This is a genomic window from Streptomyces sp. 3N207, assembly GCF_052246355.1.
Taxonomy (GTDB): Bacteria; Actinomycetota; Actinomycetes; order Streptomycetales; family Streptomycetaceae; genus Streptomyces.
Map to the genome: position 1 here is coordinate 170,144 of NZ_JBQQBV010000012.1, position 55,893 is coordinate 226,036.

Sequence of the window (55,893 nt, forward strand, 5' to 3'; positions counted from 1 at the left end):
CCCTCCCGCTGCCCGGCCAGATAGGCGTAGGTCAGTTCCCACTGACAGGCGCGACGCTGAGGGTAATCGTAGGAGTACAGAGCCAGCAGAATCTTGGACCGGTTCAGACTGGACGCAATCGTGGTGCTGATGGAGGCGAAGTCCTCAACAGCTGTGTCGTCGACGAATACCCGCATCCCCTGCTGCCGGAGCGCGGAGGCCAATACTCCGGCGCGCTGGGCATCGGAGCGGCTGTAGCTGACGAAGACATCCCAGTCCACCGGCACGGGCACGTCCGTCATCGACTGTCTGTTCATCAGCCCCCCAGGACAGTCCGTCCCGCAACTGGATCAACCGCGAAAATCAGCCGGGGGGGGGGTGCCGAAAGAGAGGCCGGAATACTGAGCCTGCGGGAAGCGCCGGATCGAGACATCACCCGGACATCATGCGTCATCTCGTGCACGCGGCCACAACAGCCTCCGTCAGCTGGTCGTGCCCGGCTCCGTCGGATGCTGCGCGGGGACCGTTTCCCCGACGGTGCGGCCAGGGCGCGGTAGGTGCCGTTCCGGGTCGCGCAAGCCGGCGATCTTGCCGAGCCCCACGATGTAGGGACGGAGACGGAGCTGCAGCTCGCGGAGCTCCTCGCGGAAAGCCAGATTCTCCGGCCAGGCGGCTTCCCCGCCTTCCGATGCGGAGTTCTCCCATGTCTGAAGCAGGGGATGCCACTTGGCGAGGAACGGGCCCAACTCGGTGTTGAGGATTTCCAGCACCAACTCGTGAACCGAGTCGCCCTTCGAAGACGGCAAGGGGGCAGCCCCGGATTCCAGCGGCTCACGATAGAGGTCGAAGAGATTCTTGAGCGAGGTGAGCGCTTCTCTCAGATTTCCGCTGCCGTCTTCCAGCGGACGGGTTGCCACCCGCGTCGCGGCTTGAAAGAAGGCGCGCTGGGCCGCTTGCCGCATATCCGTCGTAGCTGTGAACGTCATCGTGCTCCCCAGCACGACAAGGCTCACCTCGGAGAGCTGGACCGATCTGCGGTAGAAGTCCGCCCCGACGGCCACCCCGATCCCCACGAGTCCGCCCACCACGACGGACAAGAGTTGCCCTCCGGTCCGACTGATCGAATAGGCGGCGACACCCACAACTGCCCCGCCTATACCGGCCAACAGGATGCGTGCCGTTGTCCGTGCCGCAGGAGCGGTGAGCCTGAAACGACCCGTCGCCATCGATCCTCCCCTACATCCCCTGGGCAGCACCGTAGGCGTAAGGCTTGTGCTCGAACAAGATCGCCCAGGTGCGGCTCTACGGACGGCGGGACGGCAGGAACCGCAGGAGAGGCCGACAGCGCGGGCGTCGAGCCATCCGTTCTCCCCGCACGACTTCTGGTGCCCGGTGCCGCAGATGCGGGCGAAAGAGCTGTTCGTGCGTGTCCATACGCGGTCAAGCAGGAAGAAACAGGTCATAAACCATAAGCTCGTCCGCAGGCGAGCGAGAGTGTGACGACATGAGACCTGTCCTTGCGCGGGGTGGATGGCGTCTGGCGGGGCAGATGCTGCTGTTCCAGGTCGGGGTTCTGGTGCTTGTCGTCGGCATCGGTGCTGCGGTGAGTGTGGGGTTCTCGCTGCGGGCCGCGAACGCGGAGAGCCGGGAGAAGATGCTCGCCATCAGCCAGACGCTCGCCCGGGCCCCCAGCGTGATCAGCGCCGTCCAGTCCTCGGATCCCTCTCGGGAGCTGCGGCCGGTGGCGAGGGCGGTGCAGCGGGACACCGGAGCCAGCTTCGTCGTGTTCATGAGCCCGGCCGGGATCCGCTACACGCATCCGAACCCGGCCCAGATCGGACGGCACTTCGTCGGCAACATCGGGCCGGCCCAGCGCGGAGAGACGCTGACCGAGACCTACCGCGGCACGCTGGGCGAATCCGTGCGTGCTGTGGTGCCGATCAAGGACGACGGCCGGGTGGTGGGCCTGGTCTCGGCAGGGGTGCTGCTCCGGCAGATCAGTACGGAGGCGTCGCGCCAGATCCCGATCCTGGTGGGGCTGGCGGTGGGGGCGCTGGCGATCGGTGCCGCGGGCTCGTTCCTGCTGGCACGCCGGGTGCGCCGGCAGACGCTGGGTCTGGATCCGGCCGAGATCGCGCGGCAGTACCAGCACCACGACGCGGTGCTGCACGCCGTGCGTGAAGGCGTCCTGCTCGTGGACGACGACCGGCGGCTGACGCTGGCCAACGACGAGGCCCGCCGGCTGCTGCAGCTGCCGGAGGACGCCGAGGGCAAACGGGTGGACGAGCTGGAGCTGCCCCCGTACAGCACGGCGCTGCTGGCCTCGGGGCGCGAGGCCACCGACGAGATGATCACGGTCGGGGACCGGCTGCTCGCGGTCAACCAGCGGCGCACCGACGGGTACGGTGTCCCGGCCGGCACCGTGGCGACGCTGCGCGACTCCACCGAGCTGCGGGCCCTGACCGGCAAGGCCGAGACCGCGCGGAAGCGGCTGAAACTGCTCTACGACGCCGCCGCGGACATCGCCACCACCCTGGACGTGACCCGGACGGCGGAGGAGCTGGTGCGGGTGGTGGTGCCCCGGCTCGCCGACTTCGCCAGCGTCGATCTGGCGGAGCCCGTACTCCGCGGTGAGGAACCGGTCATGGCCCACGGGCTGGTTCCGGTGCACCGTGCCGCGGTCCACGGCATCCGCGAGGACCACCCCCTCTTCCCGGTGGGGACCGAGCTCACCCTGTCGCCGGGCACGCCGCAGGCCGCGATGCTCGGCGGAGCGCCGGGGGTTCTCATGAGGGATCTGCGCAGTGCCTCCCGGTCCTGGATGGCGGTGGACCAGGAACAGGCGCAGCGTGTCATCGACTACGGGATCCACTCCCTGGTCCTCGTCCCGCTTCGTGCCCGGGGAGTGCTGATGGGCATGGTCAACTTCTGGCGGGCCGGTGACTCCGAACCGTTCGGCCAGGAGGACCTCTTCCTCGCCCAGGAACTCGTCGCCCGGGCGGCCCTGGGCGTGGACAACGCCCGCCGCTACACCCGTGAGCACGCCACCGCGGTGACGCTCCAGGAGAACCTGCTTCCCGGCGCCCACGTCACCCACAACGCCCTGGAGGTGGCGCACCGGTATCTGCCCGCGCAGGCCCTGGTGGGCGGGGACTGGTTCGATGTGCTGCCGCTGGCGGGATTCCGGGTCGCGCTGGTGGTGGGGGATGTCGTGGGCCACGGCCTCCAGGCCACGGCCACCATGGGCCGCCTGCGTGCGGCCATCCACACCCTCTCCGACCTGGATCTGCCCCCCGACGAACTGCTGGCACGGGTGGACGAGTTGGTCAGCCGTATCGATGTGGAGGAGACGGGCCCGGACCGGACGCCGGTGGCCGGGGCCACCTGTCTGTACGCGGTCTACGACCCGGTCGGCGGACACTGCACACTGGCCCGTGCCGGGCATCTGCCGCCCGCGCTGGTCACCCCGGACGGGGCTGTGGAATTCCTGGACCTGCCGCCCGGTCCGCCGCTCGGGGTGGGAGGGATGCGGTTCGAGGCGGTCGAGCGGCAGCTTCCCGAGGGAAGTCGTCTGGTCCTGTACACCAACGGCCTCGTCGAGGACCGCAGTCGGGACGTCGACGCCGGAATCGAACTTCTGCGCGGGGCCCTCGCCGGCAGCGGGCCGACACCGGAGCAGACCTGCACCGAGGTGCTCAAGACGGTGCTGCCCGCGCACCCGTCGGACGACGTCGCCCTGCTGGTGGCCCGCACCCGGACGTTCCGTTCCGACCAGGTCGCGCAGTGGGACGTCGAGCACGATCCGACCGCGGTGGGGCAGGTGCGCGCCGTGGCCACCGAGCAGCTCGCTGAGTGGGGGCTGGAGGAGACGGCGTTCACCACCGAACTGCTGCTCAGCGAACTGGTCACCAACGCCATCCGCTACGGCACGCCGCCCGTCCGGGTCCGGCTGATCCGGGACCACAGCCTCTTCTGCGAGGTCTACGACGCCAGCAGCACCTCGCCTCATCTGCGGTACGCGGCCGAGACGGACGAGGGCGGGCGCGGCATCTTTCTCGTCGCCCAGCTGGCCGAGCGGTGGGGCACGCGCTACACGCCCGGGGGGAAAATCATCTGGGCGGAGCAGGTCCTTCCCTGAAGCCGCCGCTCAGGCGGGGCGAGTAGCGTGACGCCATGCGGTGGTTGAGGTTCGGGGTTTTCGCCGACGACGCGGGCGTGGAGTTCGTCGAGGACGTCATCCGGCGGGAGGCGGCGGCCCGGCGCGCGACGGTGGTCGACCTGCGCGCTCTGAGCGGCGATCTCGGCGGCGGTGTCAGCGCGGAGGAGCTGTACGGCGACCTGCGCGAGCAGTGGGCGATCGAGCACCCGGGGCAGGACGCGGGTGCTCGGCGGCCGATGGAGGTGGCGGTGCGGGTGAAGTGTTCCCTGCGGGTCTGGCGGGCGCTCCGCAAGGCAGTCATCCGCGGCCTGTGCCCGGAGGGCGACGCTCCGCATGTCTGCCGGGTGCCGTGGATGGCGCGATAGGGCGTACCCGGCATGGGGGACGCGCCCCGCCAGGGGCGCGGGGAACTGCGCAACAGGCCACGACGCAGCCGCAGCCTGCGGGCGGCGGGCAGGGGCACCCCCTGGCCGGAACCCGGGAGGGACGGCGCGAGATCCGCCGGGCAAGCCCTGGCGGCGCGGCAAGCGGCGCGGCGATGAGTTTCCGCGGGCTCGCCGGTCTGCACTCCTGAACGTCGTCGAAAACGAGGAGGCAGCCATGACCGAGCTGGAGACCCGCACGCTGGAGGTTCCCGGGGCCACGCTCCAGTACGACATCCGGGGCGAGCTGAAGGACGCCGGGGCGGACGGGAGACCCGTGCTGATGCTGGTCGGTTCGCCGATGACGGCCGACGGGTTCGGCACGCTCGGGTCGTACTTCACCGACCGCACCGTGGTCACCTACGACCCGCGCGGGGTCGGCCGCAGCGTGCGTACCGACGGGGCCGCGGAGCAGCTGCCGGAGGAGCACGCCGACGATCTGCGGCGGGTGATCGAGGATCTGGACGCCGGTCCCGTGGAGCTGTTCGGCAGCAGTGGCGGCGCGGTGAACGGGCTCGCCCTGGTGGCGGCCCACCCCGGACTGGTGCGGACGTTCGTCGCCCACGAGCCGCCGACGGTGCAGGCGCTGCCGGACCGCGAGGAGGCGCTGGCGGTCTGCGCGGACATCTACGACACCTACCAGCGCAGCGGAATGGGCCCCGCGATGGCCAAGTTCATAGCGGTGACCAGCAGGAAGGGGCCGTTTCCTGCGAGCTGGGCCGAGGAGCCCACGCCCGACCCGGCCGGCTTCGGACTGCCGACCGAGGACGACGGCTCCCGCGACGACCCCCTGCTGCGACAGAACATCCGCGGCTGCACCGGCTACCGGCCCGACTTCGACGCACTCCGCGCCGCTTCGACCCGTATCGTCGTCGCGGCCGGCAAGGAGTCCGAGGGGGAGCTGGCGGCCCGCGCCGCGGCGTCGGTCGCCGACCGGCTCGGCATCGCGCTGACCGTTTTCCCGAGCCACCACGCGGGCTTCCTCGGCGGCGAGTTCGGCCAGCAGGGCGAGCCGGAGGCGTTTGCGGCTGCGCTGCGCGAGGTGCTGTCCGCCGACTGAGTTGCGGTACGCCCTTTCCCGTACCCCACCCGTACAACTGTTCCCGTATTGTGGGGCACATGCACGGCGATGGACCGATACGGAACCGGACGCCGCGAGCGGACAGGGTTGATGTCGATGTTGTCACCGCTGTGCACGCCGCGTACGCCTCCTTCCTCCCCAACCTGTGGAAGTCGCTCCGGGAGCAGACACATCCCCGCTGGACCTGGTGGGTCGAGATCGACGGCGCAGCCGACGAGGTCACCGAGGTACTGACGGGATGCGGCGCGGTGTTGGACCCCCGGGTGCGCATCGGCGTGCACGGGGGCGCAGCGCTCGGCCCCGCGATCGTCCGCAACCTCGCCCTCCACCGGGGGCAGGCCCCTTACGTCCAGACGGCCGACGCCGACGACGAGTTGGAGCCCGAAGCCCTCACCCGGCTCGTCACCGCGCTCGCCGAGCACCCCGGCGCCGGCTTCGCGCTGGGCCAGGCCAGGGACCTGCTGCCGGACGGCCGACTCCGCGAGGTCTCCCTCCCGCTGGCACCCGGCGTGTTGGAACGCGGCACGCTCGCCGCGCACTGGGTCACCACCGAGGACACCTATCGGCTTCCCGCGGTCCCCGCCGCCGCCCTGTACATCCGCGATCTGGTGACCGTGCTCGGCGGCTGGCAGGCGGCCGCGGGGATGGAGGACACCGCACTGCTGATGGCCGCCTCCGCGGCGACGCCCGGTGTGCTCATCCCGCAGGCCACCCTCCGATACCGCAGGCATGCGGAGCAGCGCTCGAGGCACGCCCGGAGCTCCGCCGTCGAGGGGCCCCAGGTCCGCGGCGTACGCAGCCGGGTGGCTGGGCTGCTGGCCCTGCCGCCGTGGGAGGCCGGGTGACGGGCGGAGCACTTCCGACTGTCCGACTCGGGGCCGTCCGACCCCCGGCCGTCCGACCCCCGGCTGTCCGACTCCGGGCTGTCCGGTTCCCGGCGGTCCGGCTCCCGGCTGTCTGACTCCCCGCTGTCCGCTGCCGACCCGCTCAGCCGTCCGGCAGCGCCGATCCGTTCAGCCAGGCGGGGAGCGGCCGGTAGACCGTCAGCGTGCCGCCGGACTTGTCGAGGAGCATGGCCGGCGCGGAGGGTGCCGTCTCGCCGTCGTACGAGCACAGGGTGCCCTCCGGTATCCCGGCGAGGTGCAGTCGGCGTCCGCGCGCTGCGGCATGCACCGGGGAGCGGTGCAGTACGCCGGCGAGCGCGGAGGCCACCAGGCGGGTGCGGGCCCAGCGGCCGGCGCGGACGAGGTGGATGTCCAGCATGCCGTCGGAGAGGTTGAAGCGCCGCGCCCCGCCGGGGCCGCCGCCGACGGTGTGGTACGAGCAGTTGCCGACGAACAGCAGCCACAGCGACCGCCGTCGGCCGTTCACCCGTACCTCGAACGGGCGCGAGTGGCGCAGTACGTGCACCGCGGCGACCAGCCCGGCCGCCCACGGTCCGATCCGGTCGCGCCAGCGGTCCCGTACCTCGACCAGGTCGCCGTAGGCACCCAGGCTGAAGGTGTTGACGAAGTAGCCCGGTTCGGGCGAGCGGGCCTCCTCCGCCGCCTCCTTCTCATCCTCCTCCTCTGCTCGACGCGACTTGCGCGGTGGCGCGAAGCGGACCATGTCCACGGCGATGGCGTGCCCGGAGGCGAGCGCGTCGGCCAGATCGGCGCAGCGGCCGATACCCAGGTCGAGGGCGAGGTGGTTGTGGGTGCCACCGGGGAGCACCGCGAGCGGCACCCCGTGGCGGAGCGCGGCGCGTGCTCCCGCGTTGACCGTGCCGTCGCCGCCGAACACCCCCAGCGCGCCGCCCTCTTCGGCCGTCCGCCGCGCCTCGTCGGCCAGCAGCTCGGTCAGCGGTCCCGCGTCCGGGTCCCAGTGCACGACCCGGGCCGCGGGCAGCGCCTCGCCGATCTCGCGGGCGGCCGATGCCGAGCCCGAGCCCGGGTTGACCACCACCGTCAGACCGCGCCCCTCCGGCAGCGCAGGGGCCGCCACCAGGGGCTGCGCGGGCGGTACTTGTCGCCGCGCGTCCAGTACGGCGCGTACCCCGAAGGCGGCGGCGGTGCCGAGCGCGGAGCCCACCAGAACGTCGCTCGGGTAGTGGACGCCCGTGTAGACGCGGGAGAACGCGACCGAGGCGGCCACCGGCACCACCGCCGCGCCCCAGCCGCGCGATTCGAGCGCCACCGCGGTGGCGAAGGCGGCGGCCGACGCCGAGTGCCCGGAGGGGAAGGAGGTGCTGGTCGGCAGCCGCTTGAGCCGCCGGATCACCGGTACGTCGTCCAGCACCGGGCGGGTGCGGCCGAACGCGCCCTTGCCGACGGTGTTGACCACCGCCGAGGTCACCGCGATGGAGGCCAGCCCGCGCAGCGCCCCCCGCCGGGCGCGGGGTCCGCCCGCCCCGGAGAGCACGATGGCCGCCGCCGTGCCCAGCCACAGCTTGCTGTGGTCGGCGGTGCGGCTCAGCCGTGGCAGTACGCCCTCGCCGCGCGGCCAGTGGCGCAGGGCAACGGTGCGGAAGAGGGCGCGGTCCCAGGCACTGAGGGTCCGGACGACGGTGCCGCGTACCCCTTCGGCACCGGCGCTCACGCTTCCGCTCGCTCCCCGGTGTGTCTCCATCGGTGGTGCCCCCTCGCTCCCGTCGCATCCGTCGTACGTCACGGGCGGAGTGCCCAATGCCGGACGGGACACACCGGAGTCAGCCCGAGGAGCGACGGGAGCGGCGCGGATCAACCAGTGCGTGCACCATGACGACCAGCAGCGGGACGGCCGCGCCGAGGGCCAGGCCCGCGAGTACGTCGGTGGGCCAGTGCACGCCGAGATAGACCCGGCCGGCCCCGGTCAGCAGACACAGCACTGCCGTACCGGTCCACAGCAGGATCCGCGCCGCGCGGGAAGCCATCCTGACGGCGAACACATAGGCGAGGACGAGCAGTACGGCAGTCGCGATCACCGTGTGCCGGGAGGGGTAGCAGAAGCCGTGTTCCTGGACCTCCCACAGCTTCGCGGGCGGCCGGCTGCGGTCCGTCAGGTGCTTGGCGGCCGTCGCCACCACGAGTGCCAGCCCGGAGGCGGCGCCGACCAGCAGCAACGGCCGCCAGGAGCGGTCCCGCCAGGCAGGCCACAGCGCCAGCAGCGCCGCACCGATGAGCAGCGGAGTCTGCGAGACATGCGTGAGGTATCGCACCGGCCCGTTCAGCACGTCCTGCCGGTGCCCCACCACTTCGGTCAGCACCGTCCGGTCGAGGAGGCCCGTACCCTTCCCGAGCACCAGGTACGTGGTGGCCGCGAACAGCAGCAGGCTGACCCCCAGCCCGGCCCCCAGCGGCAGCAGCCGGGTCCGCCGGGTGGGCCCGTCGTGCCCGGGAAGCCGCCGGGCCGCGCTCCCCGCGGGCACCGGCACCGTGACCGGGGCCAGGTGCTTGAGCAGCCCGCGCGGGTCGACGGTGTCGGGGGTCTCGCGGATCGCGGTGGCTTGGGACGATTCCAGGGGAAACTGGCCGCTCATCGGTGGGCTCCTCCTTGTGGGCCGCTGAGGGCACGTAGCCCTCAGTAGAGCGGCAGCCGACCACGGGTGCGAGCGGGGAGCCGCCGGCCGGGTGGCCGTCTCAGGGCTTGACGGCGTGCAGGACGCGCATCCCGCGGGGGCCGGTCTCGTGATGGCGGACCCGGAGGCCGACCTCGGCGCACTGCTCCTCAAGCCGGCCCGCCGTCAGCCGCAGCTTGGGGTACGCGCTGGTCTCCAGGTGCCAGCCGGCACCGTCGCGGGTGTGCAGCAGGTCGTGGACGAGGAGGGTGTCCTCGTCCACGTACTCCAGGAAGCAGGTGAGGATCCGGTCCTCCGTGCTGCGTACCGGAAGGAAGCGGTCCGTGCCCCGTGCCACCTTTTCCTGCTCGCGGTAGGTGGCGACGAAGCTGCCGCCCTGGGCGAGTACGCCGGAGATCTCGACCAACAGCGCCAGGACGTCCGAACGGTGGGGCAGGTGCGGAAGGGTGTCGCCCAGACACAGCACGACCTCGACGGAGCCGGAAGCGACGGTGCGGGGGTAGCTGCGGATGTCGTCCCGCACCGGCCGTACCGCCGCAGCGCCGGTCTCCGCGGCGTGCCGCACGAGTTCGTCGAGCAACTCCTCGCTGGTGTCGACGGCCGCCACGTCGGTGAAGCCGAGCCGTGCCAGCGCGAGGGCGCCGGGCCCCGGACCGGCGCCGAGGTCGATCGCGAAGGAGCCGGCGCCCGGCTGCTCCCGCGGCAGGCCGAGCCCGCGCAGGAGATCGAGCTGCGCGCTCACCGCGGCCTCCAGGTCGCCGCCGAGCATCCAGGTGTAGTGCGGGGCGAGGAGGGAGGCGTAGTGGGCCTCGTACTGGGCTGCGCCCTTGGCCCTGCCGGCGCCGGTTGCGGCTGTCATGGGCGGTCCTCTCCTTCTGCGGATCCTTCTGCGGGCTCTTCCGCGGGCTCTTGTGCGGGCTCTTGTGCGGACGGGCCCTGTGCGGGGTGGAGGCCCGCCACCGCGGACTGCCCGGTGCGGACCCAGGCGGCGAGATCGGCGAGATAGACGCTGCTCAACGACGCCTCCAGCGCGCGGCCGAGCGCGGCCCGGTAGATCGGCGTGGTGTCGGCGTACCACCGGCGCCCCAGCGGGGTGATCCGCGCGGCAACGGCCCGTCTGTCGCCGGGCGCCGCGGCGCGCTTCGCCAGCCCGCGTCCCTCCAGCCGTGCGACGAGCCGCGTCACGCTGCTGTCCTTGAGTCCGATCCGGTCGGCCAGCTCCCCCATGCGCAGAGCGGTCGCCTCTCGGCCTTCCACATCGTCCTCGTCTTCGGCGTCGGCGCGGCTGAGTGCGCACAGCGCCCGGTACTCGGACAACGGAAGGCCGTGGCCGCGCGAGAGGGTCTCGTCCAGCTCGCGTTCGACCCGCCCCAGCAGCCGTACGGCCATGCACCAGCGGTCATCCTCGGCATCGTCCGCCGGACGCGGCGGCTCCCCGTCCTCTGTAGTGATCGTCACGCAGGAAGCCTAGGAGGAGATTACCTGCTTGTACAAGCAAATAACTCGGCCGCCGGTCGCCTTGGCCGTCACGCCTGGCGCGAGCACTCGCCGCCGTCAGCCCTGGGTGTGGATGACCTCAAGGATGTCGATCACGGACAGCATCGTCGCTCCGGGTGGGATCCCCTTCCCTCTGCTCTCGTCACCGAAGGCGAGGGTGGGCGGGACCGAGATCTCCAGCCGGGAGCCCGCCCGCTGGCCGACGAGGGCCGCGTCCCAGCCCTTGATGACCTGGCTGACGCCGACCTGGAGGACGAACGGCTCGCTGCGGTCGAAGGAGCTGTCCACGGTCTTGGCCTTGGTCCACTCCTGCATGACGTAGTGGCACTTCACATGGTCGCCGTTGTTCACCTTCTTGCCCGTGCCCTGGATCAGCGTGCGGACGACGAGGTCCTTCGGCGGGGCGCCGCGCTCCTTCTCCAGCGTCGGCTGGTCGCCCAGTTTCTTCCCTGCAACGACCTTCGGCAGCGGTCCGCTGCCCGGGCCCCGGCTGCCCCGCGCGGCGCTGTCGGCCGAGCCTCCGCCACCCTTGCCCCCGGCCTTGCTGTCGTCCTTGCTCTTGCCCTCGTCCAGCACTTCGAGGGCGGCGAGCGTCCCACCGGTCCCGAGCAGGGCGACCCCACCCGCGGTCAGCGCCACCAGCGAACGGCGGCTGAGGCGGCGCTTGGGGGCCTCGCCCGGCGTGCCCGGCGGCTGCGGGGCGTTGGGGGGCGTGCCGTACCCGGGGGGCGCCGGGGCGTACGGGGGCGCGGCGGCCCCCGGCGACGGTGGCCGGCCGTCCGCGCCGGGCGGCGGTCCGAAGGCGCCCCGGGGTGCGGCGAGCGCGTTCCGCGGATCGTCGGGCTGCCGTGGGGCGGCGGCGCCCTGCGGATCGTCCAGCCGCTGCGGCTCCAGCCGTGTAGGCAGCGCCACCATGGTGGAGATCTCAGGCGGCAGCCAGCGCCGTTCGCCGACCGTGTGCGGGACGGCGAACTCGGCGCGCAGCGTGGCGACCGTCGGCCGCTGCTCCGGATCCTTGGCCAGACAGCGCGTGAGGGCGTCGCGCAGCCCGTCCGGCACGCCCTCCAGCCGCGGCTCGTCCTCCAGCACGCGGTACATCAGCGACATGGGGTCGCCGGCTCCGAACGGGCCCTCGCCGGTGGCGGCGTACACGAGAGCCGCGCCGAGTGCGAACACATCCGTGTGCGGGCCCAGGGAGGTGCCCCGCAACTGTTCGGGTGCCATATAGCCGGGGGTTCCGGGGGCCTGTCCGGTACGGGTGAGCTGCGACTGCTCGGAGGAGTGGGAGATACCGAAGTCGATGACGCGCGGCCCGTCGTCGGCGAGCAGCACGTTGGCGGGCTTCAGGTCGCGGTGGGTGAGCCCGGCGGCGTGGATCGCCTCCAGGGCCCCGGCGATCCCGGCCAGCAGCGCACGCAGCGAACTCTCCGGCAGCACCCCGCTGGTGGCCACCGCGTCCGCGAGCGAGGCCGCGGGTATGTACGCCGTGGCCAGCCATGGACGGCGGGCCTCCGGGTCGGCCGCGAGGACCTCGGCCGTGAACCGGCCGTCAACCTTCCCCGCGGCCTGCACCTCGCGCGCGAACCGCCGCCGGAACCCCGCGTCGTCCGCGAACTCGCCCCGCGCCACCTTGATCGCAGCCGGCCGGCCGTCCCGCCCCGGCCTGCCGAGGAACACCTCCCCCATGCCCCCGCTGCCGAGCCGCCCCAGCAACTCGTACGGGCCGATCGCATAAGGATCGCCAGCCTCCAGCGGCTTCATCCCGCCCTGCCCCTCCCTGCCGTCCGGCCATCCGCTTGCACCGGGCGAGCGTACGGGGTCCAACGCGTGAGGGCCCAGCCTTGGGCCCCCACCCACCCGCGTGCCCCCACGCAGCCGGAGGAGGGGCCAGAAGGGCTGGGCCCTCAGGCATTGGGGGCGGCGTGAACCCATTGGGCGGTGGCGCCGTGAACTTTTGCGGCGGGGCCGTCATCAGACATCGGTGTCCGGACCCGGAGGGCTCGGCCCCCACGACGAACTCCAACCGCAGATTCGGAGCACCTTCCCATGGCCGCAAGAACGCTGACCGTCCGCAAAGCCGTCATAGCCGTCGCCGCCGGAGGCATCCTTCTGGCGGCCTCCCCCCTGGTCGCACGGGCGGTCACCTCCGAGGACCCGGCACCGACCGTGGCTGCGAAGGGCGCCACGCTGGTGGACGCCAAGAACGGCAAGTCGCTCTACGGCAAGGACGTGAACAAGGCCCGTCCGATGGCCAGCACGGCAAAGATCATGGTCGCGTCGGTGGTCCTGGACACCCGCAATGTCGACCTGGAACGCAAGGTTCCGGTCCGGCAGCAGTACCGCGACTACGTCACCGAGCACCACTCCAGCACGGCGGACCTCCAGACCGGTGACAAGGTCACCGTCCGCCAGCTCCTCTACGCCTCCTTGCTGCCCTCCGGCGCGGACGCCGCCTACGCCTTGGCCGACACCTTCGGCACCGGCGACACTCCCGCCGAACGGGTCCGGTCCTTCGTCGGGAAGATGAACGTCAAGGCCAGGCAACTTCACCTGAAGAAGACCCGGTTCGGGACGTTCGACGGTTCCTCCAAGGACTTCAGCACCCCGACCGAACTGGCGAAGCTGACCCGGCACGCCCTGCACCACAGCACCTTCCGCCAGATCGTCCGGACCAAGAAGCACAAGGCCGAAGCCCCGGCCGCCAACGGCCGGACCCGGTACTACACCTGGACCAACACCAACCAGCTCCTGGGCGCCTACGACGGCACGATCGGTATCAAGACCGGCACCACCGGCAAGGCCGGCAAGTGCCTGGTCTTCGCCGCCACCCGCGACGGCAAGACCCTCGTGGGCACCGTCCTCAACAGCAAGGACCGGTACAAGGACGCGGCCAAGCTGCTGGACCACGGCTTCGGCTCCGACAGCGCCAAGGACCTCAAGATCCGCGAACTCCCCACAGGCTCCCAGGACGACTGACGTCCCAGATGCCCGACGTTCCAGGAAGCCAGGAAAACCGGAAGCCGGGCGGGGCGCGGCCCCTCCCTCAGGGGCCCGACGAGTGCGGAGCCGGCGGGGCCTCCCAATGGCGAGGGCCCCGACGGCGGTCGGGGCCCTGCCCTCAGCTTGCTGAGGCCGGACGTCCTGCTCGGACGCTCGCGATCAGCTCAGGTCGAACCGGTCGAGGTTCATCACCTTGTCCCACGCCGCGACGAAGTCGTTCACGAACTTCTCCTTCGCGTCGTCGCTCGCGTACACCTCGGCGAGTGCGCGCAGCTCGGAGTTGGAGCCGAAGACGAGGTCGGCGCGGCTGCCGGTCCACTTGACCTCGCCGGTGGCGGCGTCGCGGCCCTCGAAGGTGTTCTCGTCCTCGGACGTCGCCTTCCACGTCGTGCCCAGGTCGAGCAGGTTGACGAAGAAGTCGTTGGTCAGCCGGCCCGGGGTGTCGGTGAAGACGCCGAGCTTCGACCCGTCGTGGTTCGCGCCCAGCACGCGCAGACCACCGACGAGGGCCGTCGTCTCGGGGGCGCTCAGCGTGAGCAGGTTCGCGTGGTCCAGCAGCAGGTACTCGCCCGGCAGCCGGTTGCCCTTGCCGATGTAGTTGCGGAACCCGTCGGCGGTCGGCTCCAGCGCGGCGAACGACTCGGCGTCGGTGTGCTCGTCCGTCGCGTCGACACGGCCCGGAGTGAACGGAACCTCGACGTCGTAGCCGGCGTCCTTGGCCGCCTTCTCGACGCCGGCGACGCCGCCGAGCACGATCAGGTCGGCCAGCGAGACCTTCTTGGCCCCGGATGCCCCGGAGTTGAACTCCTGCTGGACGCCCTCCAGGGTGCGCAGCACCGTCGCCAGCTCGTCGGGGTTGTTGACCTCCCAGCCCCGCTGCGGCTCCAGGCGGATGCGGGCTCCGTTGGCGCCGCCGCGCTTGTCGCTGCCGCGGAAGGTCGAGGCCGACGCCCACGCGGTGGTGACCAGCTGCGAGACGGACAGACCCGAGTCGAGGAGCTTGGCCTTGAGCGCCGCGATGTCCCCGGCGTCGATGACCTCGCCCTCCGCCTCGGGCAGCGGGTCCTGCCACAGCAGGGTCTCCTCCGGGACCTCCGGGCCGAGGTACAGCGACTTCGGGCCCATGTCACGGTGGGTGAGCTTGTACCAGGCCCGGGCGAAGGCGTCCGCGAACTCCTCGGGGTTCTCGTAGAAGCGGCGGGAGATCTGCTCGTAGACCGGGTCGAAGCGCAGCGACAGGTCGGTGGTGAGCATCTGCGGGCGGTGCTTCTTCGACGGGTCGTGCGCGTCGGGGACGATCTCCGGGGCGTCCTTCGCCACCCACTGGTTGGCGCCGGCCGGGCTCTGGGTGAGCTCGTACTCGTACTCGAAGAGGTTCTTGAAGAACCCGTTGCTCCACTGGGTCGGCGTGGTGGTCCAGGTGACCTCCAGGCCGGAGGTGATGGCGTCCGCGCCCTTGCCGGTGCCGTTGGTGCTCCGCCAGCCCAGGCCCTGCTCCTCCATCGACGCGGCCTCGGGGTCGGGGCCGACATGGTCGGCCGGGCCCGCGCCGTGGGTCTTGCCGAAGGTGTGGCCGCCTGCGATCAGGGCGACCGTCTCCTCGTCGTTCATCGCCATCCGGCGGAAGGTCTCGCGGATGTCACGGGCCGCGGCGAGCGGGTCCGGGTTGCCGTTCGGGCCCTCCGGGTTGACGTAGATGAGACCCATCTGGACCGCGCCGAGCGGGTTCTCCAGCTCACGGTCGCCGCTGTAGCGCTCGTCGCCGAGCCAGGTGGTCTCGGGGCCCCAGTAGACGTCCTCCTCGGCCTCCCAGACATCCTTGCGGCCGCCGCCGAAGCCGAACGGCTCGAAGCCCATCTGCTCCAGCGCGACGTTGCCGGTGAGGACCATGAGGTCGGCCCAGGAGATGCTCTGGCCGTACTTCTTCTTGACCGGCCACAGCAGACGGCGGGCCTTGTCGAGGTTGCCGTTGTCCGGCCAGCTGTTGAGCGGGGCGAAGCGCTGCTGGCCGGCGCCTGCGCCGCCGCGGCCGTCGCTGATGCGGTAGGTGCCCGCGCTGTGCCAGGCCATACGGATCATCAGCGGGCCGTAGTGGCCGAAGTCGGCGGGCCACCAGTCCTGCGAGGTCGTCAGCACCTCGGCGATGTCACGCTTCACGGCCGCGAGGTCGAGGGCCTGGAACGCCTCGGCGTAGTCGAACTCCTCCCCGAGGGGGTTGGCCACCTCGGGGTTCTTGGCAAGGATCTTCAGATTGAGCCGCTCCGGCCACCACTGGCGGTTTCCGCCACCTTGGGTCGGGTGCAGGGCACGTCCGTGCGCGACCGGGCAGCCGCCGCCTGTGTCCTCCGTCTTCGCGTCTACGACGATCGCCTCATGGTTCTCAGACATGGGAATCCTTCCGGACTGGGCGGATCACGGTGCTCAGGGAATGCCGGTACTGGAACAGCCGGGGCACAGGCTCCGGCGAAGACCGTCGCCTCGTCGGCGAAGACCCTTGCCTCGTCGACCGGATTGCGAATGTGATCGGACCCATCTGCTGAACCATCACGGTGTTTCCTGCTGTGTCCTGCCCCTTGGCTGTCGCTGGAACCGATCCTACGATGGACGAAATCCAAGTCAATACGGAAACCAGGCCCGTAAGATTTTCGTCGGCAGACGATGGTTAGGCTGGTGGTCATGAGTGACCTGCTGGAACGGCTTCGCGGACGTGGCTGGCGGATGACCGCCCAGCGCCGGGTGGTCGCCGAGGTGCTCGACGGCGAGCACGTCCACCTCACCGCGGACGAGGTGTTCGCGCGCGCCACCGCCCGGCTGCCGGAGATCTCCCGCGCGACCGTCTACAACGCCCTCGGCGAGCTGGTCTCCCTCGGCGAAGTGCTCGAGGTGGCCACCGACGACCGCGCCAAGCGCTACGACCCGAACGCCCACCGGCCTCACCACCACCTGCTCTGCTCACGCTGCGGCACAATCCGTGACGTACACCCTGACGGCGATCCACTGACAGATCTGCCCGCCTCCGAGCGGTTCGGCTTCACCGTCTCCGCCGTCGAGGTGACCTACCGGGGCCTGTGCCCCGACTGCACCGGCCACTGAATCTGCCCCTGACCATCTGCGCCCCAGTCTCCCGAGCCGAGTTGCTCGGTCATGGCTTCTCGTAGCTCAGGCCCAGCATGTGGCAGATGTCGCGCAGGCACTCCTCGAACACCGGGGTGAGATCCGAGTAGGCGAAGTCGAGTTGGTGCAGCGCTTCCAGGCACAGCAGACCGTGCAGCTTGATCCAGCAGGACAGAAACACATGCGCGGCTTCCGGCGGCAGCGGAGTCGCTGTCGAGGCCACGTACTGGCGCAGTTGCTCACGCAGGGACGGCGCCAGGTCATCGAGGTCCGGCACCGCGAACGGTTGCGTCTCCCACAAGGCGGTGACCTCGGCCAGGAAGATCTGCTCGAAGTGGCGCCCGGCCCGGTGCCGGGGCGAGTCGGGCTCCCTGTTCGGCGGTGCCACCGGGCTGGCAAATATCCAGCGGCACTCGGCGGGGTGTGACCTCGCCCAGCCGTGCATCGCGCGGCAGATGGCCAGGAGCCGCCGCGCGGGCGGGTCGGCGGAGGTGGCCTCGCGTGCGGCTTCCATCTCCTCGGCCAGTTCCTGGAAGAAGTCCGAGGTGATGGCTCCGACCAGTTCGTCGTGGCCGGAGAAGTAGTGGTACAGAGCGGGGCCGCTCATCCCCATCTCCCTGGCGACCGCGTTGATCGTCACTGCGGCTGCCCCGCGTTCGATCAGCAGTCGGCGCGCGACTGTGCGGATCTCGGCCACGGTGGCCTGTCGCTGTCTGCTCCGGCGGGCACTGGTCTGTGCGGCCATCCTTCTCCTTCGTCTCCCTCGTCGCTCGGCAGGTTTGACACTCTAGAGCATCTATGTTTCCTTACGACTCCTAGATTTACTTAGAGGTCATAAGGAGAGAGGGAGAGAGATGGCTCGGACGTCGCACGCCCGGAAAGCAGTCGTGATCGGTGGCGGCATCGGCGGGCTCGCAGCGGCGCTGGCGCTGCACCAGCGCGGCTGGCGCATCGAAGTCCTGGAGCGGGCCCCTCGGTTCACCGAGGTCGGCGCGGGCCTGGCGATTCAGCCCAACGCCCTGCGCGCACTGGACGCGCTGGGGCTCGGTACGCCCATCCGGGCCGGCGCCTTCGCAGGCCCGCCCCGCGGGATCAGGGCCGCGCGCGGGAATTGGCTGGTCCGTAACGACACGGACGAACTGGAACGCCGCTATGGCCGGTGGGTCATGCTGCCGCGCGCCGAACTGCTCGCCCAGCTGCGGACCGCGCTGCCTTCCGAGGCGCTCCGGCCCGGTATCGAGGTACGAGGGGTGCTCGGCGACGGCACCGTCACACACACCGAGGGCAACTCCGCGGCAGACCTCGTCGTGGGCGCGGACGGATTGCACAGCATCACACGTCGGTCGGTGTGGCCTGACGCAACCGGGCCCCGCTATGCCGGCTACGGCACCTGGCGCCTCATCGTCAAGCCCAGAGCTGTCGAAGGCAGCGTCGAAACCTGGGGCCGAGGGGTGCGTGTCGGCTACGCGCCGCTGCCGGACGGACGGGTCTATTGCTACGTCATGGTCACCGCGGCGGAAGGCGTCCGTGGCCGGCTCCCCGAACTGCGTCGACGCCTGTCGGACTGGCACGACCCGATACCGGCGCTCCTCGACGACGCGGACGCGGACAGTGCCCTGTACCACGACACCTGTCAGCTGCCGGACCTGCACACGTACGTCAGCGGCAAGGTCGCGCTGGTCGGCGACGCAGCACACGCGATGACGCCCGACCTCGGACAAGGCGCGTGCCAGGCACTGGAGGACGCGGTCGTGCTGGCGAGGGCGATGGAGCAGGTCACCGTGGCCGAAGGGCTGGCGGCCTACGACCGTGCTCGCCGACCGCGAACCCAGATGATTGCCCGCCGCTCACGCCGGATCGGGGCGATGGCGCATCGATTCGGTCCGGCGCTCACCCCGGCGCGCAACGCATTCATGCGCATGACGCCACGTTCCGCGTTCGTCCGCTCGCTCGCTCCGGTCATCGGCTGGACGCTCTGATCCCCGGTGGTGGCAGAACGCTCAACGCCGTCCCGCAGCTCGCGGAGCAGCCGAGTGCCGTCAGGGTGGGGCGGCGGATGGTTCGGCGGGCAGCGACTGTTCGGCCCAGATGGTCTTGCCGGTGGGAGTCTGGCGGCTGCCCCAGCACTCGGAGAGCTGGGCGACGAGCAGCAGCCCGCGCCCGCCCTCGTCCAAGACGCGGGCCCGGCGCAGATGAGGGGCGGTGCTGCTGCCGTCGGACACCTCGCAGATGAGGGTCGAGTCGTGGATCAGCCGCAGTGTGACGGGGGCTGTGCCGTACCGGAGAGCGTTGGTGACCAGCTCGCTGACGATCAGCTCGGTGGCGAACGCCGCCTCCGTCAGCCCCCAGGTGGCCAACTGGTCGGCCGCCATCTTGCGGGCCTGGGCCACGGCCGAAGGGTGCTGCGCCAGCTCCCAGGTGCGTACCTTGTCGGCGTCGAGCGCGGATGTCCGGGCCAGCATCAGCACGATGTCGTCGGCGGGACGGCCGCTCAGCACCGAGCTCAGCACCTGGTCACAGGTTTCCTCCAGGGTGCCGGCCGGGCTGCTCAACGCCTGCCGCAGCAGGGCGAGCCCGGTCTCGACGTCGTGGTCGGCGGCCTCGACCAGGCCGTCGGTGTAGAAGGCCAGCAGGCTGCCCTCTTCCAGCTCCATCTCGGCGACTTCGAACGGCAGGCCGCCGAGACCGAGCGGCGGCCCGGCCGGCAGGTCGAGCAGCCGTACGACGCCGTCGGGCGTGACCAGGGCGGGCGGCGGATGCCCGGCGCGGGCCATGGTGCAGCGGCGGGACACCGGGTCGTACACGGCGTACACGCAGGTGGCCCCGACCTCCCCCGACGCCGCCTCCGCCTGCCTGCGCACGTCGGGGCCTTCCTCCCGGTCGAGCTTGATGACGAGGTCGTCCAGCTGCGTGAGCAGCTCGTCGGGGGCGAGGTCGACATCCGCGAGGGTCCGTACGGCGGTCCGCAGCCGGCCCATCGTGGCCGAGGCGTGAATGCCGTGTCCCACCACATCGCCCACGGCCAGGGCGACCCGGGCACCGGACAGCGGGATGACATCGAACCAGTCCCCGCCGATGTCCGCACCGGAGCTGGTCGGCAGATAGCGGTAGGCCACCTCCGTCGCCGGCAGGCGCGTCGGCCGCTCGGGAAGGAGGCTGCGCTGGAGCGCCAGCGCCGTGCGGCGTTCACGGGTGTAACGGCGGGCGTTGTCCACGCTCACCGCGGCTCTGGCAACGATCTCCTCGGCGAGCAGCAGGTCGTCATCGGTGAAGGACTCAGCCGTCCGGTGCCGCATGAAGTGCACCAGGCCCAGGGTCACTCCCCGGGCTCGCAGCGGCACCATCATCACCGAGTGGATCATGTACTTGGCCATGGACTCGGCGCGGGCCGGGACGGACCTGATCCACTCCTGCAGCCCCGGATCTCCCCGCTGGGGCCGGGTGCCCCGACCGCCGACCAGTGCCCGGATCGGCGGCGTCCCCACCGGGTAGAACGTCGCGTCACCGGTGGCGACCACCGACTCCGGGCAGTCCTCCAGCACGGACCGTTGTGCCGTGCGACGTACGGTGACCGGCTCGTTCAGCGGTACGGGTTCCGGCTCGCTGCCCAGCGCGACGGGCTCCAGCAGGTCCACGGTGACGAAGTCCGCGAACCCGGTCACGGCGACCTCGGCCAGTTCCTCGGCCGTCCGGGTCACGTCCAGGGTGCTGCCGATGCGCATGCTCGCGTCGTTGAGCACCGCCAGGCGGCGGCGGGCCCAGTACTGCTCCGTGGTGTCGAAGACGACCGCAGAAAGTCCCTGAACAGCGCCGGTCTCATCCTTCAACGGCGAAAAGAACATCGACCAGGAGTGCCCCCGGACCTCACCGGGAGCCCGGCCGTGCGCCTCGTGGAAGACCATCTCGCCGGTGCGCAGGGCCTGCCGCTGGAGGCGGTCGTACTCGTCGAAGGGCGCCCTCGGCTCTATCTCCCCCAGGGTCAGGCCGCGCATCTCCTCCTCGGTCCTGCCCATCACCCGGCTCATGACCTCGTTGCAGGCCACCAGCCTGGCCTCCCGGTCGTAGACCGCCACCGGTACGGGGAGCTGCGCGAGCGCGAGGTCCCACAGGGGCGCCGCCTCCGGCTCGGGCCGCCCGGCCACGTTCGCCGGTGCGGCGCCGGTCAGCAGCCAGAGCCGCTTGCCGCCCGCGTCCACCAGCGGCGTTCCCTGGAGCCGCACCACGACACGGTCTCCGTCCCGGTGCCGAAGCGCCACCTCACCGGCCCACCGGTGCCCGTCGGCCAGATGACGCTGTGTGGAACCCGGCAGGTCGGCGGCGAGCAGATCGGTGGCGGCCCGGCCCACGGCCTCGGCGGCTTCGTATCCGAGCAGCTGCTGGGCTCCGGCGCTCCACACCAGGATCGCGCCACCGGCGTCGACGACAACCGCCAAGCCCTCCGGAACGTGTCCCTCCACTCTGCCTCCAGATATGACCCCCCTGCCGGTCATGGCCCCGACCGGAGCCGGGCGCCGGGAACCCCACCGACCTCCGGGTACCCCCTCCAGCGTCCCGCCGCAGCGCCCCCCATGCCCACCGCACCCCCGGCCACCCCCGGAGAGGCCGCTCCCGAACAACGCCGGCGTCACGGAGCACGCCTCAGAAGCCAGGGGCTGCGGCCCGGTACATCCATGTGATCGGTCCCCTGCTGCGGAACGTCACCGGTCAGATCGGTGACGCTTTTCGGCAGGCTTCGGCGCCCGGCGATTTCTCCAGCTCCGAGGCGCCCTCATGCCAGACCGGCGCGTGGTCGGCCAGCACCTCCAGCGAGGCGCGGTCCGAGATTGCCGCACGGGAGCAGGTTCGCCTGGCGGGGCACACAGCATGAGGCCCCGGCCGGCAGTCGGCCCGGCCGGGGTCTCACTCCGTTCAGCGGACGACGTCGTTCAGCGGACGACGTCGAAGATGTTCAGCTGCATGCCGTTGGCGTACGCCTCGTGCTCGACGAGCTTGAGCTTCTGGGTGTCCTTGTCCGTGGCGCTGAAGAGCCGCTTGCCCGCGCCGAGCAGCAGCGGGAAGACGAGCAGGTGGTAGCGGTCGATCAGGCCCGCGTCGGAGAGGTTTCGGTTGAGGGTGGCGCTGCCGTGCATGATGATCGGGCCGCCCTCGGTCTCCTTCAGTGCGGCCACGTCGTCGAGCGTGCGCAGGATGGTGTTTTCGCCCCAGTTGTCGACCAGGGCGTCCTCACCGAGAGTGGAGGAGACGATGTACTTCGGCATCGGCTTGTAGTCGGTGAACTCTTCCATGTCCGGCCAGACGGGGCTGAACGCCTCGTAGCTGACCCGGCCCATCAGTATCGCCGAGGCTTCCTTCTGCTCCCGGCCCTTGATCTCGTACGCCTCGGGGAGGAACTCGACCTCCTTGAAGGTCCAGCCGGAGTTGCGGTAGCCGGCCTCGCCGCCGGGGGCCTCCACGACGCCGTCGAGCGAGACGAAGGCAGTGCTGATCAGAGTGCGCATCTCAAAGTCTCCTGAGTGTCCTGGGTGTCTCATATCGCGTGCTGTCTCCGTCGCCGGAGCGGAGCCGGCTCCTGCCCGGCTGTGATCAACGTAGAGGGGTTACTTCTAAAAAGCAAGTAGTCGGTTTCATTGTGGAAGTCCTGTCGGTAGACTGCTGCCATGGCAACGAAGCGGAGCTATCACGACGCCTGTGGGATCGCCCACGGGCTCGATCTGGTCGGTGAGCGCTGGGCGCTGCTGGTGGTGCGCGAGCTGCTCCTCGGCCCCAAGAGATACGGGCGACTGCGCGCGGATCTGCCCGGGATCGGGACCAACGTGCTTGCCCAGCGCCTCAGCGAGCTGGAGGCTTCCGGCGTCCTGCGCAAGCGCCGGCTCCCGCCGCCCACCAGCGCGACGGTCTACGAACTCACCGACTGGGGGTACGAACTCGAACCGCTGCTACGGGCACTGGGCCGCTGGGCCGTCCGCTCCCCCGACCACGACCGCACCGCCCAGCTGAGCGCCACCTCCTTCCTGCTGTCCCTGCGTACGAACTTCGACCGGGGCCGTGCCGGAGGTGCGCGCGGAACGTACGAGCTGCACGTGGGGGAGGAGGTTGCCCGCGTGGTCCTGGCGGACGGGACACTCCTGGTCGAGCGAGGCTCGCAGGAAGGGCCGGACGCCGTCGTCACCGGACCGCCCACCGTCCTCGCGCGCGTGGTGTACGCCGGATACGGCTTCAGTGAGGCAACCGCCGCGGGAGACGTCCAGGTCGAGGGCGACATCGCGTCGGCCGGGCGCTTCCTGAACATGTTCAGCCTCCCCGCACCTGTCGGCGCTGCTTCTGGACCTTCTGGGCTTTCTGGACCTTCCGGGTCTTCTGGAACTGACGCCTAGCCATCAGTCGAGGAGGCCGGCGTGGTGGGCGAGGATGGCGGCCTGGACCCGGTTGGTGGCGGAGAGTTTGGTGAGGATCCGGCTGATGTGGGTCTTCGCTGTGGCCTCGCTCATGCGCAGCGCTGCGGCGATGTCGGTGTTGGACAGCCCCCTGCCCAGGGCGACGAGCACCTCGCGCTCCTTGGCCGTGAGGGCCTGGAGGCGTTGCCGGGCTTCGGCCGCCCGCTGCTCGGTCTGCGTTCCGCTTCGTCCCTCGTCGTCCTTGGTGAAGTGCCGCAGCAGCCTGCGTGTCACCTTGGGGGAGAGCATGGCGTCTCCGAGGGCCGCGCTGCGCACTGCGGTGATCATGTCGTCTGCGGTGGCGTCCTTGAGCAGGAAGCCGACCGCGCCGTGGCGCAGCGCGGTCCGTACGTAGTCGTCCAGGTCGAAGGTGGTGAGGACGACGACGTGCGGCGGGTGGGCCGAGCGGGCGAGCCGCTCGGTGGCCGTCAGGCCGTCGGCGCGGGGCATCCGGATGTCCATCAGGACGACGTCCGGCCGGAGGGTCGCGGCCATGCTCACCGCGGTGTTGCCGTCGGACGCTTCACCGGCCACGGTGATGTCCGGGGCGGATTCCATGATGGTGCGCAGCATGGAGCGCACCATCCATTCGTCGTCCACAATCAGGACGCTGATCGTCTCGCTCATCGGGCCGTTTCGGTTGTCGGGGAGGTCTTGGCACGGTGGGCTCCCTCGCGGTGGTCTTCGACGTGCGGGGGCTCGTCCAGCGGGACCTCCGCGAGGATTTCGAAGCCGCCGTCCCCGGTGGGCCGGGCGGTCAACTCGCCGCCGAGGAGGCGGATGCGCTCGGCGATGCCGAGCAGGCCGTGTCCTCCGCTGGGCAAGCCGGGGGCGCTGCCCGCCGTGCCGCGCCGGTTGGTCACCGACAGCCGCAGCAGCTGAGGGGTGTTCCGGACCTCGATGTGGGTCTCGGCGTCACCGGCGTGCTTGCGCACATTGGTCAGGGCTTCCTGGACGACGCGGTAGACGGCATGTTGGACCAGGGCAGGCAGTTCGGGCGCAGCTTCCCCGTCTCCGTCTCCGTCCCCGTCGCCGACCCCGTCGGTCATCGTGAGGGTGACGGGCATTCCGGTACGGCGGGACTCGGCGACCAGGTCCTCGAGTTCGGCCAGGCCGGGCTGGGGGGCCAGCGGTACGTCCGTATCGGCGCGCAGCACTTCGACCAGGGAGCGGAGTTCGCTCAGGGCTTCGCGTCCGATGGTGCCGATCTGGCGGCCGAGGGTGAGGGCGGTCTCGCCCCTGGCGGCTTCCAGCGCAGTGGAGTGCAGCACGATCAGCGAGACCCGGTGGGTGACCACGTCGTGCATGTCCCGGGCGATCTGGGCGCGTTCGTCGCTGCGTGCCTGCAGCACCCGCTGGCGCTGTTCCCGTTCGGCGCGTTCGGCGCGCTCGCGCAGTTCGGCCAGGAGCGCGCGGTGGGCGCCGACGTACAGTCCGAGCAGTGTCGGCAGCAGACAGATCCCCAGGCTGATCGGCGCGGCGGCGTCGGGGCCGCCCAGCCGCCAGACCGGCATGGCGACCACCACGAGGGCGAGCAGCGTGGCCGGCGCCACCTTCCGCCAGGAGGTGGTGCGCTCCGCCAGGGTGTACTGCGCGACCATCACCACCACCCATGACGCCAGCACCACGAAGGAGACCAGGGCGCACAGCAGGAACAGCTCCGGGCGGCGCCGCCGCTGCCAGGCCGCCGCGCCGGTCAGCAGCCCCAGCACAACGGCCGGCCAGAGCGGAGGGGACGCGTCGAGGTAGGCGAAGTTGGCGGACTGGCCGTCCCGCGAAGCGGTGGTCACCGCGAGGGCGAGTGCCACCGCCACGTCGGCGACCGGCCGGACGCGCTCCCGTACGGCCGCATAGTGCTGGGACCAACTCATGAGGTGAGGCTAGCCACGCCGTGGCGGGGGAGCGTCCATCGATAGTTGTACGGGGACGCCGCGGGCGTGCGTCTTTCCGCTGACGCGGAGCGCGGTGATCGGCGGACGCGCGGCGCCCTCGCGCTCACGACGCTGGCACCATGCCAACGACAACCTCACGTGTCCGCCCGCCCCGGGACCGCCCCGGGACCGAGGCGCAGCACTCCCGGCCTTCCCCCGCACCCCGCCGATCCGGCCTCGTGCCGACCGGACAGCTGGTCTTCGCCCTCTTCTGCGTCGGCACGGCGCTGGTGCTGAGCCTGCGCGAGGACGGCGTCTTCCCGGCCATCCAGTCGGCAGGCGTGGTGGGCTATCTCCTGGCCGCGCCGTTGGTGACCGTCTGCGCCGTCACCCTGCGGCGCCCGGCGCGCGCGGCGCGTGCCCGCAGGACGCTCATCGGCTTCCATCTCCTGTTCATCCCGCTGCAGTTCCTGTTCAGTTTCGGCAACTTCGAGCCGCTGGCGGGGATGGTGCTGTCCGCGGTGTTCGTCGTGCTCCTGAAGCCCCGCTTCCCACGGTTGGGGCGCAGCGCCCGCAAGACCTGGCTGACGGTGCACATCGGCGTCGCCGTGAGCTGGCTGGGCCTGTCCACGGCGATGACGGTCCTGGCCGTGGCCGGTCTCACCGCGGACACCCATGCCGTCCGGCATGGCGCCTACGAGCTGATGCACCTTTTCGATCTCACCCTCGTGATCCCCAGCATGGCGGTGGCCGTGCTCTCCGGCCTGGTCCTCTCGCTCGGGACGCCGTGGGGCCTGGTCAGGCACTGGTGGGTGCTGCTCAAGTTCGTCATCGCGCTGAGCCTGCCGACGTTCGCGGCCCTGATCGAGAGCAAGTGGATCAGGACTCTTCAGGCGCTGACGAAGGACCCCGCCGCCGAGCCCGGCGGCACCGGCCTCGCCCTGGCAATCTGCCTGGCCACGTTCACCGCGCTGCTGTGGGTCGCGGTCATCCTCTCCGTCGTCAAGCCCGGCGGCAGGACCCGCTGGGGGCACGGCAGCGAACGGGCACGTCGTGCCGGGGCGCCGGCCCCGGCCCCGACCAGGACCCCGTCGGCCGCCCGGCGGACGCGGACAGGGACCGCGCAGGAGACCCCGGTGACCGTGGGCGAGGTCCAGCAACTCGCCGACGGCGTCGTCTCGCTGGAGCTGCGGCGCACGGACGGTCGCGCCCTGCCCCCATGGCAGCCGGGGGCCCATGTCGACCTGGTCCTGCCGTCCGGAAAGCTGCGCCAGTACTCCCTCTTCGGCAGCCACGGCAGCCACGGCAGCCACGGCAGCCACGGCAGCCACGGCGGGCAGGACGGGCGGGGTGACGAGGAAGCCGTGGCCGCCTACCGGATCGCGGTGCTGCGGGAACCCGACGGCCGCGGCGGCTCCGTCGAGGCGCACGCGCTCCGCCTCGGTGCCACCGTCGCGATCCGTGGCCCCCGGAACAACTTCCCGCTGGTAGCGGCCCCGGCGTATGTGTTTCTCGCGGGCGGGATCGGCATCACCCCGTTCCTCCCGATGATCCGGCGGCTGGACACCGAGGGCGCCGACTGGAAGCTGCTCTACCGGGGACGTACGCGCCCGGCCATGGCGTTCGCCGACGACCTGCTCCGCCGTTACCCGGGCCGGGTCGGGGTGACCGCGTCGGACACCGACCGGCGTCCCGCCCTCGAAGAACTCCTGAGCGCCGCACCGCAGGGCGTGGCGGTCTACTGCTGCGGGCCCGCGCCGATGCTCGAGGAGGTCTCGGCCGTCATGCGGACGGCCTGCCCCCACGGACGGCTGTACACGGAGCGCTTCGCCGCCGCCGACCGGCCCGGCCCTGAGGCCGACGAGCCCTTCGACGCCGAACTGACCCGTAGCGGAGAGGTGGTACGGGTCGAGCCCGGCCACAGCCTGCTGGAGGCGATCCGGGAGGTCGAGCCTTCGCTGGACTTCTCCTGCGCGGACGGCGTCTGCGGAAGCTGCGAGACGCGCGTGCTCGACGGCACCCCCGAGCACCGCGACAGCGTGCTGCAGGAGCACGAGCGCGACCGCAGCGACCTCATCTACCCCTGCGTCTCCCGGGCACGCGGCCGACGCATCGCCCTCGACCTGTGAGCTCCCTCCGCACCGCACCGAAAACCCCTGCCCACACTGCCGATTGGAGTCCCCACATGCCCACGCACCGGACACCGGCCCCCGCACCCGCCGACGCGACCGCCACCAGGGAGGGCCGCCGGTGAAGCGCCGTACGCTGCTGAAGGCCGGCCTGGGCGGCGTGGGTGCCGCCGCTGCCGGCACGGGCGGCACCTTCGGATGGTGGTGGTCGGCCGCCGACACCGACACCGTCGGCCGCGTCGAGTTCAACCGGCGCCTGGCCGTCCCGCCCCTGGCACCCGCACGCCGCGACGCCGAGGGCCGCAAGGTGTTCGCACTCCGCGCGGCGCCGGGCAGGCACCGGCTGCGCTCCGGCCGCCGCACCGCCACCTGGGGCATCAACGGCCCCTACCTCGGGCCCACGCTCCGGGCCGCCCGCGGCGAGACGGTGCGCGTGAACGTACGGAACGCTCTGCGCGAGACGACGAGCCTGCACTGGCACGGCATGCACCTGCCCGCGCGCATGGACGGCGGCCCGCACCAGCCGGTGAAGCCGGGCGAGACCTGGTCACCGGCCTGGACCATCGACCAGCCGGCCGCCACCCTCTGGTACCACCCGCACCCGCACGGAGCGACCGCCCGGCACGTGTACCGCGGGCTGGCCGGCATGTTCATCCTGGACGAGCCGAAGACGGAGCCCACCGGCCCCGGTTCCGGCCCCGGTGGCGGCGCGCTGCCCAGCCGCTACGGGATCGACGACATCCCCGTCATCGTGCAGGACAAGCGCCTCGACGACGCCAACCAGCTCGACGAGAGCCACCCCCGGATGAGCGAGGTCGGCCTCCTCGGCGATGTGATCTGCGTCAACGGAACCACCGGCCCGTACCAACCGGTCACCACGGAACGTATCCGGCTGCGGCTGCTCAACGCCTCCAACGCCCGGATCTACCGCTTCGGCTTCGACGACGACCGGCCCTTCGCGCTCGTCGGCACCGACGGCGGACTGCTCCCCGCCCCTCACAGGACCACCCGTATCCAGCTCTCCCCGGCCGAGCGCGCCGAGATCGTGGTGACGCTGCGCCCCGGGGAGCGGACTGTGCTGCGCAGCTACCCTCCCGACCTCGGCCTGAACTTCTGGGACCGCCGCTTCGCCGGCGGGGACGACACCCTGGACATCCTCGAACTCCGCGCAGCCCGCGCCCTGCAACCCTCACCCCGGCTGCCGGACGAACTCACCACCGCTCCGGCGCTGGCCCCCAGAACCGCCGCCGTGGACCGGAAGTTCGAACTGTCCGGCTTCACGATCAACGGAAAGAGCATGGACATGCGCCGTACCGACTTCGCGGTGGACCTGGGCGCCACCGAGGTGTGGGAGGTCACCGCCACCGACGGCACACCGCACAACTTCCACGTGCACGACGTCCAGTTCCAGGTGCTCTCCGTCGCCGGGAAACCGCCTCCCCCCGAACTCACGGGTTGGAAGGACACCGTCCACACCCGTCCCGGCGTCCCCTTCCGCCTCGCCATGCGCTTCCGCGACCACAGCGACCGCACCATGCCGTACATGTACCACTGCCACATCCTGTACCACGAAGACCAGGGACTGATGGGCCAGTTCATGGTGGTCGAGCCCGGCGAGCAGCCGGGAACGCCGGGCAGGACAGGAAGCGGCGGCCATGACCACCACTGAGGCCACGCGCTCGGCACGGTGCGGAGCTCACTCGCGCCCGGTGATGACCTGTTCCAGGCCGTCCAGGATGGCCTGGAGCCCGAACTCGCGCGTCGTGGTGGAGGACGGCTCCGCGTCGGCTTCCGCGAGCCGGGGGAACCGGTCGGCATGGCGGCGGATGAGGTCCTGCATGACGGGCCGGGACCGGCCCGACGTCCAGGTCTGCGTGCCCGCGACGGCAGCCCGGTGCGTGGCGCGGATGTGCCCGGAAATCAGCACGATCGCATCCATCCGCTCGCGCAGACTGAGCGGTGTGCCGTCCAGGGCGCACAGGGCGCTTTCGCTCCAGCCGGTCTCCCTGGGGCCCATAACGCGGTCGCCCGCAGTGATCGCGGGCAGCCAGGGGTGGCGCTCCCAAGCAGCCGACAGGTGCCGGGCGTATTCCTCCAGCCGGGGCCGCCAGCCGGTCACCGAGCTGAGGTCGGGCGGGTCGCCGACCGCCGCTTCGATCATGATGGCGGTCAGCTCGGACTTCCCGCTCACGTAGCGGTACAGGGCCATTTTCGTGAAGCCGAGCTCGGCGGCGACGCGCTGCATGGCCACGGCTTCCAGTCCTTCGTCGTCAGCCAGTGCCATCGCCGTACGAGCGATGCGGTTCAGGTCGAGTGCGGGCTTGGGGCCCCTTCTCGCCGGCCCGCGACGTTCCCACAACAGCCCGGCCAGCGCGTTCGGATCGTCGTCCGCACCCATCAATTCTCCCTCTCCCTCGTCGGCTTGAGACTTGTCGGCTTGAGAAAACTGTGTCTAAGGTACACAGCGTCTCAGGGAAACAGTTTACGAGGCGGGCAACGACCCGCACAACGGTGCCCACCTCCCCCTACGCACGTCACCCACCCAAGGAGTGCCCATGTCCGCTGGCAAGCTGATCCACTTCGTCGCTCAGTCCGTCGACGGCTACATCGAGGGACCCAACGGGGAGTTCGACTGGCCGATCATGGAGTCCGAGCTGTCCGACCACGGGCAGGAACTCAACGAGTTCGCCGACGCCTTCCTCTACGGCCGCAAGGTGTGGGACATGATGTCCGGCTTCTGGCCCCGGGCCGAGGAGCTGTCGGACGACCCGCACGACCTGCGGTTCGCGCCGGTCTGGCGGGAGTTCCCCAAGTACGTCGTCTCCCGCACGCTGGAGAAGGCCGACTGGAACACCCGCGTCATCAAGGACGACGTCGCCGACGAGATCACCAAGCTCAAGGCGTCGGGCACCAACCTGGTGCTCTTCGGCGGCACCACGCTGGCCGCCTTCCTCACCGAGCACGGACTGATCGACGAATACCAGATCTCCGTCCACCCGGTGATACTCGGCGGTGGGCAGCCGACGTTCCACGACCCCGAGCGGTTCGACCTCCGCCTCGCCGAGGCCCGCACCTGCGACTCCAAGGTCGTACTGCTCCGCTACACCCGCGCCTGACCGCACCGCTCACGAAAGAGAGATCCTTCTGCTGCTTCTGCTGCCTTCTGCTGCCTGCTGGGCTCGGCGTCCGACACGGAGGACGCCGAGCAGGAGATCGACCGGGAATGCCGTGCCGGCGAGGACTGCCGGGGTGCCGGTGCTGCGCGACCTGTACGTGAGGCGGGGCAACCGACCGGCGATACCCGCTCAGCCAGCCGCCGATGCGCAGACATCAACGCCCCTGGGTGATTTCGACGGCCAAGAGGGTCGCCGTCGCAGCCTCGCCGGGGTACCCGCCGGTGGCAGCTGATGCGGCACCACGGCCGCAACGCGGCCTGACGCGTGCCCCCTGAGGGCCGCCCTGAACCAGAGGGGCCCACGAGGCAGCCGGCGCAGCAACTGAGACCAAGACTGAGACCACGAACTACGTAGGGCCCCACCGCCGGAGCGGTGGGGCCCTACGTTCAGTCCGGTGAGAGCTGGGCGGAGGATACGAGATTCGAACTCGTGAGGGGTTGCCCCCAACACGCTTTCCAGCTCCCCACGTTGTGGTTCGACGCAGTCCAGGCACGTTCAACTCGCGGGTTCTCACCGCCAGACGGGAGAATTGAACGGCTGCGAACGTGGGCGGATGAGACTACAGGTGAGACTGCCCCTGGACCCTGCGTTATCACCGCCAGTCGATGAACACCGCGCCGTCGCCGAGAGTTGAGAACGCGCCAGTCTTCTTGACCTTCTTGGGCGTGGAGCCCGGCTTGGTGCCGGAAAGGAAGTAGTTGCTCACCGTCCCTTTCACGGAGCGGAACGCGAACTCCTGCCGGTCGGGGGAGAGCACCATGGCGAAGTTCTCATGGTCGTTGCGGGGGAGGACGGGCGCTCCCGGCTTCGCGTCCGCGGAGGCGTCGAACGCGGCGAACCTGTGGTCCGCGGGCTCCGCGCTACCGCACAGCACCGAGTCGTCGTCGAGCCAGTCCTCCCCGCAGGAGAGGAACTCGCCCTTCTCGATGAGCTCCTGGCCCACCGAGCGGCCCCCCGGAGGGAGCTCCAGCACGTAGCCGTCGGCGAGGAGGCGTTTGCCGTCCGGCGAGAGATGAGCGCCGCCGGCCAGCACGCCCCGGGCCGGAGACCCCAGCACGGTGAGGCGATCTTCGCCGACGACCTGGACCTTCAGCCGGTCGACCGGCTTGTGGTTCCCGGCGATGGCCCGGCTTGCGACCCGGCCCGAGGACGCGCCCTCGGGGCCGTCTTCCACGTCGTAGGTGAACCAGACCGTTTTGCCGTCCGGCGAGAGGGCGGCGTTGTCCTCGTGCGGGGTATCGCCGAAGTCCTTGGTCCCGGTCAGATCGGTGAACTTGCCCGAGCGGTCGACGTATCCGACGTGACTCGCTTCGGTCTTCGGGTCCTCGGTGACCACGGCCATCTTCGTGAAGTCCTTGTCGAAGAGCGACCTTATGGCGCCTGTGTCCGAGGCACTGGCGGGCTCCGGCTGGGGCTCGCACAGATCCCGTACAGCGGTGTTGGGCCTGCCTTTGTCGGACTGCACGACCGCCGTGTCCGGCAGCTTGAACTCGGCGTGCGCCACGTGCTTCCAGCTTCGCGGGTCCCAGCCGTCGACCTTGACGGCGTCGCCCCTGCCGTTCCCCGGCGAGCACACCGCCGAAACGATCACGTTCTTGCGTGGAAAGTCGTCGCTGACGCCCTTGCCCTGGGCGTTCCCGCCTGTTGCGGCCCCGTTCGGGTCGCTGTCCGCGGAGCACGCGACGAGGCTCGCTGCCAACGCCAGCGAGAGCAGAGCCACAGCTGCCTTCGGCGCATCAACCATCCCGTTTTCCCCATTCGAAGTCAGACAGCAGCGTACGGGAGCATGTGACATCCCGTTAGTTAAGACCCCCCGGCTGTGCCCTCATCAAGGGTGGGGCCGGGGGGGCTTGTGCGGTGCGTCGGCGCACCGCGCCAGGAAGCGGACTACGAGCGCGCGACGTCCCAGTCATCCCAGTGGGCCCTCGGCGAGGCCCCCGGTACTGGAGCCACGGCCCAGGGCCTCCGGGCTGGCCGGCTGAACCAATGTGCGCCCGTCACGTCAGGAAGAGGCGCGGGAGCCGGATTGGACCTTGCAGCGGTGCGACAGCTAGAAGAGCGTGTTGTCGACGTCGCTGAAGACGAAGTCGTGGTCGGACCAGGTGTCCACGGTGGTCACGCCCGGACCGAACTGAAAGGCGTCGTTGATCCACACGTAGTCGAATTTCTTACGCCGAGGGGAGGCGTTGGCGGTCACTGTGCACGTTGCGTTGTAGGCCGGTCCGCATCCAGGGTCGGCCTCGCGAAAGGCAGTCCACATGCCCTTCAATTCGTCTTGTTGCGGCTCGGCATTGAAGTCTCCGACGACGAGGGAACGGTCATGGCGCGCTGCCTCCCCGACGAGTTCGGCCACCTCCGAGCGACGCTCACTGGCTTGGCCAGCCTGGGCGAGGTGCGTGTTGAACACGCGGACTTCGACCCCGTCGACGAGCGTGTTCGCCCAGAGGTAGCCGCGGTTCTCGGTGCCGCCCTTTTCGTAGCTATGCGAGCCCGAGGCGGTGATGGGTGAGGCGGTCAGCATTCCGATCCCGTAGAAGCCGCCATCGCCGCTTGTGTCCCAGCATCGACCCACGTGCAATGGGTCATAAAACGGCAGGAAGTGTGCGGTGATTGCGTGGTAGTTGATGCCTGTTCGCTCGCGCAGCTTGTCGCGGAGCTTAATGACGTCTTTGCTGCATGCCTCCTGCAAGCCCACCACTTGTGGTTTGTAGCGGGCAAGCACGTCGGCGGCAGCATCGACCGCGCGGCCCCCGGGGTTGTAAAGGTTCATCGTCCCTACTCGGTTGGGCTGGGCGCGGAACGTCGGGTACGCGTTCGCGTTCCCACTCGGAGTGTGGATGCCATCGCGCGGGTTCAGCTTCGCCTGCGACTGGATGCTCAGCGGCGCCTCCCTCTCGACCTTCCCGATACTGGCGACGCTGCGGTCCTTGCTGTCGGCGCTGGCTGCTGAAGCAGGCGTGGCGAGCAACAGCGGGACGAGCAGCAAGGAGAGCAACACGGCCGCAAAGCCAGGTTTCCTAGCAGCGGCGCCAGCCTCGAGCGAACTACGCAGTGATTGTCGTCTGTTCAAGTCCATGGTGTCCTCTCCGAACAGTGCGTTGAGCGTGTCGAATATGTTCCGCCGTCAGTAACAGGCGTGGTTTGAGGCAGTTTTCTGCAGTTTTTCCCAATCTTGGGCTTTGGTGATGTTGCACGGCTTCCTTTGTGTTGGCGGCCGGTGATGCCGTCGACGCTGATGCAGGCGTCGCGCTGGAAGGTGCGGACTGCGACCTGAGCCGCAAGGGGTTTTCGCCGGCGGACCGCCCTCTCCTGGCCGAGTCAGCCGTGGGGTGCCGCAATGGACTGCACCCCACGGCCGGATGGGAGCGTCAGGGGCGTACGTACCCGTAGATGTCCGCGACGGCCGGGTCCTTGACGCGTCGGGTCACCTTGTCCTGGACGTTGCCGCCGATGACGGTGATCTTCCCGTCCGCATGCACCTTCTCCACCAGGTCGACGTGGCGGCTGGTGCTCGGGTCGGCAGGCCCGGTGCCGTACATCACGGCGTCTCCGGGGCGCAGGCCGCGGTGGCCCCGGGTGGAATGCCCGTTGGCCTCACCCCAGTTGAACCACGCTCCGGTGAACGCCTCATCGGGTACTTCCACGCCGGCCTTCTGCCACACCCATGTGCCGAACATTGCGCACCAGGCGGCGCAGGAGCCGTACGGGTTGCAGTTGTTCGCTGTTTCACGGACTCCGACCTGGCTGGCTGCGATGGAGACAATCTTCTGGCGCACGGAACCGGGTGCCGGTGGCTTCTGGCGCTCGGGACCGGGTGCCGGCCGCGTACGATCCTGGTCACTGTCCGCGTGACACCGCGTGCTCCGGGGGATGTTCATGTCGTGCATGGTGCGGGGGCCGACGATGCCGTCGACGGTCAGGCCGTGGGCGCGCTGGTAGCGTTCTACGGCTTTCTTGGTGTCGGGACCGTATGCCCCGTCCTGGTCGGTGCCGACTGCTGCTTGAATCTTCCGCACCTGCCGGGTCATGTGGGCGCCGGTGTCAGGTCCGGCGATGCCGTCGACGCTGATGCAGACATCGCCCTGGAAGGTGCGGACTGCGTGACGTGTTTGTGGACCGTTGATGCCGTCCACGCCCGACAAGGGCAGATACCCCATGCCGGCGAGATTCCATTGCACTTGACGGGTGGACGGTTGCGGAGTGGCTGACGCCTGCGGTGCTGCCAGCAGCAGCCCGGAGGCGGCTATCAGCAGAGCAAGGACGCACAGCAGCACACGCCTGGGTACAGCTCTCGGGTGCGGAGCCCCCGGGAGCTGTACCGCAACTTGAGAGGCAAGGGGCGAACGCAACGAAACAAGCATGGTGGCCTTTCAGGCGGTGGTGGTGTCTCGGCCCCTGCACCGGTGTGGTGCGTGAAGCCTTCGGGGCCGGCGGTTTACCCAGAGCCGGGACTGGAGCCCGGAACCCACACCTGACCCTCCGTCAAGGGTCGGCTCGTCGGTAGCCTGATGCCGTTTCGTCGCGTTCCGTCTTGTCTCAGCTCACCGTCACAACGCTGTGAGCTGCGCAATGAGACAGAGCGCGTGAGACGGACGACTGCGTGATGCACCGCGACGCCTTGGAGAAACACGTGAGTAGTGAGTCAAGCGAACGTCGTCGTAGGAATGTGCTGCCGGAAGAGCGCGAGCTGTATGAGGAGCTGAGGCGCTTTCGCGAGGCCAGCGGTCTGTCCTTGCAGGCATTAGCTCACGGCACCGGCTACTCCAAAGCTTCGTGGCACCGCGTCTTCAGCCAGGGTGCGTTCCCGCCCCGCGAGGCGGTTGAAGCGTTGTGCGCCCGGCGCAAGCTCGATGCTTCGCGTCTCCTCACCCTGTGGGATCGAGCGCGTCAGGCTCGGGTACAGCGGGCGGCGGGCACCCTCGAACCGGACGTCTCCGAGGAAGCTCTTCCGGTGGGCCAGGGCGAGGAGGAGCATCCACCAGTAGAAGCCGGGCAGGAGGTCAGCGATCCGGCGCCCCGCGGGCCGGCCGCAGGCGACATGGCAGCGGGTTCGGACGCCGCCGTTGCCGATGTCCCGCCGCAGCAGGCGGCACCCACATCTGGGCCTGTCTCACCGGTCGAGCGCATATCCGCTGACCGTGCCCCGCACACGGCGTCTCGGTACGGCGGCGGCCGTTTCTTGGTGCTGTTGACGGCTTCCTTGATCTTGTTTTCGGCCGGTGGCTGGTACCTGCTGCGCGAGACAGCCGACTCACCCCCCGCCGAGCGAGCGGCGCCCCCACAGGCCAAGTCCCCCCGCTCCTCCTCTCCGCCCACAAAACCGCCGGAGACGCCCACTTCCCCTGCACCTCACACCGCTTCCGCCCCGGCGCGTGAACAACCTTCCAGTGAGCACCCCGCCCGCACCGGCTCCCCAACAAGCACGACGAAGAGCACCCCCACGACAGCGGAGCCAGGAGCCCAACCGGGCTGCTCAGGCAGTGGGAGCATCAGCAACGTCGACGCTGGTTACGGCCGACTCACGGGCGCGGGGAACATGAAGACCGGCCCATATACCCTCTGCAGCAATGTGAGAGCGGTGACCCCCGGCACCGTGGTGTATTACTGGTGCTCTGTCACCAACAGTCACGGCCACAGCTGGACTTACGCCCGGATCAAAGAACAACAGTGGCAAGGCTGGCTTTCCGGCGACAACCTCGACGACGGCGGCGCGACCAAGTCCTGCCCCAAGGCCACGCGCAGCAGCACCAACTGACGACCAGCCACCGAGCCGCGTCACGCCTTGCACTCCCGATACTCGCCCACCGCAGTGGCGCTACGAGATGGGGGCGAAGCTCTCGGATGAAGTGCCGTCAGTTGCTCAAAGCAGCGCTGAGTCCCAACCTGTGGCCAGGCAGTGCTGAGTGGTGGTCCAGCCGAAGAGACGGGGTAGGGCCCTTACTGACCACGGCTGTCATAGGGGGCGGAGGGTGTGCATGGAAGCGGCTGACCTGACATCGATCGTCATGCAGATGATCAGCGGTCTGGCAACTGGGGGCAGGCACCTGTGTGGGAACGGCAGCCGGTGAGGAGGTATCCCGGCTGGTCAGGGACCGGCTCGGCGGATCTGAAGAAGGGCGTGCGGCACTGGCGCAGCTCGATCAGGAGCCTGGATCCTCTGAAGCGGGAAAGCCAGGTGCGGACGGTCCTGACGAGGGCTCTGGCCGACGACCCAGACTTCGCGGCGCGACTGGAAACCGCAGCGACGCAGAACACGTTCCATGCGGGCAGAGATATGACCGTGCAGACGGTCAGCGTCAGCAGCGGCACCGTGAAGGGAACCATCAACATCGGTCCATTGACGATCACGAAGTCACGTGGCGCATACCTCGCTCTTGTCGCTGCCGTAGACGGTGGCACGTAGAAGCGCATTTCCAGTGGCCCCTGCCCGGTCCTTTGCATGGGAGGCCAGGTATTGCAGCCCGCTCATGTGGTATCAGCGAGGTGCTCATCGCCGAGCAACGCGTGAGGGGCATCGTCGCGATCGGTTCGAGCGAGCAGGGCGGCGAACGATCCTGCACCTGTTGCGTGGAGGTGGCAGGCAAGCCAGCTCGACCTGCCGTCCGGCTTCGGAGTTCCGTCGGCGATCAGGCGTCCAGGCCCAACCTGGGCGCGCTTCCAACTGAGCCCCGACACGTTGGCGATCAAAGGGCTTCGGCCCAGGGTCTGCCCCTGGAAATCTGTTGAGGCTGCGGTGTCGATCGTCATCGCACCGCCAAGGTCCGGAACCAGAGTAAGGACAGCGAACACCTGTGTTGAGGAGTCCAGTTCGGTAAGCAGTTCGCTCTCGATGATCTCCAACTGCCCAGCACGGTCACGTTCAGCGGCGAACTGAGAGAGGTAGGCGGCGCGGACCTCAGGCTGGGACTGGTACACCGTCGTCGAACCGTTGCGCCTGGGGAAGCGCAGAGCGTCGTTGACGAGAACCGCGTGGGGGGCTTGGGTGCTGCGGGGCACGGCAATCAGATAGAAGCCTCTTGCAGTGTCTTCCCCGGGCCGGGCGATCACGTCGATGTACGGAGGAGGAGAGACGCCGGCGGCGACGACCTGGAGCATGCGACGTTTCTCGTCATCACTCAGTTCGACCTCCGTCACACCCGCAGCGTTACCGTGCTCGTCCTCGTCCAGCCCCAGGATGATCAGGCCCCTGACGTGTTGGCCATCGCTGCCACGTCGCCGCAGAGGTCCCGCTTCGCTGAGTCACTGCGTCCGTACAGCTCTGTCTTGAAGTCCAGGTCGAAGTCTTCGGGGACCGCGCCGCCAGTCAGCGCGCTCACGTGAGACTGGGTTGCTTCGGAGACCGGTACGCCCAGCAGGCGCTCAAGGCGTGTCGAACGGAGGGCAGCCATGACACGAGCATGGCCCGCGTCCGGCAGTCATGGAGGTCGCTTCCACACAGTCGGGGGCGCGGACGCCCAACTGCAACCAAAACTGCAACCACGAACTACGTAGGGCCCCACCGCCGAGGCGGTGGGGCCCTACGTTCAGCCCGGTGAGAGCTGGGCGGAGGATACGAGATTCGAACTCGTGAGGGGTTGCCCCCAACACGCTTTCCAAGCGTGCGCCCTAGGCCACTAGGCGAATCCTCCGCCGCAAACTGTACAAGACCTTGGGGAGTGCTCGCGAACTCGTATCCGGGGGTGGGGGAGGGGCGGGGAGGGAGGTCGAAGGGGGTGCGGGGGATCGGGTAGGCTGGCGGCAGCCCCTCACGTGGCGCTAACTGACTGAACTCCCCCAGGGCCGGAAGGCAGCAAGGGTAGGTCGGCTCTGGCGGGTGCGTGAGGGGCGTCTGCGTTGCCGGGGGCTTGCGACGGTGGGGCGCGGCCGCGGAGTGGGCCAGTTGTCGGTGGTGGCCTATATCGTCGGGGGTGTGTCGTCCCTCGCCCTGTACCGCCGCTATCGCCCCGAGACCTTCGCCGAGGTCATCGGGCAACAGCATGTGACCGACCCGCTCCAGCAGGCGCTGCGGAACAACCGGGTCAACCACGCGTACCTCTTCAGCGGCCCACGCGGCTGTGGGAAGACGACCAGCGCGCGCATCCTGGCCCGGTGCCTCAACTGCGAGCAGGGGCCGACGCCCACGCCCTGCGGGGAGTGCCAGTCGTGCCGTGATCTGGCGCGGAACGGGCCCGGTTCGATCGACGTCATCGAGATCGACGCCGCCTCGCACGGGGGTGTGGACGACGCCCGTGAGCTGCGGGAGAAGGCGTTCTTCGGGCCCGCATCGAGCCGGTACAAGATCTATATCGTCGACGAGGCGCACATGGTGACCCCGGCCGGGTTCAACGCGCTGCTGAAGGTCGTCGAGGAGCCGCCCGAGCACTTGAAGTTCATCTTCGCGACGACGGAGCCCGAGAAGGTCATCGGGACCATCCGGTCGCGTACGCACCACTATCCGTTCCGGCTCGTCCCGCCGGGTACGTTGCGTGACTATCTGGCCGAGGTGTGTGAGCGCGAGCAGATCCCCGTCGAGGACGCGGTGTTGCCGCTTGCCGTACGGGCGGGAGCCGGTTCCGTACGGGACTCGATGTCGGTGATGGACCAGTTGCTCGCCGGGGCCGGCGAGGACGGTGTGACTTATGCCATGGCGACCTCGCTGCTCGGCTACACCGACAGCGCGCTGCTGGACGACATCGTGGACGCCTTTGCCGCGGGTGACGGGGCGCGCGCGTTCGAGATCGTCGACCGTGTCATCGAGGGCGGGCATGATCCGCGCCGGTTCGTCACCGATCTGCTGGAGCGGCTGCGGGACCTGGTGATCCTGGCCGCCGTGCCGGATGCCGTCGAGAAGTCGCTGATCGACGCGCCGGGGGACGTGATCGAACGGATGCGGGCCCAGGCGTCGGTCTTCGGGGCTGCCGAGCTGAGCCGTGCCGCCGACATCGTCAACACCGGGCTGACGGAGATGCGGGGGGCCACCGCGCCCCGGTTGCAGCTGGAGTTGATCTGCGCCCGGGTGCTGCTGCCCGCCACGTACGGGGACGAGCGCTCCGTGCAGGCCCGGCTCGACCGGCTGGAGCGAGGGGCTGCGGGTGCTGCGCTGGGTGCCTCTGGTGTTGGTGCCTCTGGTGCCGGTGCGCCTGGTGCCGGTGCGCCTGGTGTCGGTGCCCCTGGCGTGGGGGCTCCGGGTGTCGGTGCCTCTGGGGTCGGGGCTTCTGGTGCCGGGAGTCCCGGCGGTGACGGGGGTGCTGCTGCGGGGTCGCCCGTTACGGGGGCGGGGGTGTCCGGCGATGCGGGTGGCGGTCCGGGAGGGCAGCCTCCCGCCGAGTCGGTGCCCGCACCCGCGCCGCCCCCTTCGGCCCCGTCCGCACCCGCTGCCGCGGAGTCGGCCCGACGGCCCGGGGCCTGGCCCGGCGGAACCGGGCCTGGTGGCGGCGCCGGTGGTGGAGCTGGTGCGGGGGACTCCGCGCGGCGTCCCGGTGCCTGGCCGGGGGCGGCCGGTCCGCCGTCGAGCAGTGGCCCCGCCACCTCTCACGCCGGGCCCCCTCCCGCCGCTCCGGCCCCGTCCGGGCCACCGGCCGACGGGGCGAGCGGGGCGAGCGACGGGCCTACGGCTGCCCCCGCGGGCGGTGGCGGCGATCCGGCGCAGGTCCGGCAGATGTGGCCGCAGATCCTGGAGGCCGTCAAGAACCGGCGGCGCTTCACCTGGATCCTGCTCAGCCAGAACGCGCAGATCGTCGGCTTCGACGGCAAGACGCTCCAGATCGGGTTCCCCAACGTCGGCGCGCGCGACAGTTTCGCCAACGGCGGCAGCGACGAGGTGCTGCGGCAGGCGCTCGGCGACGCGCTGGGAGTGCAGTGGCAGGTCGAGGCCATCGTCGACCCGTCGGGTGGCGGCGGTAACAGTGGCGGCGGCGGTGGTGGTGCCGGGGGCCCTAGCGGGCCGGGCTCCGGGTACGGCGCGGGGTCCGGTGCCATGGGAGGCGGCGCGGCCGGCGCGCGCAGTGCGGTGACGGCGCCCGCTCCCGCGCAGGCGCCGCCGCAGCAGTGGTCGGCGCCCGCGCCCGCCCCGAGTGCCGCCGCGTCCGGGGCGCCCGGCGGGACGGGGCAGCCCGCGGGGGCCGGAACCGCGCCGGTGCCGCCCCAGGCACCAGCGCCGACTCCGGCCCCGGCATCAGCACCGACGCCGGAGGCCCCCCGCGCGGCGGCGCCTCCGCCGTCGAGCTTCGGCCCCGAGGACGACATGCCCGCCGAGGACGACCCCGACCTCGACGACTCCGCCCTCTCCGGCCACGACCTCATCGTCCGAGAGCTCGGCGCGACGGTGCTGGAGGAGTTCCAGCACGACTGACGTACGACGACGTACGACGACGTACGACGACGTACGACCGACATACGACGACGTACGACAACACACGACGACGCGCGACTGACGGCTGCATCGCGGTCGGAAGGTGGGGACTGTTCGGGGAGGGGCGGGTCCGCGGAGGGGGGAACACGTAGGCTCGGGGCGGTGAAGAGGCGTCTAGTGAGCCAGGAGCAATCGTGATTCCCGGTGGTGGACAGCCTGACATGCAGCAGTTGCTGCAACAGGCGCAGAAGATGCAGCAGGATCTGGCCGCGGCGCAGCAGGAGCTGGCCGAGACATCCGTCGAGGGCACGTCGGGCGGCGGCCTGGTGAAGGCGACCGTCAACGGCTCCGGTGAGCTCCAGGGGCTGGTCATCGACCCGAAGGCGGTGGACCCGGAGGACACCGAGACCCTCGCCGACATGGTGCTCGCGGCCGTCCGCGACGCGAACAGCGCGGCTGCCGAGCTCCAGCAGCAGAAGCTCGGCCCCCTCGCGCAGGGCATGGGCGGAATGCCCGGCCTTCCGTTCTGACAGCGGTCCAAGCGGTCCAAGCGATCCGAGCGGTACCCGCTCCCGGCTCCACGCAGCGCACAGGGTCGGGAGCCGGGGGCCGTCGAGGGCTGGTCAGCGGCTAGTGGTGGCCCGTACGGACCACTAACGTACGCAGAGACGAACAGAGAGCAGGCGGGAGCCATCCGTGTACGAAGGCGTGGTCCAGGACCTCATCGACGAGTTGGGCAGGCTGCCCGGCGTCGGTCCCAAGAGCGCGCAGCGGATCGCTTTCCACATCCTGCAGGCCGAGCCCGCCGACGTACGCCGGCTCGCCAGTGCGCTGACCGAGGTCAAGGAGAAGGTCAGGTTCTGCGCGGTGTGCGGCAATGTCGCGCAGGAGGAGCAGTGCCGGGTCTGTCTCGATCCGCGCCGTGACCCGTCGGTCCTCTGCGTGGTCGAGGAGCCCAAGGACGTCGTCGCGATCGAACGGACCCGCGAGTTCCGGGGCCGGTACCACGTGCTGGGCGGGGCGATCAGCCCCATCGAGGGCGTCGGCCCCGACGACCTGCGGATAAGGGAACTGCTCTCCCGCCTCGCCGACGGGTCGGTCACCGAGCTGATCCTGGCCACGGACCCCAACCTGGAGGGCGAGGCGACGGCCACGTACCTCGCGCGGATGGTCTCCGCGATGGGGCTCAAGGTGACGCGGCTGGCGAGCGGGCTTCCCGTGGGGGGAGACCTGGAGTATGCGGACGAGGTCACTCTGGGACGGGCCTTCGAAGGAAGGCGGCTTCTTGATGTGTGAGCCCATGACCCGTGATGTACGAGCCCGTGATGTACGAGCCCGTGCGAGCCTGTGCGAGCCAAGGGCGCAAAAGCCCACAGGGGAGAGGTTGCCCGATGTCTGATGCGACGCTGAACTCCATCAAGAACAACCCCGACGACTTCGCCGTCCAGATCAGCGACCAGATCGAGAGCTTCATCGTCTCGGTCACCGAGGTCGCCAAGGGCGACGACCCGGACAGCGCCGTTCCCTACCTCCTGCTGGAGGTCTCGCAGCTCCTTCTCGCAGGCGGCCGGCTGGGCGCGCACGAGGACATCGTCCCGGACGAGCGGTACGAACCGGACGTGGGCCCCGAGCCGGACGTGGACGAGCTGCGCGAGCGGCTCGCCGTGCTGCTGGACCCGGTCGACGTCTACTCGGAGGTCTTCGACCCGTACGTACCGCGCTCGGCGCCCGTCGCCTGCCGGATCTCCGACGACCTCTCGGACGTGCTGACCGACCTGCGGCACGGCATGGCCCACTACCGCGCGGGCCGGGTGAGCGAAGCCCTGTGGTGGTGGCAGTTCTCCTACCTGTCCAACTGGGGCCCGACCGCCTCGGCGGCACTGCGCGCCCTCCAGTCGCTGGTGGCGCACGTCCGGCTGGACAAGCCCCTCGAAGAGCTCGACGGCCTGGACACCGACAGCAACGCGGGGGACGAGGACGGCTCCCTGGAGGCCGAGGCGGGTGCCGTGATGGCCGCCGAGATCGCCGAGCCGCTGGGCCTCAAGAACGCCTGAGCCGCCGCCCCGCGCGGCGAGGGCCCACCCGGCTTCTCAGCGCAGGATGCCCGCCTCTCGCGCGGCGGACAGCCAGGAGGGGAACTCGCTCATCAGGCTGCGGTAGAGGGCGTCGTCACTGAGGTGGAGGGGCTCGGGGCCGGCGGGGAAGAAGCCGGCGTTGTCCACCATGCGCCGGGCGGGGACCGGGAGTTCGTCGAGCTTGCGCAGGAAGTCGAACTGCTTGCTGTCCGGGTCGCCGAAGCCGACGAACTGCCAGAACAGCGGCAGTCGCGCGGCCGTGCACAGTACGTGCTCGGCCGCCGTGCGGGAGGTCGGACCGCCGTCCGTCTGGAAGATCACCAGGCCCGGCTCTGTGGCGCCGGAGGCGGTGTAGTGGTCGATGACCGCCTGCATGGCGAGGTGGTAGTTCGTCCTGCCCATCCGCCCGAGGCTTTCGTGCAGCGTGCCGATGCGGTTCTCGTAGGCGTCCAGGCCGACCTCGGCGATGCCGTCCAGCTCGGTGGAGAAGAAGACGACGGGGACGGTGCCGTCGTCGTCGAGGTTCGCGGAGAGCCCGAGCGTCTGCTCCGCGAGGTGCTGGACCGTGCCGTCCTTGTAGTACCGGCGCATGCTTCCCGAGCGGTCCAGGACCAGATAGACCGCCGCACGCTGGTCCCCCAGTCCGGCGCTCTCCAGGGAGCGGCGGGCGGATTTGTACAGGTTCACCAGGCCGGGAGCCCGCGCGGTGAGCTTCCGCAGATCGACCGCCGGGCCCCCGGCGCCCGCGCGTGCGTCCGCCGGGGGCCGTCCCGCTGCGGGGTCCCGTTCTGCCGCGGGGGCGCGTTTCACGTAGTCGATGGCCATCGGCCTTCCCCTCCTCGGTCGCGGGCCCGCTCGGGCGGGAGACCCGGTGCGCAGTGTCCCGGTGCCCCGTCCCCCCCCGTCCCGCGGGCATCGTGAACAGAGTCACGTTTCCGTGTCATTTCGGCCCAGGTGGGCAGGGGCCTTCGCGGACGGGACCCGTTCCGTCCGGTCGTTACACTGAGCCGACCAGTGGATCCCTTCCTTCCGGGCAGCGTCGCACGGAGCACCGGGGTCCCGGGAAATGATTCGAGGAGCGAGCACACGTGGGCCTTGTCGTGCAGAAGTACGGCGGCTCCTCCGTTGCCGATGCCGATGGCATCAAGCGCGTTGCCAAGCGGATCGTCGAAGCCAAGAAGAACGGCAACCAGGTTGTCGTTGTGGTCTCGGCGATGGGTGACACGACGGACGAGCTGATCGATCTTGCCTCTGAGGTGTCTCCGGTCGCCTCCGGCCGCGAGTTCGACATGCTGCTGACCGCAGGAGAGCGGATCTCCATGGCCCTGCTGGCGATGGCGATCAAATCCCTCGGCCACGAGGCGCAGTCGTTCACCGGCAGCCAGGCGGGTCTGATCACCGACTCCGCGCACAACAGGGCGCGGATCATCGACGTCACCCCCGGCCGGATCCAGGACTCGGTCGACGAGGGCAACATCGCGATCGTCGCCGGCTTCCAGGGCGTCTCCCAGGACAGCAAGGACATCACCACCTTGGGCCGGGGCGGTTCCGACACCACGGCCGTCGCGCTGGCCGCGGCGCTGAACGCCGAGGTCTGCGAGATCTACACCGATGTCGACGGTGTCTTCACCGCCGACCCGCGGGTGGTGAAGAAGGCGCGGAAGATCGACCGGATCTCCTTCGAGGACATGCTGGAGCTGGCATCGTCCGGCTCCAAGGTGCTGCTGCACCGCTGTGTCGAGTACGCGCGCCGCTACAACATCCCGATCCACGTGCGGTCGTCCTTCTCCGGCCTGAAGGGCACGTGGGTCACGAACGAGCAGCCGGACGGGCAAGGGGAAGAGTCGATGGAGCAGGCGATCATCTCGGGTGTGGCGCACGACACGTCCGAGGCCAAGGTCACGGTCGTCGGGGTGCCGGACAAGCCGGGCGAGGCCGCGGCGCTCTTCCGCGCCGTCGCAGAGGCCGAGATCAACCTCGACATGGTGGTCCAGAACGTGTCCGCCGCCTCCACGGGACTGACCGACATCTCCTTCACGCTGCCCAAGACCGAGGGCAAGAAGGCCATCGCGGCGCTGGAGAAGGTGCAGGGCCCGGTCGGCTTCGACTCGCTGCGCTACGACGACCAGATCGCGAAGATCTCCCTCGTCGGTGCCGGTATGAAGACCAACCCGGGCGTGACGGCGACCTTCTTCGAGGCGCTGTCCAACGCCGGGGTCAACATCGAGCTGATCTCCACCTCGGAGATCCGCATCTCGGTCGTCACCCGCGAGGAGTCCGTGGGCGATGCGGTCCGCGCCGTCCACTCGGCGTTCGGGCTGGACAGCGAGACGGACGAGGCCGTGGTCTACGGAGGCACCGGCCGCTGACCAGGCCGGGAACAGACTGTCTTTCGGCCGTCTGCGGGGCCCACTGGCCACGGCGTGCTCACTGACGGACAATGGCGCTCCCCGCCCCTGCAACCGGCAGGCAGGCGGGGAGCGTCTTTGTTGCCTCCAGAGCCCGACGCGCAGGGGGAGCGCGGCCGACGGCCTGGCAGCCACGGGACGTACGCGGAGACTGAGAGATGTGTGTATGACGGCATGTGGTGTGTTTTCCGGCACAGTGCTTGTCGCGTACAACCCTGACGGGGGGAAACGTGTCAAACAGGCGTGGCAGAGGTACTCGGAATCGCAACGGCCCCTGGTCGCCCCGGCCCCGGTGCCGGAGGGCTACCGGTGGCCGGAGGCATGCCTGTGATCGCGCCGTGGCCAGCCGCGCGCCCGTCGCGCCCGCTCACACAGCATGGGGACGCTGACGAGGCGATGGCACATGGCACCACAGTCGACCACCTGACCGAGACCTACCGCGCCCACTACAAGTCCCTGCTCGGGCTCGCGGCGCTGCTGCTCGACGACACCGCCTCGTGCGAGGACGTCGTCCAGGAGGCGTTCATCCGCGTCCACTCGGCACGCAAGCGTGTCCGCGACCCCGAGAAGACCCTCGCCTACCTCAGGCAGACGGTCGTGAACCTCTCCCGCTCCGCGCTGCGCCGCCGCATCCTCGGGCTGAAGCTGCTCTCCAAGCCGATGCCCGACATGGCGAGCGCCGAGGAGGGGGCCTACGAACAGCTCGAACGGGATCAGTTGATACAGGCGATGCGTGGATTGCAGCGGCGCCAGCGCGAGGTGCTGGTGCTGCGGTACTTCGCCGATATGACCGAGGCTCAGGTGGCCGAGGTGCTCGGCCTCTCCCTCGGCTCCGTGAAGGCGTACGGGTCGCGCGGTATCGCCGCGCTGCGCACCGCCATGGAGACGGCGTGATGAGCAAGGGAACGGGTCTCCCCGGCGGCGAAGAGCCGCGTGAGCCGCACGAGACGCCCGCGTCGCGTGACGGCACGGAAGAGGGCGCCGCGGAACCGGCCGGGCGCGCGGAACCGGCCGGGCACCCCGCAGAGGGCGCTGACGGGAGGAGTGAGCCCGGCGTCTCCGAGGAGATCTCGCTGGACCTCTTCGACGAGTCCGAGCTCAGCTCCGAGGAGGAGACGCTCAGGGAGCTCCTGCGAAGCAGCGTCCGCGGCATCGAGCCGCCCGCCGACAGCGTCGACCGCACGCTGGAGCATCTGCACCGGGCCGTGCCCGCGCGCCGTGCGCACCGTCGTCAGGCGATGGTCGGCGGCATGGCGGCGGCGCTCGTCGTCGTGGTCGGAGTGCCCGCGCTCTTCTACGGCGGCGTCGTGCCGGGCGTCGGCGGTGACGATCAACCGCTGACCGCCGCCAGCACCCATGGCCAGACCCGCGGCCCCGACGCCGGTGTCGGCGAGAAGGGCGGCAAGGGCGAGGAAAGGCACCACGGCGGCAAGGGCAAGGACACAGGCAAGGGCGACAAGGGCGGCTCGGACGCCCCCCCGTCACCGACCGGCGGCCCCGGTGACAGCGGTGCCGACTCCGACGAGACCCTCAACGCCAGCGCACCCACCTGCGGCAGCGAGCAGCTGGGCGGAGGCTCGGCGCAGTCGGGCGCGCCCGACAGCTCGGGCACCGTCTACGGCAGCTTCCGCGTCGCCAACGTCTCCGGCGACGCCTGCACCGTCGACGGCGAGGGCGTCGTCGGCGCCTCCGTACAGGGCAGCGGGGGCGGGCAGGTCACGGTCGTCGACCACACCGCCGGCGATCCGGCGCCCGGCCTCGGCGATCCGGCCGCGGCGCGGGACGAGGTCGTGCTGCCGCCCGGCAAGGCGTACGTGGTGAAGTTCGCCTGGGTGCCCAGCGGATGCAGTTCGCCTTCGCCGCAGGGCGGACGGTACGAGGGTGAGACCTCCGGGCCCAACTCCGGTGCGGATGCGGGCTCGGCGGACGGCGGAGGCGATTCCGGTGGCACCGGGACGCCTGGTGAGGCCGACGGTGGGAACGGGGACCCTGGCGGGGGTGACGCCGAGATCGTGGTCTCCCACACCCCTGAGGGCGGTGCGCCGGTCGCTGGTACGCGGGTCCCGGGCACGTGCGGTAACGGAACCGTCTATCGCACGGGCGTCATTCCGCAGAACTGATCTGACCCGAGCCGGTTCGGGGGCTCGCCGTTGCGGGCCGGGGAAGTGCCCGGGTGCAGCTTTGTTGTGGCTGGTCGCGCAGTTCCCCGCGCCCCTTCGGGGCGGTCCGTATCGCGTGGTCGTACTGTGGGGGCGTGTACCGGTTCTTGGTGACCCCGCGATGGTGGGCGATCAACATCTTCGCCGTGCTGGCGATTCCGGTCTGTGTGCTGATGGGCAGCTGGCAGCTCGGCCGCTTCGACGACCGGGTCGACCGGCATCAGGAGCAGCAGGAGCAGTCGAGTGCCCAGGAGCATGCCAAGGCGCGGGCGCTGCGGGAGCTGTTGCCGGTGACCGAGGACACGGCCGGCCGCACGGCTAAGGTGACGGGCCGGTTCGATACGGCGCATCCGCTGCTGGTGCCGGACCGTACGGTCAAGGACAAGCGGGGCTTCTATGTGCTGTCCCTGCTGCGCACCGAGGACACCGAAGGCGGCAAGGCGCTGCCCGTCGTACGCGGCTGGCTGCCCGGCAAGGCCGATCCGGATCGCGTACCGGCGCCGCCGAAGGGCGAGGTCACCGTCACGGGCGTGCTCCAGGCGTCGGAGTCGCAGAACGACGCCGGTGACGGAGCCACGGGCGCGCTGCCCGAGGGGCAGCTCGGGTTCGTCAGTGCGGCGGCGCTGGTCAACGTCGTCCCGTACGGCGTGGAGGACGCCTGGATCACCGAGCAGCGCACCCAGCAGCCGCTGAGGCCGGTGCCGCCGGTCGCGCCCGACAACACCGGCCTCGACATGAAGGCGTTCCAGAACCTGGGCTATACGGCGCAGTGGTTCGTGTTCGCCGGGTTCGTGGTCTTCATGTGGTTCCGCTTCTTCCGCCGGGAGGCGGAGCTGGCCAGGGACGCGGCGCTGGGACTCATTCCGGACGGCCGGCCGGAGAGCCGGCCGGAGCCTCCGGAAGCGGATGCCGACCCTCCCGGTCCGTCCGCGGAAGATGCCGCAACGCGAAGTCGATCTCCAGCCTGACCTGCTTGATCCGCTCCTCGACGACGAGCGAACCGTGCCCCGCGTCGTAGCGGTACACCTCGTGCGGGTGGTCGCGCTCCGCCAGCTTGGCGACGTAGTTCTCGACCTGCCGGATCGGGCAGCGGGGGTCGTTGACGCCTGCCGAGATGTAGACGGGGGCGCGCACCTTGTCGACGTACGTCAGCGGTGAGGACGCCTCGAAGCGCTCGGGCACCTCCTCCGGGGTGCCGCCGAGCAGCGTGCGGTCCATGGACTTCAGCGCCTCCATCTCGTCGTGGTAGGCGGTGACGTAGTCCGCGACCGGCACGGCGGCCAGTCCCAGTGCCCACACCTCCGGCTGGGTGCCGACGCCGAGGAGGGTGAGGTAGCCGCCCCAGGAGCCGCCGGCCAGGACGAGCCGGTCGGGGTCGGCGAGCCCGGAGTCGACGGCCCAGGTGCGGACGGCGTCGATGTCCTCCAGCTCGATCAGGCCGACCCGGTGCTTGAGGGCGTCGGTCCAGGCGCGGCCGTATCCGGTGGAGCCGCGGTAGTTGACCCGTACGACGGCGAAGCCGTGGTCCACCCAGGCGGCGGGCTGGCCCGCGAAGGAGTCGCTGTCGTGGTGGGTGGGGCCGCCGTGCACCTCGAAGACGGTGGGGAAGGGGCCCCGCCCGGCCGGCTTCTGCACCAGCGCGTGCACCGTCCCGCCGGGGCCCTCGACCCAGGCGTCCTCGACCGGCACGGAGCGCGGTGCCGTCATCCCGGGAGGGTCGAGCACGGCTGCGCCGGTGGTGGAACGGACCTGCGGCGGCTCGGCGGCGGACGACCACAGGAACTCCACCGTGCCGTCGGGCCGCGCCGTCGCGCCCATGACGGAGCCGGCCGGCGCGTCGATGCGGGAGCGTTCGCCGCTCGCCAGGTCGTAGCGGAAGAGTTCGTCGCGGGCCTGGTAGCTGTGCGCGACCAGTAGCGCGGAGGCGTCCGGGTACCACTCGGCGGCGACGTCGCCGGGCAGGTCCAGCTCCAGCTCCTTGGTGGTGCCCGCGACCGGGTCCCAGACCATCGGCTCCCACCGGCCGCGCCGCTGGTGGCCGACCAGCAGCCGCTGGTCGCCGTCGACGGGGGCGAAGCCGAGCACGGTGAGGCCCAGCTCCTTCGTGCCGCCCTCGCTGTCGTCGAGCTCGGCGACGGTGGAGCCGTCGCGCCGCACCACGCGCAGCGCCGAGTGCATGGCGTCGCCGTGTTCGGTGTGCTCGATCGCCAGCAGTGTGCCGTCGTGTGAGAGATCGCCCACACCGGCCGACTCGCTGTGCCGGTAGATCTCGACGGGCGCGGGGGAGCCGGGGCGCAGCACGTGGATGGTGGAGCCGTCCTCGTCGGTGGAGCGGCCGACGACGACGGTGCCGTCCCGGCCGATCGCCAGGCCCGCCGGATAGGCGGGGTCCAGGCCCTCGACGGCGACCGCGTCGGGCCCGCCGTCGAAGGGCTGGCGCATCCAGACACCGAACTCGTCGCCGTCGGTGTCCGAGAACCACCAGATCCACTCGCCGTCCGGCGTCAGGGTGCCGTCCGTGGTGCCGTTGGGCCGGTCGGTGACCTGCCGCTGTGCGCCGGTCGTACGGTCCCAGGCGTACAGCTCGAACGTGCCCGTCGCGTTCGATACGAACAGCGACCGGGCGGGTGCGTCCTCGGCCCACTCGGGCAGCGAGACGCGCGGCGCCCTGAACCGCTTCTCCCAGTCGGGCATGGCGTGGTCGGGCAGTGCGTTCTGATCCATGCGCCCATTGTGGACCGGGACCGGTGGTCGGGGAGCGGGGTCCCGAACAGTACAGTTCGAGCCGCCCCTGTCCCCGTCTGTCTGCCCTGAGGTGTGTCCGTGATGTCCCCGTCGTCGGCCGTTCCGCAATCGTCACCGGTCGAGCCGGTGACGATTGTCGGGGTAGGGGCCGACGGCTGGCCGGGGCTGACCGGGCCCGCGCGGGAGGCGCTGCGCGCTGCCGAGGTGATCATCGGGGGCCGCCGCCAGCTCGCTCTGCTGCCGCCGCCGCAGGAGTGCGCGGGGGAGCGGGTGGTGTGGCCGTCGCCGCTGCGGCCTGCCGTGCCCGGGCTGCTCGCGGCGCACGCCGGGCGCCGGATCGCGGTGCTGGCGAGCGGTGACCCGTACTTCTACGGGATCGGCCGCACCCTCACCGAAGTGCTCCCGCAGCTGCCGCTCCGCGTTCTTCCACACCCCTCGTCCGTCAGCCTGGCGGGTGCGCGGCTGGGGTGGGCGCTGGAGGAGTGCGAGGTCGTCAGCGTCGTCGGCCGGCCGCTCGCCCGGATCGCCGCCGTACTGCACGAGGGGCGGCGGCTGCTGGTCCTCGCCGCGGGTGCCCGCACCCCCGGCGAGGTCGCGGCGCTGCTGCGGGAGCGCGGTTTCGGGCCGAGCCGGATCCGGGTGTTGGAGCAGCTCGGTGGCGCGCAGCAGCGCACCTACGAGGGGACGGCCGAGGACTGGCCGCACCCGCCGGGTGATCCCCTCAACATCGTCGCCGTCGAATGCGCGGCTGCCCCGGACGGGCTGCGGCTGGGCGCGGTCCCCGGGCTGCCGGATGCCGCGTACGAGCACGACGGCCAGCTCACCAAGCGTCATGTACGGGCCGCGACGCTGGCCGCGTTGGCCCCCGCACCCGGCGAACTGCTGTGGGACGTGGGCGGCGGCGCGGGTTCCATCGCCGTGGAGTGGCTGCGCACGCACCCCGCATGCGGAGCACTCACGGTGGAGCGCAACCCCGGGCGGGCCGCGCGCATCTCGCGCAACGCGGAGCGCCTCGGTGTGCCCTCGCTCCGTGTCGTCACCGGTACGGCGCCGGGCGCGCTGGCCGGACTGCCCACGCCCGACGCCGTGTTCGTCGGCGGCGGGCTGACCGCGCCCGGCCTGCTGGACGCCTGCTGGGCGGCGCTGCCGGTGGGCGGCCGACTGGTCGCCAACACCGTCACCCTGGAGTCGGAGGCGCTGTTGGTGGAGTGGTACCGGCGGTACGGCGGCGAGTTGGTGCGGCTCTCGGTGGCGCACGGAGTGCCGGTGGGCGGCTTCACGGGCTGGCGGCAGGCGATGCCGGTGACGCAATGGGCGGTGTGCAAGGGCACCGGCTCGGCAGTGGGAGCCACAGTGGGAGGGGACACATGACGGTGTACTTCATCGGCGCCGGGCCCGGCGCCGCCGACCTGATCACGGTGCGCGGCGCCCGTACGCTCGCCGCCTGCCAGGTGTGCCTGTACGCGGGCAGCCTGGTGCCCCGCGAACTGCTCGCCGAGTGCCCGCCCGACGCGCGGCTGGTCGATACGGCGCAGCTCGATCTGGACACCATCACCCAGGAGCTTGTCCGCGCCCACGGCGAGGGACTGGATGTGGCCCGGCTGCACTCGGGCGACCCGTCCGTCTTCAGCGCCGTCGCCGAACAGATGCGGCGCCTGGATGCCGCCGGGGTGCCGTACGAGGTCGTACCGGGCGTGCCCGCGTTTGCGGCGGCTGCCGCAGCGCTGAAGCGGGAGCTGACGGTGCCGACTGTCGGCCAGACCGTCGTGCTGACCCGGATCGCCCGGCAGGCGACCCCCATGCCGGAGGGCGAGGACCTCGCCACGCTGGGGCGCAGCGGCGCGCTGCTCGTGCTGCATCTCGCGGTGCGGTACGTCGATGAGCTCGTCGCCGAGCTGCTCCCCCACTACGGTGCCGACTGCCCCGCCGCGGTGGTGGCTTTCGCCAGCCGCCCGGACGAGATCGTGCTGCGGGGTGCTTTGCAGGACATTGCGGAGCAGGTGAGGGCCGCGGGCATCAGCAAGACGGCGGTCATCCTGGTGGGCCGCACGCTTGCGGCGGAGCACTTCCGGGACAGCCACCTTTACTCGGCGGAGCGCGACCGGCACGTGTGCTGAGGGGGTGCCCCTGTCCCACCGTCGCAGACTGCGGGTGCGTTGTGGCTTGTCGCGCAGTTCCCCGCGCCCCTTGCAGGGCGCGTGTCCCTGCGAAGCTTGGGCAGTCTGCTCCCCCAAGCTCTTCGAGCAGGGGGTACCCCCAGGGCGCAGGGTGGGCAAGCGCAGCCCTCTGGGACCTAGCGGAGAATGCTGCGGCCCACAATGGTCCCCGCGCGGTCGATGCAGAGGACGTCAACTGCGACGGGCGCCCCGCGCAACACTGCGAGGGCTTCATCGCGGGCGGCGGCGGCAACCAGATCGCCGAGTGGCACATCGGCGGCGGCACACAATTGCAGGGCCGCGAGGCCGGTGTTGGCCTCGGCGATGTGCGCGGCGAGCGCTTCGTCGGCCCCTCCCTGGCGTGCGAGGGAGGCGAGGAAGCCCTTGTCGACCTGGGAGCGCTTCGAATGGAGATCCATATGCCCGGCGGCCAGTTTGGACAGCTTGGCGAAGCCGCCGCAGATGGTGAGCCGGTCGACGGGGTGGCGGCGTACGTACTTGAGGACGGCGCCCGCGAAGTCCCCCATGTCCAGCAGCGCGTCCTCCGGCAGCCCGTACTCGGCGACGACCGTGCGTTCCGAGGTCGAGCCCGTACATCCGGCCACATGCGTACGCCCCGCCGCGCGGGCCACATCCACTCCGCGCCGGATCGAGTCGATCCATGCGGAGCACGAGTAGGGGACGACGATGCCGGTCGTCCCCAGGATCGACAGCCCGCCGACGATGCCCAGCCGCGGGTTCCAGGTGGAACGTGCGATCTCCTCGCCGTTGTCGACGGCGAGCGTGATCTCCACATCGCCGCTGCCGTCGTACTCCTGCGCCACGCGCGCGACGTGGTCGCGCATCATCCGGCGCGGCACCGGGTTGACGGCGGGCTCGCCCACATCGAGGGGCAGCCCGGCACGGGTCACGGTGCCCACGCCCGGCCCGGCGCGGAAGACGACGCCCGCGCCCGGCGCGAGAGGGCGCACGGTGGCACGTATCACGGCGCCGTGGGTGACGTCGGGGTCGTCGCCCGCGTCCTTGATCACGGCGGCCATGGCGCAGCCCGGCGCCAACTCTTCGCGGGCCAGCGCGAACGAAGGCGTCTGGCCCTTGGGCAGCGCGATCGTCACCGGGTCGGGGAAGTCGCCGGTCAGCAGCGCGGTGTACGCGGCGGTCGTCGCCGCGGTCGCACAGGCACCGGTCGTCCAGCCCGGCCGCAGCCCGGTGTGTTTGAGTTGAGCGCCGCGCCCGCCCTTGGGCTCCTCACCCATGAAAGGAACCGCAGCCCGTGCACGTACTGATCCTCGGCGGGACGACGGAGGGCCGCCGCGTCGCGGAGCTGCTGGACGGTGCCACCGGCGTACGCGTCACCAGCTCGCTGGCCGGACGGGTCGCCGCCCCGCGGATGCCGGTCGGCGACGTACGCATCGGCGGCTTCGGAGGCGTCCAGGGGCTGACGGAATGGCTGCGTACACACCGTGTGGACGTACTCATCGACGCCACCCATCCCTTCGCCGAGACGATCAGTTTCCATGCCGCCGAGGCCGCGGCCGGTGCCCATGTTCCCCTGCTCGCTCTCCGCCGCCCCGGCTGGGTACCGAGTGAGGGCGACAACTGGCATATGACGGACTCTTTGGACGAGGCCGCTCTGCTGCTGCCCCGGCTGGGGCGGCGCGTCTTCCTGACGACGGGGCGTATGGGACTGGCCGCGTTCGCGGGGCCGGGCAGCGACGGTCTGTGGTTCCTCGCCCGCTCCGTCGACCCGCCGGAAGCGGGCACGCCTGTCCCGGCCCGCATGGAGCTGCTGCTGGACCGGGGCCCGTTCTCCCTGGAGGGAGAGCGCGCGCTGCTGCGCGGCCATCGCATCGACGTCGTCGTGACGAAGGACAGCGGCGGTACGGCCACCGCGCCCAAGCTCGCGGCGGCGCGGGAGGCCGGGCTGCCGGTGGTGGTCGTCCGCCGCCCGCCGGTCCCGGAGGGGGTACGGGTGGTGACGACCCCCGCGGAGGCGGCGGAGGTGCTGCGCGAACGGTGACCGTCAGCTGGTCGCCGCCTCGAACGCGGCCTCCGCGTGCAGCCGTGCGGTGGGAAAGACGGGCACGGGGCTGTCGTCCGCGCCGATCAGCAACTCGATCTCCGTACAGCCCAGCACGATCCCTTCGGCCCCGTCCGCGACGAGCTTGTCGATCACCCGCCGGTACGCGGCCCGTGAGTCGTCCCGCACGGTTCCCAGGCACAGTTCGTCGTAGATCACCCGGTGCACCAGTTCCCGGTCGGCCGCGTCGGGGACCAGCACCGACACGCCACCGGCGGCCAGCCGGCCCCGGTAGAAGTCCTGCTCCATCGTGAACGCGGTGCCCAGCAGTCCGACGCGCCGCAGCCCCGCCGCCCGCACCGCCGACGCGGTCGCGTCCGCAAGGTGCAGCAGCGGCACCGAAGTGGCCTCCTCGATGTGCGCGGCGACCTTGTGCATGGTGTTGGTGCACAGCACCAGCAGCTCCGCGCCGGCCGCCGCCAATGCGCGGGCCGCGTCGGCGAGGATGCCGCCCGCTTCCTCCCACCGGCCTTCCGCCTGCAACACCTCGATCTCGGCGAAGTCGACCGAGTACAGCACCAGCCGCGCCGAGTGCAGCCCGCCCACCCGCTCCTTGGTGATCTCGTTCAGCATCCGGTAGTACTCGGCCGAGGACTCCCAACTCATCCCGCCGATCAGCCCGATCGTTCGCACCGTTCGCACCGCCCTTCGTCCCCATGCTGTCTGTATCGGCAGCTCACCACATAAGGAGGGCTTTGGCGTTTTGCGGGGGAGAGCGCAGAGTCGGCCGGCCGACGTCAGTCACAGAACGCGTTGTCCAGCACCTTGTCGAGCGGGGCTCCGATACCCGGGTCCGCGGGCCAGTCGGCGAGGTTCGCGGACAGCACCATCCGCCGGGAACGGTCGGGCGTGGTGAAGGCCAGCGTCGCGTAGCCGGGGATGCCGCCGGTGTGCCCGACGACCGTACGTCCGCAGCTCAGCTTCCGGTGCTTGAGCCCGAGCCCGTAGCGTGCGCCGGGTTCGCCGGTGGCGACGGTGCGGTTCATCTCCCGCCATTCGGCGGGGCGCAGCAGCTTGCCCGAGGTGAGCGCGGTCAGGAACGTGTCCAGGTCGCCCGTGGTGGAGGTGATCTCCCCCGCCGCGCCGGCCATCGAGGGGTTCAGTTCGGTGATGTCTTCGCGGTCGGCAAGCTTGATGTAGCCGTGTGCGTGCGGCCCGGGGAGTACCGCGTTGTCTCCGGGTACGGAGGTGTGCCGCAGACCCAGCGGCACGGTGATCCGCCGCCGGACCTCCTCGGCGTACGACCGGCCCGTGATCCGCTTGATGACGAGTCCGGCGACGGCGTAGTTGGTGTTGGAGTACCCGTAGTCGGTGCCGGGCGGGAAGTCGGCGGGCTTGGCCGCCGCCGCGCGCACCAGCGCCGCCGGATCGTGGTGCCGGAAGCGGGTCCGGACGAACTCCTCGCCCTGCGGCAGGTCGCGGGCCAGATCGTGCAGGCCGCTGGTGTGCTGGAGGACCATCCGCACGGTGATGCGGTCCGCGTCCGGTACGAGGCCGGGTGGCAGGTACCGCGACAAGGGATCGTCCAACGCCACGCGGCCCT

48 protein-coding genes, 1 tRNA gene, 1 other RNA gene and 1 pseudogene (2 of these 51 only partly in view) are annotated in these 55,893 nt (G+C 70.6%); 26 read left to right on the forward strand and 25 right to left on the reverse strand.

The window, feature by feature from the left end; translation table 11 throughout:
* A protein-coding gene (locus ACTWP9_RS20305; RefSeq protein WP_443247640.1) for a TIR domain-containing protein crosses the window boundary here: on the reverse strand, nt 1-281 show its start. 1,831 nt of this gene lie to the left of the window's left edge; the window shows 281 of its 2,112 coding nt (coding positions 1-281); the start codon lies at nt 279-281; its stop codon lies off the left edge, out of view.
* 180 nt (nt 282-461) lie between these two features.
* Nucleotides 462-1,121: a hypothetical protein gene (locus ACTWP9_RS20310; protein ID WP_443247641.1), complete on the reverse strand. Its 660-nt coding sequence runs from the start codon at nt 1,119-1,121 to the stop codon at nt 462-464.
* A gap of 362 nt (nt 1,122-1,483) precedes the next feature.
* Between ACTWP9_RS20310 and ACTWP9_RS20315 the strand changes: the two genes are divergently transcribed.
* From ACTWP9_RS20315 to ACTWP9_RS20330, 4 genes are all read left to right on the forward strand, one after another.
* Complete coding sequence (locus ACTWP9_RS20315; protein WP_443247642.1) at nt 1,484-4,117, forward strand: SpoIIE family protein phosphatase; 2,634 nt, start codon at nt 1,484-1,486, stop codon at nt 4,115-4,117.
* 35 nt (nt 4,118-4,152) lie between these two features.
* Entirely contained in the window at nt 4,153-4,503 is a 351-nt protein-coding gene (locus ACTWP9_RS20320; RefSeq protein ID WP_443247643.1) for a hypothetical protein, read from the forward strand.
* 235 nt (nt 4,504-4,738) lie between these two features.
* Complete coding sequence (locus ACTWP9_RS20325; RefSeq protein WP_443247644.1) at nt 4,739-5,620, forward strand: alpha/beta fold hydrolase; 882 nt, start codon at nt 4,739-4,741, stop codon at nt 5,618-5,620.
* 59 nt (nt 5,621-5,679) lie between these two features.
* Nucleotides 5,680-6,486: a glycosyltransferase gene (locus tag ACTWP9_RS20330; RefSeq protein ID WP_443247645.1), complete on the forward strand. Its 807-nt coding sequence runs from the start codon at nt 5,680-5,682 to the stop codon at nt 6,484-6,486.
* Nucleotides 6,487-6,628: 142 nt separating this feature from the next.
* Here ACTWP9_RS20330 and ACTWP9_RS20335 read toward each other — a convergent pair whose 3' ends face one another.
* From ACTWP9_RS20335 to ACTWP9_RS20355, 5 genes are all read right to left on the reverse strand, one after another.
* Nucleotides 6,629-8,248 (reverse strand): bifunctional phosphatase PAP2/diacylglycerol kinase family protein, encoded by a 1,620-nt coding sequence (locus ACTWP9_RS20335; RefSeq protein ID WP_443247646.1) that lies wholly within the window; start codon nt 8,246-8,248, stop codon nt 6,629-6,631.
* Nucleotides 8,249-8,327: 79 nt separating this feature from the next.
* Nucleotides 8,328-9,137 (reverse strand): phosphatase PAP2 family protein, encoded by an 810-nt coding sequence (locus tag ACTWP9_RS20340; protein WP_443247647.1) that lies wholly within the window; start codon nt 9,135-9,137, stop codon nt 8,328-8,330.
* Between the two features lie 100 nt (nt 9,138-9,237).
* Entirely contained in the window at nt 9,238-10,035 is a 798-nt protein-coding gene (locus ACTWP9_RS20345; protein WP_443247648.1) for a class I SAM-dependent methyltransferase, read from the reverse strand.
* Entirely contained in the window at nt 10,032-10,634 is a 603-nt protein-coding gene (locus ACTWP9_RS20350; protein ID WP_443247649.1) for a MarR family winged helix-turn-helix transcriptional regulator, read from the reverse strand. The genes ACTWP9_RS20345 and ACTWP9_RS20350 overlap by 4 nt, the downstream gene beginning before the upstream one ends.
* Nucleotides 10,635-10,730: 96 nt before the next feature.
* The gene (locus tag ACTWP9_RS20355) at nt 10,731-12,434 is read right to left on the reverse strand and encodes a protein kinase domain-containing protein (protein WP_443247650.1); all 1,704 of its coding nucleotides are present in this window, start codon (nt 12,432-12,434) and stop codon (nt 10,731-10,733) included.
* 285 nt (nt 12,435-12,719) lie between these two features.
* On the opposite strand from ACTWP9_RS20355, the gene ACTWP9_RS20360 reads away from it, so the two are divergent.
* Nucleotides 12,720-13,649 (forward strand): D-alanyl-D-alanine carboxypeptidase family protein, encoded by a 930-nt coding sequence (locus tag ACTWP9_RS20360; protein ID WP_443247651.1) that lies wholly within the window; start codon nt 12,720-12,722, stop codon nt 13,647-13,649.
* Between the two features lie 183 nt (nt 13,650-13,832).
* On the opposite strand, the gene katG is transcribed toward ACTWP9_RS20360, so the two are convergent.
* On the reverse strand, nt 13,833-16,061 hold the full coding sequence (gene katG / locus ACTWP9_RS20365; RefSeq protein WP_443247652.1) for a catalase/peroxidase HPI: 2,229 nt from the start codon (nt 16,059-16,061) through the stop codon (nt 13,833-13,835).
* A gap of 288 nt (nt 16,062-16,349) precedes the next feature.
* Here katG and ACTWP9_RS20370 point away from each other — a divergent pair, with 288 nt between their 5' ends.
* On the forward strand, nt 16,350-16,766 hold the full coding sequence (locus ACTWP9_RS20370) for a Fur family transcriptional regulator (RefSeq protein ID WP_443247653.1): 417 nt from the start codon (nt 16,350-16,352) through the stop codon (nt 16,764-16,766).
* Between the two features lie 49 nt (nt 16,767-16,815).
* On the opposite strand, the gene ACTWP9_RS20375 is transcribed toward ACTWP9_RS20370, so the two are convergent.
* Nucleotides 16,816-17,532 (reverse strand): TetR/AcrR family transcriptional regulator, encoded by a 717-nt coding sequence (locus ACTWP9_RS20375; RefSeq protein WP_443247654.1) that lies wholly within the window; start codon nt 17,530-17,532, stop codon nt 16,816-16,818.
* 109 nt (nt 17,533-17,641) lie between these two features.
* Between ACTWP9_RS20375 and ACTWP9_RS20380 the strand changes: the two genes are divergently transcribed.
* Nucleotides 17,642-18,766, forward strand: a complete 1,125-nt coding sequence (locus tag ACTWP9_RS20380; RefSeq protein ID WP_443247655.1) for an FAD-dependent monooxygenase — start codon at nt 17,642-17,644, stop codon at nt 18,764-18,766.
* A gap of 60 nt (nt 18,767-18,826) precedes the next feature.
* Here ACTWP9_RS20380 and ACTWP9_RS20385 read toward each other — a convergent pair whose 3' ends face one another.
* Both ACTWP9_RS20385 and ACTWP9_RS20390 read right to left on the reverse strand, forming a co-directional pair.
* Nucleotides 18,827-21,277 (reverse strand): SpoIIE family protein phosphatase, encoded by a 2,451-nt coding sequence (locus ACTWP9_RS20385; RefSeq protein WP_443247656.1) that lies wholly within the window; start codon nt 21,275-21,277, stop codon nt 18,827-18,829.
* Between the two features lie 435 nt (nt 21,278-21,712).
* Nucleotides 21,713-22,285, reverse strand: coding sequence for a dihydrofolate reductase family protein (locus ACTWP9_RS20390; RefSeq protein ID WP_443247657.1), 573 nt, complete (start codon nt 22,283-22,285; stop codon nt 21,713-21,715).
* A 159-nt stretch (nt 22,286-22,444) separates the two neighbouring features.
* On the opposite strand from ACTWP9_RS20390, the gene ACTWP9_RS20395 reads away from it, so the two are divergent.
* The gene (locus tag ACTWP9_RS20395; RefSeq protein WP_443247658.1) at nt 22,445-23,161 is read left to right on the forward strand and encodes a winged helix-turn-helix transcriptional regulator; all 717 of its coding nucleotides are present in this window, start codon (nt 22,445-22,447) and stop codon (nt 23,159-23,161) included.
* Nucleotides 23,162-23,164: 3 nt separating this feature from the next.
* Here the strand turns inward: ACTWP9_RS20395 and ACTWP9_RS20400 are convergent, their stop codons facing one another.
* Nucleotides 23,165-23,848 carry a response regulator gene (locus ACTWP9_RS20400; protein ID WP_443247659.1) on the reverse strand — a complete coding sequence of 228 codons (684 nt, stop codon included), beginning with the start codon at nt 23,846-23,848 and terminating at the stop codon, nt 23,165-23,167.
* On the reverse strand, nt 23,845-25,092 hold the full coding sequence (locus tag ACTWP9_RS20405) for a sensor histidine kinase (protein ID WP_443247660.1): 1,248 nt from the start codon (nt 25,090-25,092) through the stop codon (nt 23,845-23,847). The genes ACTWP9_RS20400 and ACTWP9_RS20405 overlap by 4 nt, the downstream gene beginning before the upstream one ends.
* 140 nt (nt 25,093-25,232) lie before the next feature.
* On the opposite strand from ACTWP9_RS20405, the gene ACTWP9_RS20410 reads away from it, so the two are divergent.
* Both ACTWP9_RS20410 and ACTWP9_RS20415 read left to right on the forward strand, forming a co-directional pair.
* The gene (locus ACTWP9_RS20410) at nt 25,233-27,221 is read left to right on the forward strand and encodes a PDR/VanB family oxidoreductase (protein ID WP_443247661.1); all 1,989 of its coding nucleotides are present in this window, start codon (nt 25,233-25,235) and stop codon (nt 27,219-27,221) included.
* Between the two features lie 121 nt (nt 27,222-27,342).
* Nucleotides 27,343-28,890, forward strand: a complete 1,548-nt coding sequence (locus ACTWP9_RS20415; protein WP_443247662.1) for a multicopper oxidase family protein — start codon at nt 27,343-27,345, stop codon at nt 28,888-28,890.
* A gap of 27 nt (nt 28,891-28,917) precedes the next feature.
* Here ACTWP9_RS20415 and ACTWP9_RS20420 read toward each other — a convergent pair whose 3' ends face one another.
* Nucleotides 28,918-29,619, reverse strand: coding sequence for a TetR/AcrR family transcriptional regulator (locus ACTWP9_RS20420; protein WP_443247663.1), 702 nt, complete (start codon nt 29,617-29,619; stop codon nt 28,918-28,920).
* Nucleotides 29,620-29,776: 157 nt separating this feature from the next.
* Between ACTWP9_RS20420 and ACTWP9_RS20425 the strand changes: the two genes are divergently transcribed.
* Nucleotides 29,777-30,337: a dihydrofolate reductase family protein gene (locus ACTWP9_RS20425; RefSeq protein WP_443247664.1), complete on the forward strand. Its 561-nt coding sequence runs from the start codon at nt 29,777-29,779 to the stop codon at nt 30,335-30,337.
* A gap of 652 nt (nt 30,338-30,989) precedes the next feature.
* Here the strand turns inward: ACTWP9_RS20425 and ACTWP9_RS20430 are convergent.
* From ACTWP9_RS20430 to ACTWP9_RS20440, 3 genes are all read right to left on the reverse strand, one after another.
* Nucleotides 30,990-32,141, reverse strand: coding sequence for a hypothetical protein (locus tag ACTWP9_RS20430; protein WP_443247665.1), 1,152 nt, complete (start codon nt 32,139-32,141; stop codon nt 30,990-30,992).
* A 306-nt stretch (nt 32,142-32,447) separates the two neighbouring features.
* On the reverse strand, nt 32,448-33,473 hold the full coding sequence (locus ACTWP9_RS20435; RefSeq protein ID WP_443247666.1) for an endonuclease/exonuclease/phosphatase family protein: 1,026 nt from the start codon (nt 33,471-33,473) through the stop codon (nt 32,448-32,450).
* Nucleotides 33,474-33,765: 292 nt separating this feature from the next.
* A complete protein-coding gene (locus tag ACTWP9_RS20440) occupies nt 33,766-34,758 on the reverse strand; it encodes a peptidoglycan-binding protein (RefSeq protein ID WP_443247667.1) in 993 nt (330 codons plus the stop codon).
* A gap of 242 nt (nt 34,759-35,000) precedes the next feature.
* On the opposite strand from ACTWP9_RS20440, the pseudogene ACTWP9_RS20445 reads away from it, so the two are divergent.
* The 3 genes and pseudogenes from ACTWP9_RS20445 to ACTWP9_RS20455 form a co-directional block, all read left to right on the forward strand.
* Nucleotides 35,001-35,225: pseudogene (locus ACTWP9_RS20445) on the forward strand (helix-turn-helix domain-containing protein); the annotation flags it as partial.
* A gap of 750 nt (nt 35,226-35,975) precedes the next feature.
* On the forward strand, nt 35,976-36,152 hold the full coding sequence (locus ACTWP9_RS20450; protein ID WP_443247707.1) for a hypothetical protein: 177 nt from the start codon (nt 35,976-35,978) through the stop codon (nt 36,150-36,152).
* A gap of 291 nt (nt 36,153-36,443) precedes the next feature.
* Nucleotides 36,444-36,800: a hypothetical protein gene (locus ACTWP9_RS20455; RefSeq protein ID WP_443247668.1), complete on the forward strand. Its 357-nt coding sequence runs from the start codon at nt 36,444-36,446 to the stop codon at nt 36,798-36,800.
* Between the two features lie 62 nt (nt 36,801-36,862).
* Here the strand turns inward: ACTWP9_RS20455 and ACTWP9_RS20460 are convergent, their stop codons facing one another.
* The 3 genes from ACTWP9_RS20460 to ACTWP9_RS20470 form a co-directional block, all read right to left on the reverse strand.
* Complete coding sequence (locus tag ACTWP9_RS20460; RefSeq protein WP_443247669.1) at nt 36,863-37,531, reverse strand: hypothetical protein; 669 nt, start codon at nt 37,529-37,531, stop codon at nt 36,863-36,865.
* 44 nt (nt 37,532-37,575) lie between these two features.
* A complete protein-coding gene (locus ACTWP9_RS20465; RefSeq protein ID WP_443247670.1) occupies nt 37,576-37,713 on the reverse strand; it encodes a hypothetical protein in 138 nt (45 codons plus the stop codon).
* Nucleotides 37,714-37,940: 227 nt separating this feature from the next.
* Nucleotides 37,941-38,025, reverse strand: a tRNA-Ser gene (locus ACTWP9_RS20470).
* 109 nt (nt 38,026-38,134) lie between these two features.
* On the opposite strand from ACTWP9_RS20470, the gene ffs reads away from it, so the two are divergent.
* From ffs to ACTWP9_RS20495, 5 genes are all read left to right on the forward strand, one after another.
* Nucleotides 38,135-38,229, forward strand: an RNA gene (gene ffs / locus ACTWP9_RS20475) — signal recognition particle sRNA small type.
* A gap of 77 nt (nt 38,230-38,306) precedes the next feature.
* A complete protein-coding gene (locus tag ACTWP9_RS20480) occupies nt 38,307-40,727 on the forward strand; it encodes a DNA polymerase III subunit gamma and tau (protein WP_443247671.1) in 2,421 nt (806 codons plus the stop codon).
* A gap of 194 nt (nt 40,728-40,921) precedes the next feature.
* Nucleotides 40,922-41,257, forward strand: a complete 336-nt coding sequence (locus ACTWP9_RS20485; protein WP_443247672.1) for a YbaB/EbfC family nucleoid-associated protein — start codon at nt 40,922-40,924, stop codon at nt 41,255-41,257.
* A gap of 166 nt (nt 41,258-41,423) precedes the next feature.
* On the forward strand, nt 41,424-42,023 hold the full coding sequence (recR, locus tag ACTWP9_RS20490; protein ID WP_443247673.1) for a recombination mediator RecR: 600 nt from the start codon (nt 41,424-41,426) through the stop codon (nt 42,021-42,023).
* A 95-nt stretch (nt 42,024-42,118) separates the two neighbouring features.
* Nucleotides 42,119-42,781 carry a DUF5063 domain-containing protein gene (locus ACTWP9_RS20495; protein ID WP_443247674.1) on the forward strand — a complete coding sequence of 221 codons (663 nt, stop codon included), beginning with the start codon at nt 42,119-42,121 and terminating at the stop codon, nt 42,779-42,781.
* Between the two features lie 36 nt (nt 42,782-42,817).
* On the opposite strand, the gene ACTWP9_RS20500 is transcribed toward ACTWP9_RS20495, so the two are convergent.
* Nucleotides 42,818-43,627 carry a VWA domain-containing protein gene (locus tag ACTWP9_RS20500; protein WP_443247675.1) on the reverse strand — a complete coding sequence of 270 codons (810 nt, stop codon included), beginning with the start codon at nt 43,625-43,627 and terminating at the stop codon, nt 42,818-42,820.
* Between the two features lie 263 nt (nt 43,628-43,890).
* Between ACTWP9_RS20500 and ACTWP9_RS20505 the strand changes: the two genes are divergently transcribed.
* The 4 genes from ACTWP9_RS20505 to ACTWP9_RS20520 all read left to right on the forward strand — a co-directional run bounded on the left by ACTWP9_RS20505 (nt 43,891) and on the right by ACTWP9_RS20520 (nt 48,337).
* On the forward strand, nt 43,891-45,171 hold the full coding sequence (locus tag ACTWP9_RS20505) for an aspartate kinase (RefSeq protein ID WP_443247676.1): 1,281 nt from the start codon (nt 43,891-43,893) through the stop codon (nt 45,169-45,171).
* A gap of 360 nt (nt 45,172-45,531) precedes the next feature.
* On the forward strand, nt 45,532-46,104 hold the full coding sequence (locus tag ACTWP9_RS20510; protein ID WP_443247677.1) for a SigE family RNA polymerase sigma factor: 573 nt from the start codon (nt 45,532-45,534) through the stop codon (nt 46,102-46,104).
* Nucleotides 46,104-47,330: a hypothetical protein gene (locus tag ACTWP9_RS20515; protein ID WP_443247678.1), complete on the forward strand. Its 1,227-nt coding sequence runs from the start codon at nt 46,104-46,106 to the stop codon at nt 47,328-47,330. The genes ACTWP9_RS20510 and ACTWP9_RS20515 overlap by 1 nt, the downstream gene beginning before the upstream one ends.
* Before the next feature lie 134 nt (nt 47,331-47,464).
* On the forward strand, nt 47,465-48,337 hold the full coding sequence (locus ACTWP9_RS20520) for an SURF1 family protein (RefSeq protein ID WP_443247679.1): 873 nt from the start codon (nt 47,465-47,467) through the stop codon (nt 48,335-48,337).
* Here the strand turns inward: ACTWP9_RS20520 and ACTWP9_RS20525 are convergent.
* The gene (locus ACTWP9_RS20525) at nt 48,228-50,093 is read right to left on the reverse strand and encodes a S9 family peptidase (protein ID WP_443247680.1); all 1,866 of its coding nucleotides are present in this window, start codon (nt 50,091-50,093) and stop codon (nt 48,228-48,230) included. The two genes, ACTWP9_RS20520 and ACTWP9_RS20525, sit on opposite strands and share 110 nt — an antisense overlap.
* Before the next feature lie 102 nt (nt 50,094-50,195).
* On the opposite strand from ACTWP9_RS20525, the gene cbiE reads away from it, so the two are divergent.
* Together cbiE and cobM are read left to right on the forward strand one after the other, a co-directional pair.
* On the forward strand, nt 50,196-51,485 hold the full coding sequence (cbiE, locus tag ACTWP9_RS20530) for a precorrin-6y C5,15-methyltransferase (decarboxylating) subunit CbiE (RefSeq protein ID WP_443247681.1): 1,290 nt from the start codon (nt 50,196-50,198) through the stop codon (nt 51,483-51,485).
* Nucleotides 51,482-52,231, forward strand: coding sequence for a precorrin-4 C(11)-methyltransferase (cobM, locus tag ACTWP9_RS20535; RefSeq protein ID WP_443247682.1), 750 nt, complete (start codon nt 51,482-51,484; stop codon nt 52,229-52,231). Before cbiE ends, cobM begins: the two co-directional genes overlap by 4 nt.
* Nucleotides 52,232-52,407: 176 nt before the next feature.
* Here cobM and ACTWP9_RS20540 read toward each other — a convergent pair whose 3' ends face one another.
* Nucleotides 52,408-53,526, reverse strand: coding sequence for a cobalt-precorrin-5B (C(1))-methyltransferase (locus ACTWP9_RS20540; RefSeq protein ID WP_443247683.1), 1,119 nt, complete (start codon nt 53,524-53,526; stop codon nt 52,408-52,410).
* Between the two features lie 17 nt (nt 53,527-53,543).
* Here ACTWP9_RS20540 and ACTWP9_RS20545 point away from each other — a divergent pair, with 17 nt between their 5' ends.
* Complete coding sequence (locus tag ACTWP9_RS20545; RefSeq protein WP_443247684.1) at nt 53,544-54,290, forward strand: cobalt-precorrin-6A reductase; 747 nt, start codon at nt 53,544-53,546, stop codon at nt 54,288-54,290.
* A gap of 3 nt (nt 54,291-54,293) precedes the next feature.
* Here ACTWP9_RS20545 and ACTWP9_RS20550 read toward each other — a convergent pair whose 3' ends face one another.
* Nucleotides 54,294-54,983 carry an aspartate/glutamate racemase family protein gene (locus ACTWP9_RS20550; protein WP_443247685.1) on the reverse strand — a complete coding sequence of 230 codons (690 nt, stop codon included), beginning with the start codon at nt 54,981-54,983 and terminating at the stop codon, nt 54,294-54,296.
* A 104-nt stretch (nt 54,984-55,087) separates the two neighbouring features.
* A protein-coding gene (locus ACTWP9_RS20555; protein ID WP_443247686.1) for a serine hydrolase domain-containing protein crosses the window boundary here: on the reverse strand, nt 55,088-55,893 show its 3' portion. It continues 319 nt past the right edge of the window; the window shows 806 of its 1,125 coding nt (coding positions 320-1,125); its start codon lies off the right edge, out of view — the gene reads right to left on this strand; the stop codon is at nt 55,088-55,090.

Excerpts from the sequence above, each read along its gene's own strand:
- ACTWP9_RS20320 (WP_443247643.1), top strand. The coding sequence starts at position 4,153 with ATGCGGTGGTTGAGGTTCGGGGTTTTCGCCGACGACGCGGGCGTGGAG.
- ACTWP9_RS20425 (WP_443247664.1), top strand. The coding sequence starts at position 29,777 with ATGTCCGCTGGCAAGCTGATCCACTTCGTCGCTCAGTCCGTCGACGGC.
- ACTWP9_RS20370 (WP_443247653.1), top strand. The coding sequence starts at position 16,350 with ATGAGTGACCTGCTGGAACGGCTTCGCGGACGTGGCTGGCGGATGACC.
- ACTWP9_RS20335 (WP_443247646.1), bottom strand. The coding sequence starts at position 8,248 with ATGGAGACACACCGGGGAGCGAGCGGAAGCGTGAGCGCCGGTGCCGAA.
- ACTWP9_RS20390 (WP_443247657.1), bottom strand. The coding sequence starts at position 22,285 with ATGCGCACTCTGATCAGCACTGCCTTCGTCTCGCTCGACGGCGTCGTG.
- ACTWP9_RS20540 (WP_443247683.1), bottom strand. The coding sequence starts at position 53,526 with ATGGGTGAGGAGCCCAAGGGCGGGCGCGGCGCTCAACTCAAACACACC.
- ACTWP9_RS20400 (WP_443247659.1), bottom strand. The coding sequence starts at position 23,848 with ATGAGCGAGACGATCAGCGTCCTGATTGTGGACGACGAATGGATGGTG.
- ACTWP9_RS20395 (WP_443247658.1), top strand. The coding sequence starts at position 22,445 with ATGGCAACGAAGCGGAGCTATCACGACGCCTGTGGGATCGCCCACGGG.
- ACTWP9_RS20360 (WP_443247651.1), top strand. The coding sequence starts at position 12,720 with ATGGCCGCAAGAACGCTGACCGTCCGCAAAGCCGTCATAGCCGTCGCC.
- ACTWP9_RS20330 (WP_443247645.1), top strand. The coding sequence starts at position 5,680 with ATGCACGGCGATGGACCGATACGGAACCGGACGCCGCGAGCGGACAGG.
- ACTWP9_RS20435 (WP_443247666.1), bottom strand. The coding sequence starts at position 33,473 with ATGGACTTGAACAGACGACAATCACTGCGTAGTTCGCTCGAGGCTGGC.
- ACTWP9_RS20315 (WP_443247642.1), top strand. The coding sequence starts at position 1,484 with ATGAGACCTGTCCTTGCGCGGGGTGGATGGCGTCTGGCGGGGCAGATG.
- ACTWP9_RS20345 (WP_443247648.1), bottom strand. The coding sequence starts at position 10,035 with ATGACAGCCGCAACCGGCGCCGGCAGGGCCAAGGGCGCAGCCCAGTAC.
- ACTWP9_RS20380 (WP_443247655.1), top strand. The coding sequence starts at position 17,642 with ATGGCTCGGACGTCGCACGCCCGGAAAGCAGTCGTGATCGGTGGCGGC.
- ACTWP9_RS20440 (WP_443247667.1), bottom strand. The coding sequence starts at position 34,758 with ATGCTTGTTTCGTTGCGTTCGCCCCTTGCCTCTCAAGTTGCGGTACAG.
- ACTWP9_RS20340 (WP_443247647.1), bottom strand. The coding sequence starts at position 9,137 with ATGAGCGGCCAGTTTCCCCTGGAATCGTCCCAAGCCACCGCGATCCGC.
- ACTWP9_RS20375 (WP_443247654.1), bottom strand. The coding sequence starts at position 17,532 with ATGGCCGCACAGACCAGTGCCCGCCGGAGCAGACAGCGACAGGCCACC.
- ACTWP9_RS20430 (WP_443247665.1), bottom strand. The coding sequence starts at position 32,141 with ATGGTTGATGCGCCGAAGGCAGCTGTGGCTCTGCTCTCGCTGGCGTTG.
- ACTWP9_RS20355 (WP_443247650.1), bottom strand. The coding sequence starts at position 12,434 with ATGAAGCCGCTGGAGGCTGGCGATCCTTATGCGATCGGCCCGTACGAG.
- ACTWP9_RS20510 (WP_443247677.1), top strand. The coding sequence starts at position 45,532 with ATGCCTGTGATCGCGCCGTGGCCAGCCGCGCGCCCGTCGCGCCCGCTC.
- ACTWP9_RS20500 (WP_443247675.1), bottom strand. The coding sequence starts at position 43,627 with ATGGCCATCGACTACGTGAAACGCGCCCCCGCGGCAGAACGGGACCCC.
- ACTWP9_RS20515 (WP_443247678.1), top strand. The coding sequence starts at position 46,104 with ATGAGCAAGGGAACGGGTCTCCCCGGCGGCGAAGAGCCGCGTGAGCCG.
- ACTWP9_RS20405 (WP_443247660.1), bottom strand. The coding sequence starts at position 25,092 with ATGAGTTGGTCCCAGCACTATGCGGCCGTACGGGAGCGCGTCCGGCCG.
- ACTWP9_RS20410 (WP_443247661.1), top strand. The coding sequence starts at position 25,233 with ATGCCAACGACAACCTCACGTGTCCGCCCGCCCCGGGACCGCCCCGGG.
- ACTWP9_RS20420 (WP_443247663.1), bottom strand. The coding sequence starts at position 29,619 with ATGGGTGCGGACGACGATCCGAACGCGCTGGCCGGGCTGTTGTGGGAA.
- ACTWP9_RS20325 (WP_443247644.1), top strand. The coding sequence starts at position 4,739 with ATGACCGAGCTGGAGACCCGCACGCTGGAGGTTCCCGGGGCCACGCTC.
- katG (WP_443247652.1), bottom strand. The coding sequence starts at position 16,061 with ATGTCTGAGAACCATGAGGCGATCGTCGTAGACGCGAAGACGGAGGAC.
- ACTWP9_RS20495 (WP_443247674.1), top strand. The coding sequence starts at position 42,119 with ATGTCTGATGCGACGCTGAACTCCATCAAGAACAACCCCGACGACTTC.
- ACTWP9_RS20385 (WP_443247656.1), bottom strand. The coding sequence starts at position 21,277 with ATGACCGGCAGGGGGGTCATATCTGGAGGCAGAGTGGAGGGACACGTT.
- cobM (WP_443247682.1), top strand. The coding sequence starts at position 51,482 with ATGACGGTGTACTTCATCGGCGCCGGGCCCGGCGCCGCCGACCTGATC.
- cbiE (WP_443247681.1), top strand. The coding sequence starts at position 50,196 with ATGTCCCCGTCGTCGGCCGTTCCGCAATCGTCACCGGTCGAGCCGGTG.
- ACTWP9_RS20525 (WP_443247680.1), bottom strand. The coding sequence starts at position 50,093 with ATGGATCAGAACGCACTGCCCGACCACGCCATGCCCGACTGGGAGAAG.